This window comes from Amycolatopsis orientalis DSM 43388, assembly GCF_000411975.1.
Lineage (GTDB): Bacteria > Actinomycetota > Actinomycetes > Mycobacteriales > Pseudonocardiaceae > Amycolatopsis > Amycolatopsis orientalis_D.
In genome coordinates this window covers 54729-111653 of record NZ_ASXG01000021.1, presented here as the reverse complement: position 1 = coordinate 111653, position 56925 = coordinate 54729, and the positions used below count along the sequence as shown (strand labels likewise).

Sequence of the window (56925 nt, the reverse complement as noted above, 5' to 3'; positions counted from 1 at the left end):
GAGCGACGGCACTCGGCGCTCGTGGTGCAGCAGCAGCGCGCCCACGTACGCGGGGACGTACAGGTACCAAGACATGACATAGCTGGCCGCTGTCCGCGCTGGTGCTGCGCCGTGCTGGTCAAGCAGCCAATCGGTCAGCCGCGACCGCCATTCGCCGAACAACGAGGGCTGTTCCAGGAGGTCAGCGCAGCGGAACCAGCCCTCAGGGACGTCGCGGCGCAGCTCGTACCGGGCGCTGGCGCGCAGCACGGAGGACGCGAGACCGTCTCCGATCTCGCGGGCGTCGTCGCGCGAGCGCTGCGGGTTCATCGGGCCACCCCTGCCAGTTGTATTAGGTGTGCCTAACCTTACATATGCCGCGTGATTGCGCCAATCGGGTGGCCAAGGGGGTGAGACCACCCGGACACGCGGGGGTGTTCGCGCTGAGCGGACAGGGGCGCCGGGGCGGAATCCTGATCCGGTCCCGTACGTTCGAAGGGGAGTAAAGGTGCAGCGCAACCGGATGAAGAGCGGTGACCGACCGGGTCGCCGTCCGGGTGCGAAGGGGCCGCCGGAAGCCGTAGTGGTACGCAAGCGCGACCGCTTGGCTACTAGAGTGGTCTCACGGTGCTGTCCGCCGTGGACGCGATCCGCGGAGGTTACGGGCCGCCGACGCAGCAGTCGAGGGAGTGCGCATGTTTGAGAGGTTCACCGACCGCGCGAGGCGGGTGGTCGTCCTGGCCCAGGAAGAGGCCCGGATGCTCAACCACAACTACATCGGCACCGAGCACATCCTCCTGGGTCTGATCCACGAGGGTGAGGGTGTCGCCGCCAAGGCGCTGGAGTCGCTGGGCATCGCCCTCGAGGGCGTGCGCCAGCAGGTCGAGGAGATCATCGGCCAGGGCCAGCAGGCTCCGAGCGGGCACATCCCGTTCACGCCGCGGGCGAAGAAGGTGCTGGAGCTGTCGCTGCGCGAGGCGCTGCAGCTGGGGCACAACTACATCGGCACGGAGCACATTCTGCTCGGTCTGATCCGCGAGGGCGAGGGCGTCGCCGCGCAGGTGCTGGTGAAGCTCGGTGCGGACCTCAACCGGGTCCGTCAGCAGGTGCTGCAGCTCCTGTCGGGCTACCAGACCGGCGAGAAGTCCGCCGAGAGCGGTTCCGGCCGCGGCGAGGGCACGCCGTCGTCGTCGCTGGTGCTCGACCAGTTCGGCCGCAACATGACCGTGCTCGCCCGGGAGGGCAAGCTGGACCCGGTCATCGGGCGCGGCAAGGAGATCGAGCGGGTCATGCAGGTGCTGTCCCGCCGGACCAAGAACAACCCGGTGCTCATCGGCGAGCCGGGCGTCGGCAAGACCGCCGTCGTCGAGGGGCTCGCGCAGAGCATCGTCAAGGGCGAGGTGCCCGAGACGCTGAAGGACAAGCAGCTCTACACCCTCGACCTGGGCTCGCTGGTCGCCGGTTCGCGGTACCGCGGTGATTTCGAAGAGCGCCTGAAGAAGGTGCTCAAGGAGATCAAGACCCGCGGCGACATCATCCTGTTCATCGACGAGCTGCACACGCTCGTCGGCGCGGGCGCGGCCGAGGGCGCGATCGACGCGGCGTCGATCCTGAAGCCGATGCTGGCCCGGGGCGAGCTGCAGACGATCGGCGCGACCACGCTCGAGGAGTACCGCAAGTACATCGAGAAGGACGCCGCGCTGGAGCGTCGTTTCCAGCCGATCCAGGTGGGCGAGCCGTCGCTGGAGCACACGATCGAGATCCTGAAGGGTCTGCGCGACCGGTACGAGGCGCACCACCGCGTCTCGATCACCGATTCGGCGCTGGTGGCGGCCGCGACGCTGGCCGACCGCTACATCAACGACCGGTTCCTGCCGGACAAGGCGATCGACCTGATCGACGAGGCCGGGGCCCGGATGCGGATCCGCCGGATGACCGCTCCGCCGGACCTGCGCGAGTTCGACGAGAAGATCGCCGACGTGCGCCGGGACAAGGAGTCCGCGATCGACGCGCAGGACTTCGAGCGGGCCGCGCGGCTGCGCGACGAGGAGAAGCAGCTCCTCGGCCAGAAGGGCGAGCGCGAGAAGCAGTGGAAGGACGGCGACCTGGACGTCGTCGCCGAGGTGGACGACGAGCAGATCGCGGAGGTGCTGGCCAACTGGACCGGCATCCCGGTGTTCAAGCTCACCGAGGAGGAGACGACCCGGCTGCTGCGCATGGAGGAGGAGCTCCACAAGCGCATCATCGGCCAGGAGGACGCGGTCAAGGCCGTCTCGCAGGCGATCCGCCGCACGCGTGCGGGCCTGAAGGACCCGAAGCGCCCGTCCGGTTCGTTCATCTTCGCCGGCCCGTCCGGTGTGGGTAAGACCGAGCTGTCGAAGGCGCTGGCGTCGTTCCTGTTCGGCGAGGACGACGCGCTGATCCAGATCGACATGGGCGAGTTCCACGACCGCTACACCGCTTCGCGGCTGTTCGGCGCCCCTCCGGGCTACGTCGGCTACGAAGAGGGCGGGCAGCTGACCGAGAAGGTGCGGCGCAAGCCGTTCTCGGTGGTGCTGTTCGACGAGATCGAGAAGGCGCACCAGGAGATCTACAACACGCTCCTGCAGGTGCTGGAGGACGGTCGCCTGACCGACGGTCAGGGCCGGACGGTCGACTTCAAGAACACGGTGCTGATCTTCACCTCGAACCTGGGCACCTCGGACATCTCGAAGTCCGTGAGCCTCGGCTTCTCCTCCGGAGCGGATTCGACGAACCGCTACGAGAAGATGAAGCAGAAGGTCAACGAGGAAATGAAGAAGCATTTCCGCCCGGAGTTCCTGAACCGGATCGACGACATCATCGTCTTCCACCAGCTCAACCAGGAACAGATCATCCAGATGGTGGATCTGATGATCGGCCGGGTCGAGACGCAGCTCAAGGCCAAGGACATGGAGATCGAGCTGACCGAAAAGGCGAAGGCGCTGCTGGCCAAGCGCGGCTTCGACCCGGTGCTCGGCGCCCGGCCGCTGCGTCGCACGATCCAGCGCGAGATCGAGGACCAGCTGTCGGAGAAGATCCTGTTCGGCGAGGTCGAGCCGGGGCAGATCATCGTGGTCGACGTCGAGGGCTGGAGCGGCAACCCCGAGGACCGCGACGACGAGGCGCACTTCACCTTCCGGGGCGAAAAGCGTCCGTCCTCGGTTCCCGACGCTCCGCCGGTGAGCATCGGCACCGGCGAGAACGGCGAAGCCGAGAACGAGTGAATTAGCTAGCGGAAAAGGGCGGCTCCCCGGTTTGGGGGCCGCCCTTTTCTCTATTGTCGTGCTTATGGGGACTTCTTCGAGAATCTCGCGGCACGCCGTGGCGAGCACCGCGCTTTCGCTGCTGAGCGACCGTCAGCTCACCGAGCGGCTGGAGTCCGCGGAGGTGCTGTCCGAGGGCATCGGCGGCACCGGCTCGCGGCTGGACGTCGACGGGGTCCCGGTCTTCGCGAAGCGGGTGCCGCTCACCTCGCTGGAGCTGCGGCATCCGCATTCCACGGCCAATCTCTATGGCCTGCCTGCCTTTTGCCATTACGGCCTTGGTTCGCCGGAGGGCTCGGCGTGGCGGGAACTGGCGCTGCACGTCATGGCGAACGGCTGGGTCCTCAGCGGTGCGTGCGAGAACTTCCCTTTGCTGCATCACTGGCGGGTGCTGCCGGTTCGCTCGGGCCGGGTGCCGGACCGTCCGCTGGAGGAGGATGTCGAATACTGGGGCGGTTCCGCCGCGGTCCGTCGGCGGCTTTCCGAGGTGCGGGATTCTTCTTCGAGCGTGGTTTTGTTCTGCGAGTATTTCCCGACCAACGTGCACCGGTGGCTGCCCGGCCATCTGGACCAGGTCGAGCGGCTTGCGTCGGAGGTCGCGGATACGCTTTCGTTCCTGCGTTCCCGGGGCGTTCTGCACTTCGACAACCACTTCGAGAACTTCCTCACCGACGGCGAGCGATTTGTGCTGACCGATTTCGGCCTGTCGCTCGCGCGCCGGTTCGACCTCACCGAGGAGGAGGTCGCGTTCGCGGAGCTGAATACGGAGCACGACCGGGCTTATGGGTCGATGTATTTGGTGAACTGGCTGGTGACCGAGGTGTGCGGGACCCGGGACCGAGAAAGCCGCCTGACCGCAGTGCGCCGGGCAGCTGCCGGAGAACTCCTGTTGCCCGCGCCAATCGCCGACCTGGTGGCGCGGCACGCTCCGGTGGCGGTGGAGATGAACGACTTTTACCGGCGGCTGCTGGAGGACCGGGAGACACCCTTTCCGGCGGCGGCTTTCGCGCGGTAGGCCCCAGTCGGCTCCCGCTGCCGCGGGCTGAGCACAACGACGCTCGTGAGACGATGCGATGGGGTTTTCGGGGAGGGGAACTGCGTGGACGTCCTGTCGATCGACTTCGGTACTTCCAGCACGGTCGGTGTCTTGGCGGCCTTCGGGCGCGGGCCGCGGGCCATTGAGGTTGACGGGTCGGTCACCATGTCTTCCGCGGTGTATGCCGAGGAGGACGGGCGGCTCGTCGTGGGGCAGGACGCGGAGCGGCGGGCTCGGCTGGATCCCAGCCGGTTCGAGCCGTATCCGAAGCGGCGGATCGACGACGGTGAGCTGCTGCTCGGCGATCGGGTCGTGCCGGTGGTCGACGCCTTCGCGGCGGTGCTGCGGCGGATGGGCGAGGAGGCCGAGCGGCAGCTTTCCGGGGTTCCGGACGAGGTGCGGTTGTCGCATCCGGCGGGGTGGGGCGCGCAGCGGCAGCAGACCCTTCGGGCGGCGGCGGGGAAGGCCGGGTTCGTTCAGGTGCGGTTGGTGCCGGAGCCGGTCGCGGCGGCGGCGCATTACGCGACCCTGCGCGAAACGGGCGCGCCTGGCGGGCCGATCGCGGTGTATGACCTCGGAGCCGGCACCTTCGACTGTGCGGTCGTCGGCGCGGGTACCGCGGTGCTGGCTGAGGACGGGTTGCCCGATCTGGGCAGTCTCGACATCGACCAGGCCTTGCTGGTCCATATTGGACGGTCGGTGTCGCATGCGGATCCGGCGCAGTGGCAACGGCTGCTGCGTCCGCAGACGACCAGCGACCGGCGGATGCGGCGGGTGTTGCTCCAAGACGTCCGGGACGCCAAGGAGAGTCTGTCCCGGCACGCGCACACTGAGGTGCCGATGCCGGATCCGTTCGGCGACGTTCTCGTCACCCGGGCCGAACTGGAAGCGTTGGTGCGGCCGAATCTGTTGCGCAGCGCCGAAATGCTCGCGGCGACGATCGCGCGGGCCGGGCTGACGCCGGATCTGCTCGGTGGCGTGTATCTGGTCGGCGGGCCCAGCCGGATGCCGTTGCTGGCCTCGCTTGTCGGGTCGACGCTCGGTGTGGTGCCGACTACCGAGGACCAGCCGGAGACAGCGGTCGCGTTCGGATTGCATCACGTGGACGAGCGGCTGGCGGCACCGCAACCAGCCGCGCCAAGGCAGGCGCCGGCATCCTGGCCACCGGTCCAGCAACAGCCTGGACCGATGCCGCCCAGTCTGAACCAGCGGCCGCCAGCACCCATGCCGCCGCCCGGATGGCAGCCGCCGCGGAAGAAGAAATCCCGCAAACCCGTGGTGATAGGTGCGATCGCGCTGGCGGTGCTCGTGGTCGCCGGGATCGTGACCGCCGTCCTCGCCACCCGCGGAGACGACAAACCCGCCGCGAATCAACCGATCGTCCCGCCAGGCAACACCACCACCTGTGCCGGTTCCCAACCGGCGCTGCCCGGCGAAAACGGCCTCACCAAATGCATGCGCCGGCTGGCCGGTCCGACCATCCAAACCCGCGCCACCTGCTCGGACGACCCGGAACTGGCGAAGGCCCTCGGCGCACTCCGCACCGCGCTGTGCCGCTTCCCGGACAAGACCACCGTGGCGTTCCACGAAGGACTCACGCTCGCCCAGGTCGAGCCGAGCGCGCGCAAGGACATGACCGGCCGCGTCGAGACCGACACCTGGCGCACCCGCACCGGGCTGAGCGGCCGGTATGTCGCCGGGGTCGGGCCGAAACTGGGTCTGCTGGTCTACCAGGCCGACGGCATTCCCGTGGTCGGCACGGTGATGGACACCAGCCCGTCGCACACGAGCCGGCGGCCGCAGGATCTGGTGCAGTTCTTCGAGCAGACCGTCCAGCCGGGCGAGTAGCACTCAGTGCAGCGTGCCCGCCGAGGTCGCGATGTCCTCGTCCACGGTCAGCGCGGTGTCCACCACGATCTCCAGCGCTCGCGCGGTCGAGTCCAGCGGTAGCCGCGTTTCCTCCGGCACGTGCACGAAACCGCCGCGCAGCCCGGGGAACTCAGTCGCGATCAGGTGCATCAGGCCGTAGAAGACTTGATTGCACACGTACGTCCCGGCGGTGTACGACACGGCCGCGCGCAGCCCCGCCGACTCGATCGCCGCGACCGCCGCTTTCACCGGCAGTGTGGTGAAGTACGCGGACGGCCCGCCCGGGACCACCGGCACGTCGACCGGCTGCGCGCCGGCGTTGTCCGGAATCCGAGCGTCGATCAGGTTGATCGCCACTCGCTCAGGCGTGACGTACGCACGTCCGCCAGCCAGCCCGGCGCAGACGACCAGCTCCGGCCGGTGCGCCAAGATCGCCGCGCGCAGCGCTGGCAGCGACGCGTCGAACTCGCACGGCAGCTCGACCGCCACCGTGTCCGTCCGCCGCGCCGCTGCCAGCGCAGCCGCCTGCCAAGAAGGATTCGTCGCCGCTCCGTCGAACGGTGCGAACCCGGTCAGCAGAACTGTCACTTGGCGGCCGGCTTCAAGTCGCCCGGGTAAAGGTATTCGTCGGACGGCTTGCCGTTGCCGTAGATCCACGCGTCGAAGAAGCCCTGCAGGTCCATGCCGGACACCTTCTCACAGTACTTCTGGAAGTCCTGCATGCTCGCGTTTCCGTCGTGGTGCAGGGAGTTCCAGGTCTTGAGCACCCGGTCGAACGCGTCCTGCCCGAGGTACTTGCTGAGCGCGTGCAGCATGACCGGGCCCTTCGAGTACACGTAGGTGAACTCGTTGCCGGGACCCATGTCGTACAGCTTGCCGTTCCAGAACGCGTCGCTGGCCGACGCGACCGTGCTCAGGTACTTCGCGTCCAGGTCCGTGCCGTTCTTCTGCGCCCACAGCCAGGTCGCGTAGGACGCGAAGCATTCGTTGAGGCACACGTCCTTCCAGTGGTCGACCGCGACCGTGTCGCCCCACCACTGATGCGCGTTCTCGTGCACGATCGTGCTGATGTTGCCCGCGCGGCCGGAGTAGATCGGCCGGCTCATCGTCTCGAGCGAGAACCCGATCGGCTCGGTCAGGTAGATGCCGCCCGCGGCGTCCACCGGGTACTTGCCGAACTTCGATTCGAGGAAGTCGATGACCTCCGGCAGCTGCGCGTCGGCCTGCTTCGTGGCGTCGGTGGTGCCCGGCGCGTACGCGCTGACGATCGGGGTGCCGTCCGCGCGCTGGCGCTTGTTGAAGGTCCACTTGTCGATCGCGACCGTGGTCATGTACGGCGCGGTCGGGGTGTCCTCGGCCCAGACGTGCGTGGTGCCGGTCCGCGTCCGGTACGTGCCCACCTCGCGGCCGTTGGCGATCACGCCCCACTCGCTCGGGACATTGATCGACAGCCGGAACTTCGCCTTGTTGCGCGGAGTGTCGTTGACCGGGTACCAGGTGGTGGCCGACTTCGGCTCGCCCGCCGCGAACGCGCCGCCGGACTTGGTGAACTGCCAGCCGTTCTTGCCGAGGTTCGGGTCGTCGATCGCGGCCGGAACGCCGTGGTAGGCGACCTCGGCGGTGAACGGCAGGCCCTTCCACAGCGGCGACCTCGGCGTGATCACGAGTTCGTGGTCGCCGGTCCGGGTGAACTTCGCGGGCGCGCCGTTGACCCGGACCGCGTCGACGGTGAGGCCCCGGAGGTCGAGATCGAACGAGCTGAGCGACTGGGTCGCCTTCGCGTGGACCGTCTGCAAGCCGGCGAGCTGGTGGGTGTCCGGAGCGTAATTGACCTTGAGGTCGTAGTCGGAGACCTCGTACCCGCCGTTGCCGTCTTGCGGGTAGTAGCTGTCTCCGGCGCCGTCCGAGCCGGGGGTCGGCCGGTCCCAGCCGTCCTGTCCGGCGGACGCGATCCCGGTGCCGAGCGTCAACGCGGTGAGGGTGGCTGCGACGGTCACTGCCGGACGATGCCAGCGGTGCAGTGCTCTCATGGGCGCTCCTGTGTCTGCGGGTGAATCCTCCGCAACGTAGCGCCGAGAAGGCGGGCAGTAACCGCTTGGCGGCAGATTGTCCCGAAAGTCCACACTTACGTCGGGCTCCGACACGAGCCGGGGGTTGTCTGGAAAGCTGGGCTTCATGCGCGTCGCGCTGCTGGGCCCGCTGCGAGCGGAGGGGGAGGACGGCACGCCGATCGACATCGGCGGAGCCCGCCTTCGCATGCTCCTTTCCCGGCTCGCGCTCGATCCCGGGCGCGCGGTTCCGGCCGAGGCGCTGATCGACGGCCTGTGGGGCGCGGAACCCCCGGCCGACGCGGCGAACGCGCTCCAGTCGCTCGTCTCGCGGCTGCGTCGCGCGCTGCGTCCGGCGGGGGCTGAGCTGGAGTCGGTCAACGGCGGTTACCGGCTCGCGGTGCCACCGGAGGCGGTGGATCTGCACCGGTTCGAACAGTTGTCCGCCGAAGGGCGCCGGGAGCTTTCCGCTGGCCGGGACGGTACCGCCGCCGAATCGCTCGCCGCCGCGCTCGCGTTGTGGCGCGGGCCAGCGCTCGCGGACGTGCTGGACGCGCCGTTCGCTGCCGCGCCCGCGACGCTGCTGGCGGAACGGCGCACGGAGACCGCTGAGGACTGGTTCGAAGCCGAGCTGCGGCTGGGGCGGCACGCGGAGGTGCTCGCCGACCTCACCGCCGCCGCGCAGGCACATCCGCTGCGGGAACGGTTGGCGGGCTTGCGAATCCGTGCGCTTTCCGCCGCCGGACGTCAGGCCGACGCGCTCGCCGCGTACTCCGCGATCCGGACGACGCTGGCCGACGAGCTGGGGGTCGACCCGTCGGCGGAGCTGCAGGAAGTGCATTTGCGTGCGCTGCGCGGCGAGTACACCCAGGTCGCCGCGGTGGCCGATCGGTTGCCGCAGCGGCTGACCAGCTTCATCGGCCGCACCGACGAGCTGAAGCTGCTGGCCGAATTGCTGGAAGGAGCCCGGCTGGTCACGCTGGTCGGTCCGGGCGGTGCTGGCAAGACCCGGCTCGCGACGGAAGCGGCTTCGCGGCATCCGGCGCACTCGCGCGGCCTGGTGTGGTTCGTGCCGCTGGCCGGCGTGCGGGACGAGGAAGACGTCTTGTCCGCCTTGCTCAACGCACTAGAGGTCCGGGATCTCCGGACGACGGAGACCGAGGCGCGCCGTCGGCAGGTCGATCCGTTCGAACACGCGGTGGAGGCGCTCGGCGGCGCGGAAGCGTTGCTGGTGCTGGACAACTGCGAGCACGTCGTGGACACCGCCGCGGAGCTGGCCGAGAATTTGCTGCGGCGGCTGCCCGCGTTGCGGGTGCTCGCCACGAGCCGCGAGCCGTTGGCGATTACCGGGGAAGCGCTGTGCCCGCTGGGTCCGCTGCCAGTGCCGGACGAGACCGCGCCGCCCGCGGACGTCGGCACGCTCGATTCGGTTCGGCTTTTCCTCGACCGCGCGATGGCGGTGCGGCCCGGGTTCCGGCTCGACGAGTCCACAGTGGACTCAGTCCGGCAAATCTGCCGGAGGCTAGACGGAATGCCGCTCGCGCTCGAACTGGCCGCCGCGCGGTTGCGCTCGATGACCGCCGACCAGATCGCCGAACGCCTCGACGACCGGTTCCGGCTGCTCACCTCCGGCAGCCGGACGGCGCTGCCGCGCCAGCGCACGCTGCGGGCGGTGGTGGAGTGGAGCTGGGATCTGCTGAGCGAGCCGGAGGTCCGGCTGGCGCGCCGGCTCGCGGTGTTCGCGGCGAGTTTTTCCGAGGAGGCGGTGGAACACGTCTGCGCGGACGACGAGCTGCCCGCGGAAGACATCGTGTACGTGCTGGGCTCGCTGGTCGAGAAGTCCATTGTGGACGTCGTGGGCATGCGCTACCGCCTGCTGGAAACCTTGCGCGCCTACGCGTCCGAACGGCTCGCCGAATCCGGCGAGCAGGAGCGGATGCGGGCCGCGATGGTCGCTTACTACGCGGATTTGGCCCGCCGCAACGAGCCGTTGCTGCGCGGACGGGATCAGCTGCGGGCAATCGACGTCTATGAAGACGACAGCGACAACTTCACCTCCGCGCTGCGGGCGGCGATCGAGTCGGAAGCCGCGGAATCGGCGGCGCAGCTGCTGTTCGGATTGTTCTGGTACCTCAACATCGCCGGCCAGAACGAACGCGCCGCTCAGTTCGTCAACGACGTGCTTGACATGGGCGCGAAGCTGCCGCCGGACACGGCGGCGAGCCTGCGGCTGAGCCAGGTGCTGATGCTGGCCCTGTCCGGTCCGCAGGTCGAGGTGAACGTTCCCGAACTGGTCGAAGAATGCGTGCGGACCGGCGCGGCGGAACGGAATCCGTGGCTGTGGGTGGGGCTGCCGATAGTGGCCTATCTCAACGGCGAGCGCGACCTGGCCAAGCGCGAGATCCGCCGGGCGGTCGAACGGGACGACGTCTGGAGCCGCGCCGCTGGACACTGGGCGGAGAGCTTCGTCCTCGGCGACATCGGCGACCTCGAAGGCGCGGAGCGAGCGCGAGATCTTGCCCATCAAGGCTTCGCCGAAGTCGGCGATCGGTGGGGCCTCGGCATGACGCATGGTTTCCGGGCCGCGGCGCTGTCGCAGTCCGGCGACCACGAGGCGGCGATCGCCGAGTACACCGAGGGATTGCGGCTGGTGATGGAGCTGCGGTCCCGGGACGACATCGTGCAGCAGTGGTGGCGGCTGGCGGTGGAACGTTCGCGCGCGGGCGACCAAGAGGGCGCGTGGCGGGACATGGAAGCCGCGGAACGCTACGCGGCTTCCGGCACCAACAACGGATTGCGCCTGATCGTCCTGCTCGGTCGAGCTGAGCTGCTGCTCCGCGAGCACAACCTCGCCGAGGCGCGCGAGGTGTTCCGGGAAATGCAGTCGGCGCGGTCGGAGTGGCCGACGCCGGAGGGTTTCGAGGTGGAATGGCTCGGCGCCATCGAAGCCGGGCTGCTGCTCGCGGAGGGCCGCCCGGACGAAGCGGAGGCACCGGTGTTCTCGGTGATCGACCGGACAGCCGGGCGATTCGACATGCCGGACCTGGCGGGCATGGTCGAGCTTCTGGCGCGGATCCGGTACGCACAGGGACGGCTGGAGGCGTCCGCGCGAATGCTCGCGCTCAGCGCGGTGGTGCGCGGCCGATTCGACCTGGGGAGCCCGGAAGTCCGGGAGCTGATCGAGGACCTGACCAGGGAACTGGGTGCGGAACGATACGAGGCGCTCGTGGCCGAGACCGCGCGGCTGGACCGGGCCGAGGCGATCGAGGCGGTTCGGGCGGAAGGTGTTATCGACGATAACTGAAACTTGCTTCCGCTGATGTTTCCAGTGATACGCTCTAGCTGGTATCGCTGGAAACGCGAGGAGCTGTCATGCGTATCGTCGCCCTGGAAGAACATGTGGTCCTGCCGGTCCTGCGCGACGCGTGGACGAGGGCGGGGCTCCAGCCGCACAGCTACCCCGAGAACCACCCGGTAACGCGGAAGCTGCGGGACGTCGGGGACGAACGCCTCGCCGACATGGACGAGCAAGGCATCGACGTCGCGGTGCTGTCGCTGTCGAGTCCCGGGGTGCAGAACCTCCCGGCGGCCGACGCCGTGCCGGTCGCGCGGGAGGCCAACGACGCGCTCGCCGAGGTCGTCGCCGCGAATCCCACCCGGTATCAGGCCTTCGCCACGCTCCCGACGTCCTCGCCCGAAGCCGCCGCTGAGGAGCTGGAACGTGCGGTCGGCCTCGGCTTCCGCGGCGCTATGCTCTACGGCCGGAGCGGCGACAAACTCGCCGACGCACCGGAGTTCGACGTCCTCTACGCAACCGCGGAACGGCTTCGGGCCCCGCTGCACTTCCATCCCCAAGCTCCGGTGCGGGCGGTGCAAGACGCGTACTACTCGGGCCTGCCCAACGGGGTCGGCGGAGCGCTGGCCACCGCCGGACTCGGCTGGTACTACGACCTCGGCGTGCAATACCTGCGGATGATCTTCTCCGGCGTCTTCGACCGCCATCCCGGACTGCAGGTGATCGCCGGGCACTGGGGCGAGGTCGTCCTGTTCTACCTGGACCACGTCGGCTTCCTGCAGGAGATGGCCGGACTGCGGCAGCCGCTGGCCGACTACTTCCGGCAGAACTTCTGGATCGCGGGCAGCGGCACGGTCAGCGAAAGGTATCTGCGCTGGACCGCCGAGGTCGTCGGCACCGAGCGGATGCTCTATTCGACCGATTACCCGTACACGTTCGGCACTCGGCCGGGCGGTTTTCCTTACCTGGACACGAGTGGCGGGGTCGCGCGGTCGTTCCTGGAGAAGGCGCCGTTCAGTGCGGAAGAGAAGGCCGCCATCGGATCGGGCAACTGGGAACGGCTGACCGGCCATCTCGCGGCCGCCACATAAACGGGAGTGCCTGTGCCCGGCTGTGGAACCCGGACACAGACACTCCCCGCAGCGTCCACACCCCCGTGAAGGACGCCCTCAGACCCGCTTGCGGTAGGCCCACGTCGCGAGCGGGAAGAACACCACCACCGCACCGGCCATCCACGCCAGCGCGCCCACCAGGGAACCGCCGTACGCGCCGCCGTTGAGGAGGCCGCGCATCACGTCGGACAGCAGGCTCACCGGGCTGATGTCCGCCCAGGCCTTGAGCCAGCCCGGCATCGTGGCGGTCGGGAGGAACACGTTGCTGCCGAACGTCAGCGGCATGATGAAGACGAACATCAGGCCCTGCGCCGCGCCCGGGGATTTCATCAGCATCCCGACGAACACCGAACCCCAGCAGAAGCACAGGCCGAACGCGACCGCCAGCAGGATCGCGAGCACGAACTCCCCGGGGCCGGTCTGCACGCGGAAGCCCATCACGGTCGCCACGGCCAGCAGCACCGCGAGGCACACCACGTACCGCACGAGGTCGGCCAGCACCGCGCCGATCAGCGGAGCCGAACGCGCGATCGGCATAGCGCGGAAGCGGTCGAAGACGCCCTTGGTGATGTCGGTGTTGAGCTGCGTGCCGACCGTCAGCGACGCCTGCAGGACGTTCATCACGATCAGGCCCGGCACGAACGACTGCAGGTAGTTGTCGATCGAACCGCCGAGTGCGTTGCCGAACAGGTAGGTGAACATCAGCAGGAAGATGATCGGCATCAGCGTGACGTCGGCCAGCTGCTCCGGGTTCTTGCGGATCTTCAGAATTCCGCGCCAGGCAAGCGAAAACGCGTGTTTCGTGCCCAGCAGGGGACTGATGTGCCGGGGCGGGGCCACGGCGGTCGTGGTGGTCATGACCGGCTCCCTTCGAGTTCGCGCTCCGGCTTCGGTTCTTCGGCGGTGTGCCCGGTCAGCGCGAGGAACACCTCGTCGAGACTGGGCAGCCGCAGCGCCAGCTCGTCGGAGGTGATGCCGGCCGAGTCGAGGCGGCGCACCAGCGTGGACAGCAGCACCGGGTCGGACACCGGCGCGGTCAGCAGTCCGGTCGAGTCGTCGCGGACCGGGCGGACGCCGGTGAGTTCGGCCAGGATGCGGTCTACCTCGTCGAGGTCGCTCAGCGACGTCGGCCGCACCTGCAGCGTCTGCCCGCCGACCCGCCGCTTCAGCTCGTCCGCGCGGCCGTCGGCGACCACCTGGCCGTGGTCGAACACGGTGATCCGGTCGGCCAGCTGGTCGGCTTCTTCCAGGTACTGCGTGGTGAGCAGCACGGTCGCGCCGTCGGCGACGAGGCTGCGGACGACCGCCCACACCTCGTTGCGCGCGTGCGGGTCGAGTCCGGTGGTCGGCTCGTCCAGGTACAGCACGGCGGGGCGGCCGACGAGGCTGGCCGCCAGGTCGAGCCTGCGCCGCATACCGCCGGAGTAGGTGCGGATCGGCCGCTTGGCCGCGTCGGTCAGCTCGAACCGCTCCAGCAGTTCGGCCGCCCGCGCCCGCGCGTCGGCCCGGGACAGGTTGAGCAGCTTGCCGATCAGCACCAGGTTCTCGGTGCCGCTCAGGTCCTCGTCCACCGACGCGTACTGCCCGGTGAGCCCGATCAGGCCGCGCACCCGGACCGGGTCGCGGACCACGTCGTAACCCCCGACCGTGGCGTGGCCCGCGTCGGGTCTCAGCAGGGTGGCCAGGATGCGGACCGCGGTTGTCTTGCCCGCGCCGTTCGGCCCGAGCACCCCGACCACCTTCCCGAACGGGACCTCCAGGTCCACCCCGTCCAGCGCCTTGGTCTCCCCGAAGTGCTTGACCAGGCCCTCGGCCTGGATCGCGTGCGACATGATGCCTCCTCCTGTGTCGCTCCAGCACACTGTGGACGGCGGCGCTGGCAAGCCGCGCACACGGCGCTGACACGGACCTGTCAGGACTCGCCCGGCATACTCTGGATCATGGTGATGGTGGCGCGGACGCGAACCCGGCTGGTCACGGGCTTGCTCGTGCTGGTCGGACTGCCGCTGCTGACGGTGGCGGTGCTGCGCACGATCGGCTGGGACGGCAGCGGCTGGTACCTCACCGCGTTGCTGGCGCTGACCCCGTACGTCATCATCTACGGCGTTCTGCTCGCGGCGCTCGCGTTCGCGCTGCGGCGGTGGTGGATCGGCAGCGTGGCGCTCGCGTTGTCCGCGCTGCTGGCGGTGTACGTCGCGCCGCGGGTGATGTCCGACGACCAGCCGGCGGCGCACGGGAAGACGGTGCGCGTGCTGGCGGCCAACCTGTACCTGGGCCAAGCCGACCCGGCGGCGCTCGTGCGACTGGTCCGGGAGCAGCGGATCGACGTGCTGAACCTGCTGGAGATGACCCCGGCCGCGGTGTCCGGGCTGGAGAAAGCCGGGTTGTTCCAGACGCTGCCGTACCGGGTCCTGCATCCGGCGGCCGGGGCGGACGGCTCCGGCATCGTGTCGCGGTATCCGCTCACCGAAGAGGACTACACCGGTGATTCGGCCCAGAAACAGCCCGGTGCGGCCGCGGATCTCGGCGGCGGGACGACGTTGGAGATCGTGGCGGCGCATCCGCGTTCGCCGGACACCGGGTACTACCTGTGGGAGCAGGAGATGCGGGACCTGTCCCGGGCGATCGGCGAGCACGGCCTGCGCGTGGTGGCGGGCGATTTCAACGCGACCCTCGACCACGCCGCGCTCCGCACGGTGCTGTCCCGCGGATATGTCGACGCGGCGGAGGCGCGCGGCGACGGACTGGTCCCGACCTGGTCGACGTCGACGGTCCCGCTCGTACCGCTGGACCACGTGCTCGTGGACCGCCGGGTCGCGGTCCGGGATTACCACGCGTTCGAGGTGCCCGGCAGCGATCACCGGGCGGTTTACGCGGAGGTGCGACTGCCGTGACGACTTTGCGGCCCAGCGACGGGGAAGCCGAATACCCGCGGCTGCTGGAGATCTGGCGCAGTGCCGTCGAAGCGACGCACCACTTTCTGGCCCCGGCGGACGTCGAGTACTACGCCACGCGCGTCCCGCGCTACTTCCCGGAAGTGGACCTGACCGTGGCGGAGGTCGGCGGAATCGCGGCGGGTTTCTCCGGGACCGCCGAGGGAAAGCTGGAAATGCTGTTCGTGCACGACAAGTTCCGCGGCCGCGGGGTCGGTACGGCGTTGCTGCGTGCGGCCGTGGAGCGCTTTCCGGACCTCACCCTGGACGTGAACGAGCAGAACCCGCAGGCGGTCGGTTTCTATCTGCACCACGGGTTCGAGGTCGCGGGCAGGCGCGAGACCGATTCGGACGGCCGCCCGTTCCCGCTGCTGGAGCTCAAGCGAGCTTGACCAGCGTCTCCAGCGCTCCGGCGGCGAGCGAAATCCCGCGCCCGTGCCGGATCCGCGGTTCGCGGGGATTGATCCGGATCAACGCACCCGTCGCCGCGCTGGCGAGTTCGGCATACCGCCGGACTGTGGGAACCGCTTGCCCGGCACCGATTTCGATCACCACCGCGTCGCGATGCGCGCGCCGCCAAGCCGCCAGTTCGTCCAGTTGCGCCTGACTCCGATCCGGCACCCAGTCGAAATCCCCGAACATCAGGATGTTGGGCCGGGCCAGGCTGCCGCAGCGCGGGCAGGAGGGCAAGGGCGGCCGGGCGCGCATGGTCGCTTCGTCCAGCTCGACCGTGACGCCCTCCGCCGACCAGATTTCCCGCGAGCATCCCGCCAGGCACTGCAGATGATGGATCGATCCGTGTGCCTCGGCGACGTGCGGAAATCCCGCCGCCTGGAACTGTCCGTCTACATTGGACGTGAATACGCGCACGCCGCCGGGTTTCGCCAGCCCCCATTCGAGCAGCAGGCTGAATCCTTTGTGCGGCACCGTTTTCCGGTAGAGGTCGAGCCGGTGCCCGTAGAAACCCCAGGCCAGCTCCGGGTCCGAGGCGAAATGCCGCGGGTCGGCCAGCTCCTCGAACCGCAGCCCGAGCCCGGCGTACGGCGGATACGCTCGCCAAAACCCCTCCCCGCCGCGAAAATCGGGCAGGCCGGAGTCGACGCCCATCCCGGCGCCGGCGCACACGAGCAGCGCGCCGGCGCCGGAGATCAGCTCGGCGGCGCGGGCGAGTTCGTCACTCACCCGGCTTCGATGCCTGGACGACCTCGAACTCCAGCAGATTCGCGCCGGTCGACACCGGCTTCTGGCGCTCGCCCGCGTGCGCCTCACGCGACGGGCCCTTCGCCCAGGCCTGGTAGTGCTCCTCGGTTTCCCACTTCGTGTACACGAAGTAGCGAGTCTCGCCCGCGACCGGACGGAGCAGCTCGAAGCCGAGGAAGCCCTCCTGGTTGTCGACGGAGTGCAGCCGCGCGGCGAACCGCTTCTCCAACTCCGGGCCGGCGCCTTCGGGGACCTCGATTGCGTTGATCTTGACCACAGCCATGCCCCCAGAGTACTTATCGCTGGCCGCGTTGATTGCGCCGACTACGCCGACGCGATCCCGCGTTTGGGTTACGTCGAGTAGCCCCGGCGAGCGGCGGCTGAAGGGTGGTCTCCTGCTGCGCGGTCCGCCGGTGCCGGGAAAACGCACACTGTGCGATACCTGAGCCAGCTCCCGGACTGCACGGTCGTGATCCTGACTGACGCCGCGATGCGGTTCGTCTCGCAAGCGCCGATCTTGCTCCGGTGGTCGAGGCGACCGACGGTGTCACGGCGTCGTTCAGGAAGGAATTGCTCCGCCGGGCGGCGCGGCGTGCGTTGGCGCTTCGGCCCGACGCAGGTCGTTGCTCGGCAGTCACGGCCGCAGCGCACCCGGGTAGAGGTCGGCGTCCGAGGGCAGCTTCGTGCCATGGAACCAGTCGTTGAGGAAGCCGCTCAAATCGCGTCCGGCGACCTTCGACACGAGTTTCTCGAAGTCCGCCCACGTCGCGTTGCTGTTGCGATGCTCGCTCACCCATTCGTGGAGCACCTTCTCGAACCCCGGTTCGCCCAGTGCCCGGCGCAGCGCGTGCACGGCCAGGATGCCCTTGTCGTACGCGCCCTCGAAGAGGTGCTGCGGCCCCATGTCGACCAGCTTCTGGCCCCAGAAATCCGTGCTGCCCCTGGTGATTTCGACGGCCGCGCGGTAACGGTCGTCCAGGTTCTGCCCCTCGCGTTCGCCCCACATCCACTGCGCGTACGACGCGAAGCACTCGTTCAGGCAGATATCCGCCCACGAGTCGAGCGACACCGAATCGCCGAACCACTGGTGCGCGTTCTCGTGCACCAAGGTGAGGATTTCCGCCCATTTCGCATAAGTGGGACGGGTTTGCGTTTCCAGGGAGAAATGGATGTTCTCGTCGAGATAGATCCCGCCCGCCGCGCTCTGCGGGTATTTGCCGAACTTGCTTTCCAGGAACGAGATCACCTCGGGCAGCCGGTCGCCGGTGGCTTCCCGGGCTTCGGCGCCGGGCGCGTAACCGGAAACGATCGGCGTGCCGTCCGGGAGTTGGGAGCGCTGCACGGTGAACTTGTCGATCGCGATCGTGGTCAGGTAGCTGGCCACCGGATTCGGGTCGGTCCACGTCGTGGTGGTGGTGCCGCCCTTGGCCCCGGTGCCCTGTTCCCGGCCGTTGGACAGGACCGTCCAGCCGGTGGGCACGTGCGCGGTCAGCGTGAAGGTCGCCTTGTCGCGCGGGGTTTCGTTGACCGGGTACCAGAACGACGCCGCGTGCGGCTCGCCGACCAGGTACGCGCCGCCGTCCTCGGAGCGGGCCCAGCCGTTCTCCGACCCGCCGTCGTGCGGGGTTTTCGCCGGAACACCCGAATAGCGCACGCGCGTCCGGAACGTCGAGCCTGCCCGCAGCGGCTCGGCCGGCGTCACGACCAGCTTGTTCTTCTCCCGGCCGTACTTCGCCGGCTTCCCGTCGATCTGCACCCCGGATACGTCGAGCCCGCGCAGGTCGAGGTCGAAGCGGCTGAGGTCTTGCGTGGCTTTCGCGGTGACCGTGGTGTCGCCGACGAGCCGGCCGCTCGGCGGGTCGTAGCTGACGTCGACGTGGTAGTCGAGGGCGTCGTATCCGCCGTTGCCGTCTTCCGGGAAGTACGGGTCGCCCGCGCTGTTCGCGCCCGGTGCCGGATGCATCGGCGGAGGCGGTGGAGCAGCGGGTTCGGCGGGGCTGCACGCGGACAGCGCAAGCACGCCGGCGAGGGCGAGGACGGCGGTCTGACGGCAGCGCATTCCTTCACCCTAAGGGCAGGTTTGTGATGAAGTGGCGGTGAAAACCCGGGAGGACTAATGCGACCAGGCCTGATCGACTTCGGCGGCGACGAACGCCCCGGCGTGTCGATCCTGTTGCTCCACGGGTTGATGGGCCGGGCCCGCACGTGGTGGCCGGTCGCGCAATGGCTCAAGCGGTACGGCCGGGTGCGCGCCCTCGACGCACGCGGCCACGGCCGTGCGCCGCACACCGGGCCGTGGACCACCGAGCAGTTCGCCGAGGACGTCGCGGACGTGCTGGCCGAGCTCGGTCCGTCCGTGCTGATCGGGCATTCGATGGGCGGACTGCACGCGTGGGCCGCCGCGGCGAAATACCCGGAGCTGGTGCGCGCGGTGGTCAGCGAGGATTTCGCCCCGGACCAGCGCGGACGCACCGTCGAGACCTGGCGCGGCTACTTCGAGAGCTGGCCGGTGCCGTTCGAATCGCTGGCCCACGTCCGCGAGTTCTTCGGCGCCGCGGGCGACTACTTCACCGAATGCGTCGAGGAACGCGAGGACGGCTACCACCTGATCGCCGACCTGGAGAATCTGTACGAGATCGCCGCCGAATGGGGCCGCCGCGCCTATTGGTCCATTGTGGACGAAATCCGCTGTCCGCTGTTGCTGATCGAGGGCGAACACACCGCGATGCCCGCCGGTCAGCAAGCCGAGGTCGCGGCGCGGGTGCCCGGCGCGAAGCACCTGATCGTGCCTGGTTCGGCGCATTTGCCGCATGCCGAGGCGCCGGAGACCTATCGCGGCGCGGTGGAGGCTTTCCTGTCCGGCCTGTGACGCCTCACGTGTGCCGCCCTCGCTGGCACGCGTGAGGCGTCCCCGGTCAGCGGGCCAGCTCGGTGCGCCACGCGGCGGCCGAGCGGTCCGCCGGCACGATCAACGGCCAGATGTCCGAGCCGAGGTAGGCGGACTCGTCGCTGGCCCGGGCCGCGGTGCAGCTGTCGCGGGAAAGCCCGTGCTCGGCGGCCAGCGAGGACACGGCGTCCGCGGTCGCCTTGCCGAACACGCCGTCGGTCGGCACGTCGAACCCGGCAGCGCGCAGGAAGCGTTGCGCGGTCCGCACCTTCGGGCCGGTGTCTCCCGGCTTGAGCAGCGGCCATTCGGGTGCGTCGAGCCGCGCGACGGACAGGCCGAGCTGCTGGCCGACCGCCTGGCGCAGTTCCGGGAGCCGGTTGTACAGCACCTGGCCACAGCACTCGGTCGAGTTGAAATCGCGGTGGCCCTTGATGAACTCGGGGGTGATGCCGTATTGGTGCGCGATGTAGGCGATCAGCTGCACGAGCGAGTTCCACAACGCGACCGGCACGTCGACCGTGCTGTAGAGGCCCTCGTTCTCGATGCCGAGACATTCGCTGTTGTGGTTGGCCACGTTCGCGCCCTGCACGTGCTGCTTCCCGCCGCGCAGGATTTCGAGGCTGCGGTGCCGCCCCTCGGTGACGAAGCCGCCGCGGCTGTTCGTGAACTGCTGGCCGGTGTCGATCCAGCCGCGGGTGTCCATGTGGAAGTTCTGGATGTCCCGCGAGATCTGCAGCGCGTGCGCCAGCGAGTAGTCGGTGTTGTTGCCCGGGTCGACGGTGTGGTGCACCACGATGTAGGTCGGCTTGTGGTTCTCCACCACGATCGCGCCCGACGGCGGACGGGCGTTCCACTCGGCCGTCGAATGGATGACCGGGGTGGTGACCGCGGCCGCGGATCTGGCGCCTGCGAAGCCCAAAGCGCCCACGGCGGTGACGGTGAGACCGCCCTTCAAGACGGCACGACGCGTTGCTTCCCCCATGCGGAGCTCCTCAGCCGGCGAGTGCGACGGGGGAAAGCTAACCCGGCGTCCCGGAGGTAACAACTTTTTGCCGACTTTCGTCGTAGTGCGTCAGTGTTCCCCGGGAAGCGCGAAGAGCCCGTCGCGGGTTTGCTCCAGCAGACCGTCCACGAGCAGCGAATCCAGGCACCGGTCGCGCTGGCCCGCCTCGTGCCACACGACGTCCAGCCGCGCCTTCTCGACCGGCCCCTCGGCGCCGCGCAAGACGTCCAGCAGCAGCCCGCGCACCTGCCGGTCGGTGCCGGCGAACTTCTGCACCGGCTTGGCCGGACCGGCGTACTCGGGACGGCCGTTGCGCTGCCACGCGCAGTCGGCGTAAATCGGACAGTCCGCGCACTTCGGCGACCTGGCGGTGCAGATCAGCGCGCCCAGCTCCATCAACGCCGCGGACAGCTTCGCCGCGGGCGCGTCCTCCGCCGGCAACAACGCTTCGACATCCGCCATGTCGCGAGTATTCGACGCCGGGCCAGCGTCCCCCGCACCATGAACGGCGCGCGCGACGACGCGTCGGACGTTCGTGTCCACCACCGGCGCGCGCTTGCCGTACGCGAACGCCGCCACCGCGCGTGCCGTGTACGCGCCGATGCCGGGCAACGCGAGCAGCGTGTCCACATCGGACGGCACGACGTCGCCGTGCTCCTGAGCGATGACGGTGGCGGCGGCGTGCAGCCGAAGCGCACGACGCGGGTAGCCGAGCTTGCCCCACGCGCGCACGACCTCGCCGGTGGTCTCCGCGGCCAGCGCGGACGGCACCGGCCAGCGAGCCATCCACTCCAGCCAGATCGGCTGGACCCGCGAGACCGGGGTCTGCTGCAGCATGATTTCGCTGACCAGCACGCCCCACGCCGAGCAACCGGGCTCCCGCCACGGCAGGTCCCGGCCGACGTCGGCGAACCAATCGATCAGCACATCGGTGTCTAGGCCCACCCCACCATTGAATACGAGGCCGCTTACTTGACCTCGGTCAGGCTCCCGGCCTTCACGTCGTAGACGAATCCGCGCACGTTGTCGGTGTGCAGGAGGAAGGCGCTGCGCCGGGCGCGCTCCATCGACGTGCGCACGCTGTCCTCGACCTTGCGGAACGCCTCGACGGCCCAGGTCGGCCGCAGTCCGGTGGCGGACTCCAGTTCGTCCTTGAACTCTTCGTCGGTGACCGTGGAGAGACCGCAGTCGGTGTGCTGGACGATCAGCACCTCGCGGGTGCCCAGTTTGCGCTGGCTGAGCGCGAGCGAACGGATCATGTCGTCGGTGACCACCCCGCCCGCGTTGCGCAGCACGTGCGCCTCGCCCTGCAGCAGCCCGAAGATCTCGAACACCCGGATCCGGGCGTCCATGCAGGTCAGGATCGACACCTGCAGCGACGGCTTGGGGGAGGACCGGTCGCCGGGGACGATGTTCCCGATCTCCTGATTACGCTTGAGCAGCACATCGATGGAGGTCATGGGGGCACCTTTCGGCCTGCGCTTCCCCGCGGGACACGGGCGGTTCGTTCAATGGAACCGGGGCGCGGCCCCGCACACAACGCGGTGGGCGGGAAATCACGGCAAAGGCTGGGGCGGCCTCAGCCGCCGAACCAGGGCTCCTCGACCGTCCGCGGCGGCGCCGACGTCCTCCCGACCCGCAATTCGGTCGGGAGCGTGATCACCTTCGGCCCGACCCGCTCGGCCGAGCTGAGCAGCAGCCGTCCGGCCACCTTGCCCTTCTCCAGCACCGGCTGATGCACCGTGGTGAGCCCGGAGCGCTCTGCCTCGGCGATGCCGTCGAAACCAGTCACCGTGAGGTCGAGCGGCACCCGCAGCCCGCGTCGGGCCGCCTCGGCCAGCGCCCCGAGAGCAAGAATGTCTGAGGTGCAGACCAGGGCGGTGACCTGCGGATACGCGTCCAGCAGCTGCCGCGCGGCCGAGGCCCCGTCGTCCACCGTGTGGTCGAAGCGCTCGACCACCGGCACGGTCGCCCAGTCGACTCCCGCCGAGGAAAACGCCGTCGCCAGCGCCTCCAGCCGGGTGCGCTGCACGTGGAAGTGCGCGCCGCTCTGCCGTTCGGCGGTCACGAAGTCGTCGTTGCGCTCGCGGCCGAGCCGCATGCAGAGGACGCCGATCTGCCGGTGGCCGAGCGCCACCAGATGGTCAGCGAGCTGCGTGACCGCGGCCGCGTCGTCCGGGCCGACGCGGTCCACGCCCTCGATCCGGGGCTGGTCGATGATCACCGTCGGCACCGGCCGCTCCAGGACGGCCGCGAGATGCGGATCGTCGTCCGGCACGGAGTACACGACGAACCCGTCGACGCCCGCGCGGTGCACCGCGGCGAGGTCTTCGCGACCGGGGCTGGCCGGCACGAGATGCAGGCCGACGCCCGCGTCCTCGCAGGCCAGCGCGAGCCCTTCGAGCACGCCGACGGCGGCCGGGTCGCGGAAGGCGTAGGAGAGGTTCTCGGTCAGCAGCAGCCCGACGGCACCCGCCTTGCGGGTGCGCAGCGAGCGCGCGACCGGGTCTGGCCCGGGGTAGCCGAGCCGCCGCGCGGTCTCGAGCACCCTTCGGCGCAGTTCGGGGGAGAGCTGGTCCGGGCGGTTGTAGGCGTTGGACACAGTGGTCCTGGACACCCCGAGCTCCGCCGCGAGCGACGCCAATGTCGCCTGCCTCCGGGTGCGAATAGGACGGCCCATCCGCAAACCGTAACGGTTCAGATCGTTTTCCAGAAGCGACACCCCTGTGGTGAGCGTCTCGATCCGTTCGGTGATCAACAACGGGTGCGGCCACCCGGTGGAGTGAGGCTCGCCGTTCGGATGGGGTAAAGTGAATCTGACAACGGTTTCCATTAGCAGTTCGACTCAGGAGAGCCCGATGACTTCCCGCCGCACCACGAGCGTCCTCGCCGCCGCGTCGGCTTTGGCTGTGTTCGCGCTCGGCGCGTGCTCCAGCACGTCGTCCTCGTCCGGTTCCGGGGCGGGAGGGGGAAGCGATCAGGTGAAGGTCGTCGCCTCCACCGATGTCTGGGGCAGCGTCGTGTCCGCCGTCGGCGGCGACAAAGTGCAGGTCACGTCGATCATTCACGATCCCTCGGCCGACCCGCACTCCTACGAGTCGACCGCCGACGACGCGCTCGCCGCCAAGAAAGCTCAGCTGACCCTGGGCAACGGCGGCGGGTACGACGAGTTCTTCACCAAGCTGTCCGGCGAGGCGGCTTCGGCGAAGAAGCTGGTCGCCTACGACATCGCCAAGCCGGGCGAGGAGAACGAGCACGTCTGGTACGACCTGCCGGGAGTCGAGAAGGTCGCCGACCAGGTCGCGGCCGCGCTCGGCGAGATCCAGCCCGCGTCGAAGCAGAAGTTCGACGACAACGCCAAGGCCTTCAAGAGCCAGCTCGACGGCCTGATCAAGAAGGCGTCCGCGCTGGGTGCCGCGCACCCGGACACGAAGGTCGTGGTCACCGAACCGGTCGCGCACTACCTGCTCAAGACCGCGAACATCGCCGATGCCACCCCGAAGGCGTTCTCCGACGCGATCGAGAACGAGACCGACGTGCCCGCCGCGGCGGCCTCCGAGTTCACCAAGCTGATCAAGGAGAAGCAGGTGAAGGCGCTGGTCAACAACGTGCAGACGGTCACCCCGCTGACCAAGCAGGCGGTCGCGGACGCGAAGGCGTCCGGTGTCGCGGTGGTCGACGTATCCGAGACGCTCCCGGCGAACGTCACGGGCTACATTGACTGGATGACCAAGGATGTGGACTCGCTGTCGGGGGCGCTGAGCAGCTGATGTCCGTCCACCTTCCGGAAGCCGGCCCCGCGGTCCGCGTGCGCGGGGCCGGGCTCGCCTTCGGCGACCGCACCCTCTGGTCCGGTTTGGACTTGGACGTCGAGCCGGGCGAATTCCTGGCCGTCCTCGGCCCGAACGGCTCCGGCAAGAGCAGCTTCCTCAAGGCGTTGCTGGGCATGCAGTCGCTGTCGGCGGGCACGGTGGACATCGCGGGCGGGCGTCCGGGAGGGGCGAACCGCAAGGTCGGCTACATCCCGCAGCAGCGCGCGATCGACGATTCGCTCACGCTGCGCGGGGTCGACCTGGTCGGACTCGGGCTGGACGGGCACCGCTGGGGCCCCGGGCTGGCCGGAATGCGCGCGCGGAAACGCAGGGTGGCGTCGGTGATCGAATCGGTCGGCGGCACGCGTTACGCGAAGCAGCCGGTCGGCCGGCTTTCCGGTGGCGAACAGCAACGACTGCGGGTGGCGCAGGCCTTGGTCGGCGATCCGGCGGTGCTGCTGTGCGACGAGCCGCTGCTGTCGCTCGACCTGGCGCATCAACGCGCGGTGAGCGAACTGATCGACGCGCGCCGGCGCGATGCCGGGACCGCCGTGCTGTTCGTGACCCACGAGATCAACCCGGTCCTGCAGTTCGTCGACCGCGTGCTGTACCTGGTGAACGGCCAGTTCCGGATCGGCAAGCCGGACGAGGTGATGACCTCGGAGACGCTGTCGGATCTGTACGGGACGAAGATCGAGGTGCTGCGCGTCGGCGGGCAGATCCACATCGCCGGTGCGCAGAGCGCGCTGTGCGAGGACCAACCGCACCACCACGAGCAGGAAGCAGTGGGCTGAGCCTTGGACGGCATGTTCGACTTCGCCAAGACGTGGGAGCTGATCACGGAACTCGACAGCGTCCGCATCGCCTTGATCGCGGCCGCGGTGCTCGGCTTGCTGGCCGGCGTGCTCGGTCCGCTGATCGTGATGCGCCGCATGTCGTTCGCGGTGCACGGCACGTCCGAACTGGCCTTCACCGGTGCGGCCGGCGCGCTGCTGCTGGGCGTCGGCGTGGAATACGGCGCACTGGCCGGCGCGGTCGCCGCCGCGCTGCTGCTGGGAATCCTGGGGATCCGCGACGCCGACCGCGATTCGGTGATCGGCGTGATCCTGTCCTTCGGGCTGGGCATGGGTGTGCTGCTGCTGTCGTTCTACAAAGGACGGTCAGCGAACAAGTTCGGCATCCTCACCGGCCAGATCATCACGGTGGACAGCACGAACCTGACCGCGCTGGCGATCGCGGCGGCGGCGGTGCTGGCCGTGCTGGCGCTGATCTACCGGCCGCTGCTGTTCGCCAGCGTCGACCGCGCGGTAGCCGAGGCGCGCGGCGTCCCGGTCAAGACGCTGACGGTGCTGTTTTCCCTGTTGGTCGGCGTCGCGACGGCGTTGAGCGTGCAGGTGGTCGGGTCGCTGCTGGTGGTTGCGTTGATGGTGACCCCCGCCGCGGCGGCTGCCCGGGTGACGGCAAGCCCGGTGCGCGCCACGGTGTTGTCGATCGTGTTCGCGGAGGTCGCCGCGCTGGGCGGAATCGTGTTGTCGCTGGCCCCGGGACTGCCGGTGAGCGCGTTCGTGACTTCGATTTCGTTCTTGATCTACCTGGTGTGCCGGGTGATCGCGTGGGTCCGCGACCGTCGGCGCGGGGTGCGGACCAGTCCGGTGGAAGCCGCCCCGGTTCCGGTCGGCTAGCGGTACACGCTCGCCTGCCGGCGAGACACGGTGGGCTTCTCGATCTGGTCGAGGACGGCTGTCGCGAGGTCCGCATAGGACAGTGGGGTGTTCGCCGAGCGAGCATCGAGCACGTCTGCCCCGAGCCGATACTCGCCGGTCGCCGGCGCTTCGAGTGACAACCCTGGCGGCGGGGTTAGGACCAGCCAGTCCACCTCCGCGGGCTGCGCGTGCCAGGCGGCTAGGCCCTTCATCCGCGCCTCGGCGAAGGGGCGCAAGAAAGCGGGGAAGGCTGCCGGGTCTTCGAACACTCGGCCGCTGCCGGTGCGGAGCGTCGCGGCGAGCCCGATTTCGAGCACTCTGGATCCCCGGGCGGCCCGCACGAGGTTCTCCGCCAAGCGCACGTAGTAGTCGGGGTCGAAGTCGTCGAAGGATTCGGGCGGCGCGGTAAACGGTGTCACCGCGTTCACCAACGCCGCGACCTCGCCCGGCAGGCTCATGAGGCTGTCCGGGTTGGTCAGATCTCCCGCGACGACGGTGACCTCCTCCCCAAGCGAAGCCAGCTTTTCGTGCCTGGCGGGGTCGCGAACCACTCCGATCACCGGGCGTCGGCGACGCAGCGCCTCGGCTGCGACGGCAAGCCCGGCTCGGCCGCCCGCACCGAAAACCACGATCGGACCGGTGCGCTGTTCGGGCATCATGAGCTGGACGGTATCGACGGGAAACTGGTTACTTCAACGAAACCGGAGGCTGGCGGGGATGACTGCCGAAGCCCGGATGGATCCGGCGTGCCCGATGGCCGCTTTCCCTTTCCACGTCGGCGGGAAGTGGACCGGAATGGTCGTCGTCGCGTTGCTGGACGGGCCACGGCGCTTCGGCGAGCTCCGGCAAACCCTCGGCATCCGCAGCGCCAAAGTCCTGACCGAAACGCTGCGCGACATGATGTGCGACGGCCTCGTCACCCGCACCGACCATCAGGCCAATCCGCCGCACGTCACATACGAGCTGACCGACCTCGGCCGCAGCCTCCTGCCGGTGATCGACGCGATGCGCGAGTGGAGCGATCAGCGCCTGGCCGAACTCCTGGCACACCGCCAAGCCCACCCGGCTACCGAATCGGGTGCTGCGCCAACGCCGACTTCACCGCAGCGATAAACCCTTCGTCGGTGAACGGCACCAGCCCGCCGGCGACATTCCGCTCCACCGCCTGCAGCACCACCACGTGCGAGTTCACGAACTGGTCCACCGCCTGCGACTGCGGCGTCTTGTCCGTCGAGTACGCCAGATACGTGAGATTCGTGAACGCCGCCTCCAGATACCGCGACGAGGCGAGGCTGAACGAGTCGCCGTAGACCAGGGTCGGCTGGTCGATCGTGCCGACGATCGGCGGGGCCGAGCGGTGCACCGGCTGGTCGATGTTGCCGAGGAAGTCGCCCGCGCGGTCGGTGACGCCGTCCGGGCGCAGGTCGTAGCGGGTGTTCGTCTTGACGCCGGTCTGCCCGAGCAGCAGCGGCAGGTCCGCGACCGCGTCGTACTGGCCGTCCGGGGCGCTCAGCCAGGTGCTCGTCGTGCCCGGTTTGATCGTGTCGGCGAGTGCGCGGGTCAGGACGAGACCGCCTTCGTCGCGCCAGTGCGTGTCGTTGGGGGCGTAGATCGGGTGGCCGACCCGGGCGGCCTCGGCGGCGAGCTGCGGGCGCAGGTCGAGCGAGTGGCCTTCGGTGGTGATCTTGTACCAGTCGTTCGGCGCGGCGGCCTGCGAACATTCCTTGCCCGGGTAGCTCGCGGGCAGGAACTGCGGGACCATCGTCGTCTTGTCCGGCGTCACCACGAACACGAACTTCCGCCCGGACGCCTCGACCGCCGCGCGCAGTTCGTCGATCCGCTTCATCGTGGTGTCGATGTCCTGGGTCGGCGTGCACTTCGCTTCGGAGTCGTAGCCGTAGTACAGCCAGCCGTCGGTGCCCTGGACGACCTTGCGGTATCCGGCCTGGCTGGAACCCGGTCCGCTCGGCGCCGACGGACCGGCGTTCGGCGCGCCCGGCTGCTGCAGCGGCGGGGCCGGGATCGGGCCGGTGTTCGACGCGGAACCCTGGTCGAGCGGCGCGGCCTCGCCGAAGACGCCCTCGCTGATCCCGTTCGCCGCGTTGATCGCGCCGGCCCGGAACGACAGCTGATCGGTCGCCCATTTGGGCAGGTTGGTGAAGAACCCGAACCCCTCGCCGAGGCTGGGGAATCCGGCGAGCTTGTGGTTTTCGATCTCGCTCGGCCGGACCCCGACGACCCACAGCAGGGTCGGCGTCGCGAAGAACAACAGGGCGCTGACCAGCGCGGTCAGCTGCCTCTTGCCGTGCCGCGGGCGATGCAGCGCGTGCTCGCGGGGCAGGTAGGCCTCGTGGACTGCGGGCAGCTGCGGTGGCTCGGACACGTTCCAGAGATTAGCCAGTTCGAGTGAGCCCGGCGCGAACTACCGCCGAAAAGTCAGCCGAGCATGAGGAGGACTTGCAGCTCGCCGACGAGGAACCCGATCACGCCGCCGACCGCGATCAGCTTCCATTCGTCCTGCCGGAAGGCCGGCCGCAGCAGGCCCTCGAACTCCAGCGGCGTCAGCGCGAGCATCCGCTGCTCCACCATCTTCGCCACGTCCATCGCCTCGGTCAGGTACCCCTCCGCGTAGCGGGCGGTCAGCGGCATCTCAGCCAGCGCGCGCTGCGCCGCGGCGTGCTTCATCTCCTGCAGCCGCTGCGTCCCGACAGCGAGCGCGACCACCGGTTTCGCGGCGCTGACCTGCGCGTCCACCGCGTGCCCGACGGCCCGTTCGACCATCGCGACGAGCCGGTCCGACTTCGGGCCGCGCAGCAGGGCGTCAAGCAGATTGGGGACGGTCAACACCTCATTGGCGACTAGTTCCCCGTACTGCCGGGCCACCTCGGCGCGCCGCCGCTGGAACTTGCCCTGCAGAACGACCCGGCCCAGCCGCACCGGCTCGCGCGGCAGGAAGATCATCTTGATCGCGAGCCAGTCGGTGAACAACCCGATCGCCCCGCCGAAAATCGGCAGCACCAGCGGCTGGTGGGTCAGCGCCCACACGAGCGTCTGGATGAGACCGAGCACGAAGCCGAAGACGATCCCGGCGCGCGCGATGAACGTCATCTCCGGCCGGGACGTTTCGCGGATCAGCCGCACCAGCAGCGCCCGGTCGCGAGTGAGCCGTTCGACGGTCATGTGCCGGACGTCGAGGACCTCGTCCAGGTTGTCGCGGACCTCGTCCAGGAACTCCCGCACCAGCTGCGGCGCGCTGGCCTGCACCTGTTTGATCAGCAGTTCCTGGGCGAGCGTGGGCATGACCTCCCACAACCGCGGATGATGCTGTTCGAGCACGTCGCGGGCGATCCCGTCGACCGCGCGCAGCAGCGGCTGTTCGAGTTCCCGGGTGATGAGCACGGGGTCGACGCGGGCGAAGACCTCTTTGATGTCGAGCAGGTTCGCGGTGAGCAGGTCGGTCGCGATCGCGGCCATCCGGCCGCCGTGCTTCGGCACCACGCCCTGCCAGCCGAGGAACGGACGGATGCCGACGAATTCGAGCGGCCGGAACATCATCTCGATGGCGACGCGCTTGGTGACGTAGCCGATCAGCGCGGCGACGAACGGCATCGAGACGTACACCGGCCAGTGCCGCGCGAGATCGTCCAGCACCGCGTTCACCGGGCCTCCCTCCCCGTTCCGGAAGGAAACCGTATCGCGCGCCCCGCTAGCCGAGCAGAAGCAACGCCTGCAGTTCGCCGACCAGCCCGCCGATCACCGCGCCGACCGCGATCAGCTTCCATTCGTCCTGCCGGAACGCGGGCCGCAGCAACTGCTCGAACTCGAGCGGGCTGAGCCGGCGCATCCGGTCCACGATCGTGTTGCGGACGTCGAGCGCGTTGACCGCGTACGTCTCCGCGTGCCGGATGGTGTCCGGCACCCGCTCGGCGGCTTTCGCGGCGGCGACCTGCTTCATCTCCTGGAACCGTTTCGTGCCCACCGCGATCGCCACGAACGGCTTCACGACGCTGGCCTGCGCGTCGATCGTCTTCTGCACCTCGCGGCTGATCAGCGAGAACAACCGGTCCGATTTCGGCCCGCGCAGCACGGCTTCCAGCAGATTCGGCACGGTGATGATCTCGCGCGCGATCATGTCGCCGTAGTCGGCGGCCACCTCGTCGCGGCGCTTCTGGAACACGCCCTGCCAGTTGTAGAAGCCGAAGAACTGTTTCGGCTCGCGCGGCAGGAAGATCATCTTGAGCGCGAGCCAGTCGGTCAGCCAGCCGATCCCGAGGCCGAACAGCGGCAGCACGATCGGCGATCTCGTCAGCGACCAGACCAGCAGCTGCACGCAGCCGAGAATGAACCCGAACCAGATGCCCGAGCGGGCGATGAACCGCATTTCCGGCCGCGAGATGTCGCGGATCAGCCGGTTCAGCAAAGCCTTGTCGCGCACCAGGTTCGTGACGACCATGTGCTTGAGGTCGAGCACGTCCTCGATGTTCTGGGAGATCTCGCGCATGATCTTCGTGATCGCCCGCGGCGCCTCGGCCTGCACGCGCTTCAGCAGCAGTTGCTGCGCGCCGGACGGCAGCATTTCCCACAGCCGCGGCTGGTAGGTCTCCATCACCTCGCGGGTGACGTCCTCGACCACGCGCAGCAGCGGCTGTTCGATCTCCTTCGCGACCTGTGCCGGGTCGAGCCGGGCGAAGATCTCCTGCGGATCGACGAGGTTGGTGGTGAGCATTTCGGTCGCGGTCGTCGCCATCCGCTCGGCGTTCGCGGGCAGCACGCCCTGCCAGCCGAGGAACGGGCGGATGCCGACGAATTCGAGCGGCCGGAACATCATCTCGATGGCGACGCGCTTGGTGACGTAGCCGATGAGCGCCGCGATGAACGGCATGGAGACGTACACCGGCCAGTGCTCGGCGAAAGTGTGCACGCGTGTCCCCTCCGTGTCGCTCACCGGAACGGTAACCCGCGCGCGTCAGTGGAGGAGGAGCAGCACCTGCAGTTCGCCGACGAGCCCGCCGATCACCGCGCCGACCGCGATCAGCTTCCACTCGTCCTGTTTGAACGCCGGCCGGAGAATGCCCTCGAATTCCAGCGGGGTCAGCTGCTGCATCTTGTCGACGACGGTGTTGCGGACGTCGAGCGCGTCGGTCGCGTAACTCTCGACGTACTTGACGGTCTCCGGCAGATACGCGATGGCCTTCTCCGCGGCGGCCTGCTTCATCCGCTGGTACTCACGCCCGCCGACGGTCAGCGCGACCAGCGGTTTCGCCAGCCCGGCCTGCGCGTCGACGGTCCGCTGGACTTCCCGCGTGACGAGCGCGAACAGCTTGTCCGCCCGCGGTCCGGTGAGGATGGCTTCCAGCACGTTCCCCGCGGTGAGGACCTCCTCCGCGATCAACGCGCCGTAATCCGCGGCGACCTGAGCCCGGCGTTTCTGGAACATGCCCTGCCAGGTGAAGAACAGGAACCGGCGCGGCTGCCGCGGGTAGAAGATCATTTTGAGCGCGAGCCAGTCCGTGACGAAGCCCGTGACGAAACCGAAGACCGGCATGATCACCGGTTGTTTCGTCAGCGCCCACGCGATGAGCTGGACGAGTCCGATCACGAACCCGAAGCCGATCCCGCTGCGCGCGATGAACCGGAACTCCGGCGCGGCGACCTCGCGGATCAGCCGGCAGGTGAGCGATTTGTCCCGGACCATGGCGTTGATCAGCATGTCGTTGACGTCGAGCACTTCGTCCACATTCGACGCCACTTCCCGCATCAGCCGCTTCACGACCACGGGCGCCTGCGCGCGGACGCGGTCCACCAGCAGCTGCTGAGCGCGGGCGGGCAGCATTTCCCACAACCGCGGCTGGTACGTCTCGAATACCTCGCGGGTGACCTCGTCGACCGCCTTCAGCAGCGGTTCTTCCAGCTGCGCGACCATTTCCTCCGGATCGAGCCGGGCGAATACCTCGCGCGGGTCGAGCAGGTTTTTGGTGAGCAGGTCGACCGCGGTGGTGGCCATCCGCCGGGCGTTGGCCGGGATGACGCCCTGCCAGCCGAGGAACGGCCGGATGCCGCGGAACTCGAGCGGCCGGAACATCATCTCGATCGCGACGCGTTTGGTCAGGTAGCCGATGAGCGCGGCGATGAACGGCATGGTCGCGTACACGTGCCAGTGCGCGGCCAGGTCGGCGGCGATGGCGGAAAGGTCCATGCTCTGCCCCGTTCGCCGGCCCGGTACGTCGAGGGGACAGGATGCCATGCGTGACGTCGGGTTTCGCGCTTCGTAATACAGCCGTTTGGCGGTACGTGCCGCAGGTGCCTCGCTCACTAAGGTGGCCCGATGGTCGCGCCCGAGAAGCCGCAGCACCCCGCCTTTGCTGTTACCCGGAAGGGATACGACCCGCACCAGGTCGACGCCCGCATCGCCCAGCTGACCAGCGAACTCAAGACGACCGCGCACGGCCGTGACGAGGCGGTGGCCACCGCTGGCGAGCTCACGAAAGCCCTCACGACCGCCCAGGCGGAACTGTCGGAGGCGAAGGCCGCGCTGGTCCGCGTCACGTCGAGCCCCGCCGGGGCCGGCGCGATCTCCGAGCGCGTGCGGATGATGGTGCAGCTGGCGGAGGAGGAAATCGCCGACCTGCGCCGCTCCGCGGAAGCGGACGCGAGCTCAACCCGCTCCGAAGCGGACCGCTACGCCCACGAAACCCAACGGGCAGCGGACAAAGCAGCCAAGGAAGCGGAAGCGGAACGCCAGCGACTGCTCGCCGAGACCCATGCGGACTTGGCCGCCCGCTCGGAGGCCCTGGAAGCCCGGATCGCGGCCGCGGAGAAGGATTTGACCGCTCGACAGGCGGACCTGGAGTCGCGGATCGCCGCCGCCGAAGCGGACATCGCGACTCGTACCGCCGCGGCGGACGAGGAGATCGCGACCCGCCTGGCGGACTTGGAAGCCCGGATCAAGGCGGGCAACGAGGACATCGCCACCCGTACGGCGGCCGCTGACGCGGACATCGCCGCTCGTACGGCGGCGGCTGATGAAGACATCGCCACCCGTACCGCGGCGGCTAATGAAGACATCGCCACGCGGACGGCTGCGGCGGATGCGGAGATCGCCGCTCGCCTGGCCGCGGCTGAAGAGGACATCGCCACGCGCACCACGGCGGCGAACGAGGACATCGCCACGCGTACCGCGGCCGCTGACGCCGAGATCGCGTCCCGCACCGAAGCCGCCGACCGCGCCCGCGCCGAGGCGGACCAGGCTGCCGCGGCTGCCCGCGCCGAGGCGGATCAGGCCGCCCTGCTCGCCCGTACCCAGGCTGACGAAGCCGCTGCCGAAGCCCGAGCCAAGGCAGACGCCGAGTCCCAGCACGCTCGCCTAGCCGCCGACGCCGAAGCCCGTCGCATCCGCGACGAGAAGGACGCCGAAGCCCTTCGCGCCCGCACCGAAGCCGACGAAGCCGCCGCCCGGGCCCGCGCGGAAGCGGACGCCGCAGCCGAGGGCGCCCGCCAAGCCGCCGACGAGGAAGCCGCCCGAGTCCGAGCCGAAACCGACGCCGCCGCGGAAGCAGCCGCCGCCGAGGCCCGCGCCGAGGCCGACCGTCGAGCCTTGGAAGAGATCGCCGTCAAGAAGGCACAAGCGGAAACCGCTCTCGCCGACGCTCTCCAAAAGCAAACCGAAGCCACCGAATCGCGCACCCTGGCCCTGGACCTGCGCACCAAGGTCGCCGACCGGATCGCAGCGACCAACGAGGCCGTCCAGGAGGCATTGCGCTTCCTCGGTTCCCAGGAGGAGGAAGCCGCTGCTCCTTCCGGAGTTGCTCCTGCTCCGGCGGAAGCACCTTCGCAACCTTCACCTGCCTCGCCGACCGACGCCCCTTCGCCCACGGCCTCGTCCGCCCCCGCCTTGCCCCAGCCGACCCCACGCCCCGCCGCGTCCACTTCGGACTCGCAGGCACCCGCGGACTCCCAGCACCCCGCGAAGCCGCCACACGGTAGCAATGGCAACGGCCGCCGCCCCGGTCGTCCCCGCGCAGGTCGCTCCTAGCCGCCGCCACCGCCCGGACCGCCTTAGTCGGACCGGAGGATCGGCCGGTGCACCCGGTCGGGAGCCCGCGCCGAGGCGTGGGACAAACTCGGGTTCCGGCAGGGCACAGGACGTCCCACTCAGCCTCGACTCCCGCCGGTTCTCGGACCTTCGTGCAGTTTCCCGGACCACGGCGTTCACCGTGCCCCTCGGCCGGCGAGCACCGTGGCCAGGCAAGTACCCCCGATCCCGCTTGTGCGCAGTCCCCGCGGCCAGGCACGTACTCCCGATCCCGCGGGCGCGCTGTCCCCGCGGCCAGGCACGTACTCGCGATCCCGCGGGCACGCAGCCACCGCGGGATTTCTTCCAGCAGCATCCGCACGGGCGTTCCATCGGGGCCTTGGCCACGCCGGTTCCCGCGGGTTCCGGCCGGTTCTCGCCGGGTCGGTCCGTCCCCGTTGGTTGTGGCTGGTTCGCGGTGGTTGTGGCTGGTTCTGGCCGGGTCGGTCCGTCCCCGATGACTCTGGTTGATTCGCGCTTGTTCTGGCTGGTTCCGGCCGGGCCCGTTCGTCCCCGTTGGTTGTGGCTGGTTCGCGGCGGTTCTGGTCAGTTCTCGCCGGGGCCGTCCGCCCCGCTGGCTCTGCTGGTTCGCGCTGGTGTGGGCCGGATCCGGTCGTCCGCTGGTTGCGACTGGTTCGGCTTGTTCTGACCAGGTCCGTCCCCGATGGTGACCGGTTCTCGCTGGTTCTGGCCGATTCCCAGTGGTGCTGGGCAGGTTCGCGGTGGTTCTGGCCGGTTCCCGCCGTGCCCGATGGTTCCGGCCCGCTCCCTCGGTTCCCGCCCATCCTGGCGAATCCCGCCGTCGGCTAGCCAGGATCCTGGTTCGCCGGACGTCGGCGATCGCTAGGCCGAGCCATCGGCCACCGGCGAGGTTCCTGCCCGCGGAGTCGGTTCAACGCCCGCACAGCTATCCCAGCTTCCGCGGCTCCCCGTCAGGGCCCGGGTCCGCACGTAACGGTCAAGATTGCCAGCCGCATCACCCCGCCGCCACGGTGAACAGTTCGTCGTCAATCCAGCCGCGATCCCGCAACTCGCGGCAGAACCGTTGGTACGAAGCCAACATCGCCGCTTCCTCCCCGAGTTCCGGCTCGACGAGCGACCCCACCGGCATCTCCCGGCACACCGCGCTCAGCCCGCCCGGCGTGCATCCCGCCGCCGCGAGCAGTGCCGCGCCGTATCCCGTTTCCGCTTGCGGGGCCACCTGCAGCCCCAGGCCGCTCACCGTGGCCCGAATTCGAGTCCACAAAGGACTCTTGCTGCCGCCGCCCGCCGCGAGGAGCGGTTCGCGGACCGGAACGTCCAACCGCCGCAAATGGTCGAGCGCAAGCCGCTCCAGGAACGCGACCCCCTCCAGCCGAGCCCGATGCAACTCGACCTCGTCGGCCGGGGTGCCGAGAACGAAACCTTCCGCGTCGCCGTGCGCGAAGGGAAACCGCTCTCCCTTGCGCCGCAAGGGGAAGGTCACCACTTCGGCTGGGCCGCGGGCAGCGGCGGCGGCGTCCAGCTCAGCCAGCCGCGGACTGTCCGAAACGGACTCCCCGCCCGTGTTCGAAGCACCGCCGGGCAACCACCAGCCGTCGGGATGCCGATGGCTGTACATGACTCCGGTGGGATCCGGCACCAGCGATTCCGTGACGCCCTTCAGGACGTACGTGGTGCCGAGAATCCCCACGAACCGCCCCGGTTCTACCGCGCCCGCGGCCAGCTGCCCCGCGCAGCCGTCCGTCATGCCCGCAACCACGAGACATCCGGTGGGCAACCCGGCGATCGGCACCGAAATCTCGCCGAGCACGCTCGTCGGCGCGACCACCGGAGGCAGCATCCCCTCCGGCACTCCCAAACCGGCGAAGACCTCGGACGGCCATTCCTCGGCCAGTGGGTCGTAACCGCTTTTGAGCGCGTGCGACCAGTCCGCGGCGACCGGATGCCCGGTCAGTTTCGCCGCGATCATCTCCGGCGTGTGCCGCACGGCGACCGCCTCGGTGTGCTCGGCCAGCCAGGCGATCCGGCCGAGCGCCGCGGTCGGCGAAACGCCGGAACCCAGTTGTCGCCACCGTCCGGCACCGAGTTCCGCGGCTTTCGCGTTGTAGTCCGCGCCGCGGCGGTCGTCGTACATCAACGCGGGCGTCACCGGTTCGCCCGCGGCATCGACTCCGACGATCGTTCCGGACGTCGCCGCGATCGCCACCGCCGCGACTTCCGCGCCCCGCTTCGGCAGCGCGGCAGTGACCTCGCTCAGCACCGAACCGACCGCGGGCCACCACGCCGACGGGTCCTGTTCGCTGCGACCACCGCCCGCGCGCACCGGCGCCGGCAGCGACGCCGCTGCGGTGGCGAGGACCGAGCCGCCGCGCACCGCGAAGGCGCGAACCCCCGCGGTGGCGACGTCGATGCCGACCGAGACCCGCTCGTTCACGCCGTGCTGACCCTCTCTTCGACATCCTGCAAGCTGCCGTCGCTCGCAAGTGCTTTCTCGGTTTCCGCCGGCAGCTTCAGGAACCGCACCAGCACCGCGGCCACCAGGTACAACGCGGCGAAGATGATGACGACGCCCGCGGCTCCGGCCGGGCCGAGGAACAGCGATACGATCGCCGGTCCGACAAACGCCGCCGCGCCCGCGCCGAGGTTCAGCAGAGCCATCGCGCCGCCCTTGTGTTCCGGGGCCAGCGACGGCAGGAGCGCGGAGATCGGCACGAACCCGGCGAGCGTCGCTCCGTAGAGTGCGCCGACGATCAGCGCGAGCCAGTAGTACTGCGAGCCCATCGCGACCGGCACGAAGTAGAGCAGCAGGATCGAGATCGCGCAGCCGATCGCGCCGAACCAGAAAATCGTGGTGCGCCAGCCGATCCGGTCGCTGAGCACGCCGAAGATCAGGTTGAAGAAGATGTTCGTCCCGTAGATCACCGACACGAGCAGCAGCCACCGGCTCTCCCCGAACCCGATCTGCGAGATGAAGATCGTCGGGAAGAACACGAGCATCCCGAATTCGGGCGCGGTGTTGATGATCCGCACGATCATGCCGACGCCGACCCGCGGCTTCTTCCACGCGATCGAGACACTGGAAATCAGGCTCTGCACCGGTTTCACGTCCGGCGGCGCGAGCCTGCGGTAACCCGTGCGCTGCCGGACGCCGAGCACCGCGACGAGCCCGCCGACGCCGAGCAGCGCGACCGCCACCCACAGCGTGCCGTAGTGACCGAAGAGCGGATTGGTGAAGCTCGCGACGAGCGCGCCGAGCGTGGGCAGCCCGCCGGTGAACGCGAAGTAGAACCAGCCGACCGCCGCGCCGAGCCGGGCGACCGGGGCCACCGCGGTGATCCACACCAGGAACCCGAACGCGAACATCGGATAACCGAATCCGCGGATGCCGTAGCAGATCAGCATCGCCGCGTAGTTCCCGCCGGCCAGTCCGAGCGTCAGGAACAGCGCGTCGAACACCAGCCAGATGGCCAGGCCGACGACCATCACCCGGCGCGGCCCCCACAGTTCGGACAGCGCGCCCGACAGCCAGGACGCCAGCATCACCGCGACGCCGTACACGGTGATCACGTACGACGCTTTGATTTCCGTGCCCGCGCCGTTGTCCGCCATGTACGGCGCGATGAAACCGGACTCCACTCCGTCGCCGATCATGAACAGGAGCAGTCCGACATACCCGAGGAACAGGGGCGCGGGCAGCCCCCATTTCGTGAGCAAGCGCCCGAAGCCCGTCTTGGGCAACTCCGCTGTTGCCGACTCGTTCATACACGCCTCCATGACGTCGAGATCGAACGTATCATGGACCGTGTGAACTTCGCACGCAAGAGTGTTATTAAGTCGATCAGTTCTCGGGATCTTCGGCGATCTGCACTTCGACCCGGCTGCGCAGCTCGTCGACGTAGTGCGGATCGACGCCCTCGTCCAGGATCAGCAGGTCGTAGTCGTCCAGCGGCGCGAGCCGGTGCAGTGCCGTGCGCTTCATCTTGCTGTGGTCCATCAGCAGCACCTTGTGCCGCGCGCTGGCCAGCATCGCCCGCTTGATCATCACGATCTCGGGCTCCTGGTGGAAGGTCATCGAGGTGCTCATCGCCGAGGTCGACACGAACGCGATGTCCACCGAGAGCCGCTCGATCGACTCGATGCTCTGCATGCCGAGAAACGAGTCGTGGGTGGACGAGTAGTCGCCGCCGATGCAGATCAGCCGCAGTTCGTGCACGTTCTTGAGCACGTCGATCGCGGCGAGGTAGTTCGTGGCCACGGTCAGCGGCGTCACCTCGACCAGGTGCCGGGCCAGCGCGAGAGCGGTCGTGGAATCGTCGAGCAGCACCGACATGCCCGGTTCGACCTGCTCCACCGCGTGCATCGCGATCACCCGTTTGGCGTCCACGTGCGCGTTCATCCGGTATTCGGCGTTGCTCTCGAACACCGTCGACGGCATGGCCGAGACGCCGCCCCGGTACTTCCGGAGCAGGCCGCGCCGGGACAGTTCGTCGATGTCCCGGTGCACCGTCATCATGCTGACGCCGAGCAGGTCGACGAGCTCGCCGATGGTCGCCGAACCCTGCCGGAACACGTGGTCGGTCAGCTTCTGCTGACGGTTCTCGCGGGGGTGGGTGGCAGGTTTTTCGCTCGGCATGCCGTGATTATCGCGGTTCCACTGGGAGGTTGAAGCGCACCAGGGCCGTTCGGTCACCGCTCACCTCCAGTTCGGTGACGGCCGCGTTGTCCAGCCGGGGAAACACGCTGCGGTAGCGGGGCAGCGGGATGCCGAGCAGTTGGCAGAGCGTGAGCCGCAGCAGCGTGTTGTGCGCGACGACCAGGGCGGTTCCGCTGGTCGCGGCGGCGATCGACCGGATCGCGCGAGCCCCGCGTTCGGCCGCCTCGGCCGGGTCGTCGGCACCCGGGAACGCGCCGGCGATCGGGTCGGCGAGGAAGCGTTCGACCGCGTCGGGATCGGACTGGCGCACCTCGTCGCGGGTGCGGCCCTCGGCGATCCCGAAATGAGTTTCCCGCAGGTCGGGCACGATTTCCGGGACCAGGTCGAGTGCCTGTGCGGCCGGTTCGATCGTGCGCCGGGCACGTCGTTGCGGCGAACAGAACAACGCGTCCGGTTTCACCCGGCGGGCGTACGCGGCCAGCGCGTCCGCCTGGCGGATCCCCTCGTCGGTCAGGTCTACCTCGCTAGTGCCCGCGTAGCGGTTCTCCGCGTGCCATTCGGTCTGCCCGTGCCTGGCCAGCAGCAGCCGTGCGCCCACTCGTGCCCTCCTGGTGTGAACACTCTTGCGAACTTCTCATCATCGCTGTTAACTTAACATTGCTCGTGTGAAACGGGCTCGCTCTCTGAAGGGATCTGGTGGATGACGCTCGACGCGGTGGTGTTCGACCTCGACGGTGTCCTGGTGGACAGTGAACACCTCTGGGAGGAGAACTGGGTCGCTTTCGCCGCTCGCCACCAGGTCGAGTGGACGGCGGAAGACACGGCCTCGGTGCAAGGCATGAGCGCGCCCGAATGGGCCGGCTATCTCGCGCGCCGGTGCGGCGTGCCGGACCAGGCGGCGGAGGTGGAGCGCGCGGTGGTCGACGGCATGATCGCCTCGATCGACGCGGGCGAGGCGCCGTTGCTTCCCGGCGCGGGCGCGATGGTGCGCGAGGTCAGCGAACGGGTACCGGTCGCGCTCGCGTCGTCGGCCGCCCGCCGGGTGATCGACGCGGTGCTCGAAAAGCACCAGCTCACCGCCGAGTTCACCGCGACGGTGTCCAGCGCCGAGGTCGCGCGGGGCAAGCCGAATCCGGACGTGTACCTGGAGGCGGCGGCCCGGCTCGGGAAATCGGGAAGCGAATGCCTCGGGGTCGAGGACTCCAGCAACGGCATCCGGGCGGCGGCCGCGGCCGGGCTCACCGTGATCGCGCTGCCCAACCCCACGTACCCGCCGAAGCCGGACGCGCTGGAGCTGGCCAGCGCGGTGGCCGAGAGCAATGACGACGTCCGACTGAAGCTCCTGGCCTATCTGGCCGGCGAGCCGGTGGCTGCGAAGGACTGAACCATGACCACCTTGGGTTCCCCGGACACGTTCAAGCGGCAGTGGCTGGACGGGTTCGTCACCGCGTACGGCCGCACCGTTCAGAAGGTGCCGGACGCTTACGGCGTCGTGCGCCGCGAGGCTCCGGAGAGCCCGAAGGTCGCGGTCGTGATCGGCGGCGGATGCGGGCACTATCCGGCGTTCGCCGGCCTCGTCGGCCCTGGCCTGGCGGACGGCGCGGTCGTCGGCGACGTGTTCACGAGCCCGAGCGCCGAACAGGTCTACCGCACGGCGCGGGCGGCGGACAACGGTGCCGGCGTGCTGTTCGGGTTCGGCAATTACCAGGGTGACGTGCTCCATTTCGGACTCGCCGCGCGCAGGCTGGCGGCTGAGGGCATTCCGAGCCGCACCATTCTGGTCACCGACGACATCGCGAGCGGCCCGGCGACCGCACCGGAGCGACGCCGTGGCGTGGCGGGCGATTTCCTGGTCTTCAAGATCGCGGGCGCGGCGGCGGAACGCGGCTACGATCTCGACGCGGTGTACGAGGTCGCGGAGAAGGCGAACGCGCGCACGCGCACGTTCGGGGTCGCGTTCGGCGGCTGCACGCTGCCTGGCGCGGACGCGCCCCTGTTCACGGTCGCGGAGCAGGAAATGGAGCTGGGCCTCGGAATTCACGGTGAACCGGGCGTGCGCACGGTGGGCCGGTTGTCCGCGACGGAGCTGGCCGACGAACTGGTCGACGGTCTCCTGCCGGAGCTGCCGGACGGGGACGGCCGGGTGGTCGTGCTGGTGAACGGGCTCGGCCGCACCAAATACGAGGAAATGTTCGTCACCTACCCCCGCGTGCACGAGCGGCTCGCCCAAGCCGGGCTGAGCCCAGTGCATTCCGAGGTCGGGGAGTTCGTCACGTCGCTCGACATGGCCGGGGTTTCGCTGTCGATCCTGGTGCTGGACGACGAATTGGCCGAGCTGTACGCCGCGCCCTGCGACACCCCGGGCTACCGCAGCAGCGGGGCCGAGCTGGCCACGGTCGAGCTCGAGTCCACAGTGGACGAGCTGCTGGCCGAGGAGGCCGCCGGGACCAGTGTGGTCGACCGGGTGCTCACCGCCGCGTTGCGCAGCATCGAGGAAAACGAGGCCGAGCTGGGCAGGCTCGACGCGGTGGCCGCGGACGGGGACCACGGGCTCGGCATGACCCGCGGGATGCGCGCCGCCGTCGCGGCCGCGCGGCGCGAGCCGGACACGGTTTCCGGTGCGCTGCTGGCTGCTGGCACCGCGTTCGCCGACGCGGCCGGTGGTGCCTCAGGCGCGCTGTACGGCGTGCTGCTGGCGGAAACCGGTGCCGGCCTGAGCGGTGCCGCGGCCAAGGACATCAGCACGGCGATGCTCGCCGACGCGGTCGACGGCGCGGTGCGCGCGTTCTGCGAGCTGGGCAAGGCTGAACTCGGCGACAAGACGATGCTCGACGCGATCGAGCCGTTCCGGGCCACGCTGCGGGAGCAGGCGGGTTCGGAAGTAATGCAGGCATGGCGGAAGGCCGCTGGAGCCGCGGTCGTAGCCGCGCAGGAGACCGCGCGGTTGCGTCCGGCGAAGGGACGCGCGGCGCGGCTCGCGCAACGGAGCGAGGGGCATCCGGACCCGGGTGCGGTGTCGTTCTCGCTGCTGGTCGCGGCAGTCGGCGAGGAGCTGGAAAGGAGCGCGGACTGATGCGCATCGTGGTGGCGGCGGACAACGCCGGGGTCGAACTCAAGAATCAGCTGCGCGACCTGCTGCGGGTCGACGAACGAGTCACCGAGGTCACCGACCTCGGCGTACCCGACGCGGCGGACGACCGGGCGTACCCGTTACTGGGGCTGGCCGCGGCGGAAGCGATCGCCCGCGGCGAAGCGGACCGCGGCGTCCTGGTCTGCGGCACCGGAATCGGCATGGCGATCTCGGCGAACAAGGTGCCTGGCGTGCGGGCGACGGTCGCGCACGATTCGTACTCCGCCGAGCGGTCGATCAAATCGAACGATTGCCAGGTGATCACCTTCGGAGCGCGGGCGATCGGCCCGGAGGTGGCGAAGAAGATCGTGGCCGAGTGGGTCGGCTACCGCTTCGATCCCGAGTCGGCCAGCGCCACCAAGGTCGCGCACATCACCGAATACGAGAACGCCCACTGACCTAGGCGCCCGTCGTGGCGCACAATCGGCACAGAGCGAGTGAGGGAGCAGAGTTGCACATTCTCGCTGCGGGAGACCACTTCGTCAGCCCCGGCCTGCTGGCCGGAGCCGTCCGCGCGGAACTCGGCGGCGGCCACGAGGTCGCCGAGCTGACGCTGCCGTGGCCGGTCGAGCCGTTCGGGCCGGTCGGCAACGTGCTGGAGGCCAGCGGTACCGAAGACCAGGTGATCGAGGCACTCGCCGGTGCCGAGGCCGTCGTCACGCAGATGGCTCCGTTCACCAAGAAGGTCTTCGCCGCCGCGCCGGAGCTCAAGCTCGTGTCGGTGTGCCGCGGCGGACCGGTGAACGTCGACCTCGCCGCCGCCACCGAGGCGGGAGTCGCCGTCACCTACGCGCCGGGACGCAACGCGGGCGCGGCGGCCGAGTTTGCGGTCGGCATGATCCTCGCCGCGATGCGGCGGATCTCCACGTCCTCGGCCGAACTGCTCGCCGGTACCTGGCGCGGCGACTACTACGCCTACGACCAGGCCGGACTGGAGCTGGGCGGCAGCACGGTCGGGCTCGTCGGGTACGGCGCGATCGGTTCCCGGGTCACGAAGGTGCTCGTCGCGTTCGGGGCGAATGTCCTAGTGGCTGACCCGTATGCCGACCGTGCCGCGGTGGAAGCCGACGGTGCGCAGCTTGTGGAGCTGGACGAGCTGCTGCGGCAGAGCCGCGTCGTGAGCTTGCACGCGCGGCTCACCGAAGAAACCCGGCACCTCATCGACGCGAGCAAGCTTGCCCTGCTGCCGGAAGGCGCGGTGCTCGTGAACACCGCTCGCGGTGGTCTGCTCGATTACGCGCCGCTGCCCGAAGCCCTGCGTTCCGGCCGCCTCGGCGCGCTCGCCCTCGACGTTTACGACATCGAGCCGCCGCCAGCGGACTGGGCGTTGCGCGATGCGCCCAACGTCATCGCGACCCCGCATCTCGCCGGCGCGAGCAAGCAGACAGCGGAGCGGGCCGCCACGATCGTCGCCGCGGAAGTCGGCCGCTACGCGCGTGGCGAGCAGCTGGCCAACCTCGCGAATCCCGAGGTGCTGGAGCGACGGCCGTGATTGTCGGGGTCGACATCGGGACGTCGCTCACCAAGGCCGTGGTGTTCGACGACGACGGCAGCTCGATCGCGAGCGCGTGCACCCCGTCCGAGGTACACCACCTTCCGGGCGGCCGGGTCGAGCAGGATCTCGACCAGGTCGTCGGCACGGTCGCGACGGTAGTGCGCGAGGTCGCGGCCGCACTTCCTGAGCCGGTGTCCGCGTTGGCGTTGACCGGACAGGGCGACGGGCTCTGGCTCCGCGACGAGGCAGGAACCGCGGTGCATCCGGCCATCTCGTGGCTCGACGGCCGGGCGAACACGGTGCTCGCGAAATGGCAGGCCGACGGCGTGACCGCGGAAGTCTTCCGCCGCACCGGTTCCGGCATGTTCCCCGGCTGTACCGCGGCCATCATGTCCTATTTGGACACCCATGAGCCCGAGGTGCTCGACCGGGCCGCGGTGGCCGGATACTGCGTGGACGCGGTGTTGCAGCGGCTCACCGGCGAGATCACGGTCGACGTTTCGGACGCGTCGCTGCCGTTCCTGAACCCGGCCACCCGCAGCTACGACGACGGCGCGATCGCGGCCTGCGGGCTGAGCCATCGCCGGTCGTTGCTCGCGAACCCCGCTCCGCCGAAGTCGGTGTTCCGGCTCGACCGGCGCGGTGCCGAATTGCTCGGGCTGCCGGTGGGATTGCCGGTCACCGCTGGCCCCTTCGACCTGCCGGCCAGCGCGATCGGTGCTGGCGTACGGAAACCAGGCGACGGCATCCTCACCGCCGGGACCACGCTCGCCTGCCAGGTGCTCACCTCCGACCCCACGTTCGACCCCGAGGCCGAACCCGCGGGCATGTTCCTGTGCACGCCCGACGAGAACGAGTACTTGCACGCGATGCCCGCGATGGTCGGTACTGCGGGGATCGATTGGGCCTGCGAGTTGCTGGGCATCAGCGTCGAGCAAATCGACCCGCTGCTGGCGAGCAGCGCACCAGGTGCTCGCGGGGTCCGCGCACTGCCGTTCCTCTCCGTCTCGGGTGAACGCGCCCCGTTCGTCGACGCCGGTGCGCGTGCACAGTTCTCCGGGCTGAGCCTGGAAACCGGCCGCGCCGACCTGGTCCGCGCGCTGTGCGAGTCGATCGCGTACGCCGCCCGGCATTGCTTCGAGGCAGCCGGTCTGTCCGGACAGCTCTACGCCTGCGGCGGAGGAGTCCGTTCGCCCGAATGGCTGCAGATTTTCGCCGACGTTCTCGGCCGTCCGGTCGTGATCCCGAGCGATCCCGGCGTCGGTGCCCGCGGTGCCGTGCTGACCGCCGCGGACGCGCTGGGAACGCCGTACGATCGCGATCGCTGGGCCGCGAACTCGCGAGCGGTCGAGGCCCGGCCCGAGAATGTGGCCGATTACGAGCGCGGTTACGCCGACTACCAGGCTTCCCTGTCTGCCGCGCGCGGACTGTGGAGGCTGTGAATGATCCTGGAGAACGAGCGTGCCGCGGTATGCGAGTACGCCCGCCGCCTGACCGCGGACGGTTTGGTCGTCGGCACGTCCGGCAATGTGTCCGCGCGGTCCGGCGAGCTGGTCGCGGTAACCCCGACCGGTGTCGACTACGCCGACCTCACGCCCGCCGACATCCCAGTCGTGGACCTCGAAGGCAAGCTCGCGGACGGTGCGTTGAAACCGACGAGCGAACTGCCGATGCACCTGGCCGTGTACACCCGGGCGAAGGATCCGGAGTCCGCCCCGGTGAACGCGGTCGTGCACACGCATTCGGTACACGCCACCGCAGTGTCCACTTTGGTCACTGAAGTACCGCCGATCCACTACATGCTCGCAGCGATCGGCCCGACGGCCCGAGTGGCACCGTACGCGACGTATGGCACCACCGAACTCGCCGACGCGATGCTGCAAGCCCTGGATGCCCGCCGAGGCTGTCTCCTGGCCAACCACGGCACGATCACCTATGGCGACTCGTTGCCGAGTGCGTACAGCCGGGCTCAGCAGCTGGAGTGGGTCTGCCAGGTGTGGCTGACGGCGCGGTCCGCCGGTACTCCGAAGCTGTTGCCTGCTGCGGAAATCGAGCACGTGGTGGAAAAGCTGAAGGGATACGGTCAGCGCTGACCTGATCAGGGCGACGGTCTGCCCGCCTGGCCCTCCCTGCCCTGGCGCACGTCCGGGCTGCGGCGGGGCGGCCTGCGGCGGGTAAGTGTTCCGCGGCAAACGGATCCCGAGCACTCCCGCGAGCAACGGCGCGGGGAGAGGTTCACGGCAGCGGTATGAGCGCCCCCATGCCCGCCCGCGCGAACTGCGTCGCCAGCCGTTGCGGCAATGGGTTCGGGTACAGAATGATCGACGCGAACGGCGACGGCGTGTACCCGGCTCCGCCGTTGCTCTGTAAGTGCACGCTGACATGCACGTTGCGGTCCGCGGGAATCTCGAACGACACCGCGCCCCAGGAAACGACGTACTGCCGCCCGTCGATCCCCGCGAACGGGATGAACGCGCCCGCGTGGAAAACATGGGTGGAAATGTCGATCGTGAGCAACCGCCGCGGTCCGTCGTGCGAGTCGACGTACGGGATCACGTTCGGGGTGGAAGCCAGATCTGGCGGCTCGGTCGGGTCGGTCATTGTCTCCGGGCCTTCCGTTAGGCAACAGGACGAAGCCTACCCTCGGCAGGCTCCCCGCCGGAGCGCTTCACAAACGCCGATCCCACCACGGCCCGGGACCGGCATGGGGATCCGGGAACGTTCTCCGGCAAGGAACGGAGCGCGTGCTCTAGCTGGTCGCGAGCGTCAATCGGATCGCGACAGGGGTAATCCCCAACGGCCAGGCTGGCGAAGGAAGTCCGGTTAACGCTGCAGCGCTGGCCCAACGTGCCCGGCCCTAAGCGGGCGGCATGTCCCTGGGTTACGTACATTCTGCCGAAGCAGACCGGCCGCTCCGCAAGATCAGAACTGGTAATACAGGAATGGGCTGAAAGTCCCCGTAGCCACCAAGATCGCCGCGTAAACCAGGCCCACCGTCATGACCCCGATGCGCAGCGCGGTCGCTCCGCGGGTTCGGGACGATTCCAGCAGCGGGCCGGTCACCGGGTGCGCCGGGAGGATGAACACGATCAGCGCCAGCAGCAGGATCACCATCCGCTGGTTCGTCAGCGCGCTCCCCACGACGTCGCCCAGACCGCCGAAGTCCGGGATCAGCATGTGGCCGATCATCGACAACGCGTGGCCGAGGTCGGCCGAACGGAAGAAGACCCAGCCGAACACGACCAGGACCAGCGTCAGCAAGCGGCGGGCGACGCGGGCGACTGGGCTGGCCGGGGCGTCGCCGAGGTGGAAGCGGCGTTCGATGACCAGCAGTGCGCCGTGGTAGCAGCCCCAGATCAGGAACGTCCATTGCGCGCCGTGCCAGAAACCGGTCAGCACGAAGACGATCGACAGGTTCCGGTACGTCCTTCCGGCGCCTGAACGGTTGCCGCCCAGCGGGATGTAGACGTAGTCGCGGAACCAGCGGGACAGCGACATGTGCCAGCGCCGCCAGAACTCCGTGATCGTCACCGACGAGTACGGTCGGGCGAAGTTTTCCGGCAGCCGGAAGCCGAGCATGCGGCCGAGGCCGATCGCCATGTCCGAGTAGCCGGAGAAGTCGAAGAACAACTGCAGGGTGTAGCCGATCGCGCCGAGCCAGGCCGTCGTGAACGTCATCTGGTTCGGCGGGGTCGAGAAGCAGGCCTCGACCATCGGGCTGAGCGAGTCGGCGATGATCGACTTCTTGCACAGGCCCAGCGCGAACCTCGGGAAACCCGCGGCGATGTCGTCCAACCGGTGCGAACGGCGCTGCGGCAGCTGGTCGGCGATCTCCCGGTACCGCACGATGGGACCCGCCACCAGCTGCGGGAACATCGCGATGTACGCGGCGAAGGACACCGGGTTGCGCAGCGCGTGCCGCTCGCCGCGGTAGATGTCCACCACGTACGAGATGTGGTGGAAGGTGTAGAAGGAAATGCCGATCGGCACCACGATGTTCGCGACGCCCAGGTCTCCGCCGAACCAATGCGCGACGGCCGCGATCTGCTGCGTCGCGAAACCGGCGTACTTCCAGATGACGAGGACGAGGACGTCGAGCGTGATGACGCCGATCAGGATCCGTTTCCGGCGCGTGCCGCGGACGTCCCACGGACTCGGTTCCAGCGCCGGTCCGGCCAGGAAGTTCACCGTCATGCAGAGCAGCAGCAGGAACAGGTACGGGCCGGCCCCGATTGTGTAGAACAGCAGGCTCGCGACCGCGACGATGCCGTTGCGCCAGCTGCGCGGGCACACCAGGACCGCGATCAGCACCGCGGGCATGAAGTACCACAAGAACAGCGGTGAAACGAACGACATCGGTGACGGACCCCCTCGGTTCCGGAGGAGACCTTAGCCCGAGCGGGTGGCTTCGCGGGGCGATGCCCGACGGATCACAGCACGAATCACCGAGGGTGACGGATTTGGGGGATTTCGTCCCCTCGCGACGGCGCGGAGGGCGGGTGTTGAGGTGCGGCGGCGGGCGGCGCTGGGAAACAGAACAGGCGAGTGGGGCTGCGCGGCGAGCTGATCTGTGCGGAAAGCCGAGGAATCGAGGGCTCGGACGGGAAACGACGGCGTCAAAGACCCAGCGACGGGGTCTTGCGGCTAGGCGGGAGGCCGGGCAGCCGAAATGCGAAACCTGGCGTAGTGATCGGTGCGGAGGACCGGCGATGTCAGCGCGGTGTTACCCGCGGCCCGGCGACAGGGCCACCGCACTCGCCCAAGCTGAGTTACCGGTCAAGCCGCCCCGGCTCAGTCGGTGATCCGGTCCAGCCACTCGCCCATCAACGCCTTCTCCGCCGCACTCAGCCCCGTGACCTGGGGCAATACCGCGCGCAACGCCGTGGCCGCGGCGGCTGGTCCTGGTGTTCGGGAGACCGGCCGGTCCGTGCTGATCGCGGCGAGCACCGCTTCCCGGGCCGTGGTCGACACCGTCAGGTCTCGGGACTCCGGCGGGGTCGAGATCAGGCTGAGCGTCGCCCCCGAGCCGGCGGCGTGGATCAACGCCGACGCGAGGGGCTCCGGCACTCGGAGCCGTCCGGCTGCCGCGACTCGGCGGACTCGCGCGGCCAAGATCTCCAGGGCCTTGTCCAGCGCGGGGGAAGGGCCGGGCCGGGTGAGCATCAGCCGGTACAGCGCGGGGTTGGCCAGGCCGAACTCCAGATGCTGGTCCCAGCCTCGCCGCAAGTCCTCCAGTGGGTCGTCCGCGGGCGGCTGGGCGGTTTTCGCCTCCAGGTAATCGGCGTAGCCCTGGACGGTGATGGCGTCGAGCAAGCCGTCCTTGTCGCCGAAAAGCCGATAAATCGTCGGCGGCTGGGCGCCTGCCGCCGAGCTCACCGCGCGGGTCGACACCGCGTCCGGGCCGCCGGTGGCCAGCAGGTCCAGGGCGGCCCGGATGATGCGGGCGCGGGTGTCGTCGGGCATGTTATCGACGATAACAGGCCGGTGCTTCCACCGGTAAACCGTCAGATGCGTCCGGCGATCCGGCGGCGGCGGGCGACCTCGGCCAGCAGCACTCCGGCGGCGACCGAGGCGTTCAGCGATTCCACTCCGGCTGCCATCGGGATCGACACCGTCGCGTCGCATGTCTCGCGGACGAGCCGGGAGAGGCCGCGGCCTTCCGAGCCGAGCACGACGACCAGCGGGTCCGCGGCCAGGTCGAGCGAGTCGATGTCGACCGTCCCGTCGGCGTCGAGGCCGACGATCATCAGGCCCTCCGAAGCCCACGCACGCAGCTGGCGCGTGAGGTTCGTGGCGACCGCGATCGGCAGTTTCGCCGCGGTCCCGGCGCTCGTGCGCCACGCGACCGCGGTCATCCCGGCGCTGCGGCGTTCCGGCAGCAGCACGCCCTGCGCACCGAACGCCGCCGCGGAGCGGATCACCGCGCCCAGGTTGCGCGGGTCGGTGACGCCGTCGAGCGCGACGAACAGCGGGGTGTTGCCCGAGTCGCGCGCGGCCTGCATCAGGTCGTCCGGGTGCGCGTACTCGAACGGCGGCACCTGCAGGCCGAGCCCCTGGTGCATCGCCCGGTTGGTCTTGCGGTCCAGTTCCTCGCGCGGGATCTCCAGGATCGAGATGCCCTTGTCGCCGGCCAGCCGGACGGCCTCGTTGACCCGGTCGTCGATGTCGATGTTGAGCGCGACGTACAGCGCCGTGCCCGGCACGTCCGCGCGCAGTGCCTCGACGACCGGGTTGCGGCCGGCGATCAGCTCCGGCCGGTCGGCCTTCTTCTGCCGGGCCTGGTCGCGCTTGCTGGCGGCGTTGGCAGCGCGGTACGCCTTGTGGCCGGGGCGGTCCTCAGCCCGCGGCGTCGGGCCCTTGCCCTCGAGCGCCTTGCGTCGCTGCCCGCCCGAACCGACGACGGCACCCTTCTTGGTGCCGGCCTTCCGGATGGCACCTTTGCGCTGTGAGTTGCCTGCCATGAGTCCTCAATCTCTGCTGCCGCGAGGAGGTCAGGAGTTCCTGACCGTCCACTGCGGACCGTTCGGGGTGTCTTCCACCGCGATCCCCGCCGCCACGAGACGGTCGCGGGCGGCGTCCGCGCGGGCGAAGTCCTTCGCCGCACGGGCCTCCTGGCGTTCGGCCAGCAGGGCTTCCACGAGCGTGCCCAGCGCGTCGCGGACGGGAGTGTCCGAGCCGCCGTCCGCCCAGTCCGGCGACAGCGGGTCGAGGCCGAGCACGCCGGTCATCCCGCGGACCGTGCCGGCCAATTCGAGCGCCTTCGTGGTGTCGCCGCCGTCGAGGGCGGCGTTACCGTCGCGGACCGTGTTGTGCACCACGGCGAACGCGGCCGGGGTGGCCAGGTCGTCGTCCATCGCCGCGGCGAACTCCGCCGGCACCTCGCCGACCGGAACCGGACCGGCCGACTCCGCCCGGCGCAGGAACGCCTCGATCCGCCGGTACCCCTGGGCGGCTTCGGAAACCGCGCCGTCGGAGTACTCGACCGTGGACCGGTAGTGCGGCTGCACGAGGTAGTAGCGCAGTTCGGGCGCGCGGTAGCGCTCCAGCATCGCCGGGATCGAAACCGTGTTGCCCAGCGACTTCGACATCTTCTCGCCGGACATGGTCACCCACGCGTTGTGCAGCCAGTAGCGGGCGAACCCGTCGCCCGCCGCGTTCGACTGCGCGCGTTCGTTCTCGTGGTGCGGGAACACCAGGTCGACGCCGCCGCCGTGGATGTCGAACTCGGCGCCGAGGTAGTTGGTCGCCATCGCCGAGCATTCGAGGTGCCAACCAGGCCGCCCGTCGCCCCACGGCGTGGGCCACGAGGGCTCGCCCGGCTTCGCGCTCTTCCACAGGGTGAAGTCGCGCGAATCACGCTTGCCGCGGGTCGGCGTCTCGCCCTGCTGGACCTCGTCGAGCTGCTGGCCCGACAGCGTGCCGTACTCCGGGAACGACTTGACCGAGAAGTACACGTCGCCGTCGACGGCGTACGCGTGCCCGGCCTCGATCAGCCGCTCCATCAGCTGGACCATCTGCGTGACGTGCCCGGTCGCGCGCGGCGTGACCGACGGCGGAAGGCAGCCGAGGTCGTCGTACGCCTTCTCGAACGCCCGCTCGTGCGTCGCCGCCCACTCCCACCACGGCCGGCCTGCCTCGGCGGCCTTGGCGAGGATCTTGTCGTCGATGTCGGTGACGTTGCGGACCAGCAGCACGTCGAGTCCACTGTGGAGCAGCCAGCGGCGCAGCACGTCGTAATTCAGCATGCCTCGGACGTGCCCGATATGCGGTACTCCCTGCACAGTGGCCCCACACACGTAGATCGACGCCGTTCCGCTGCGGACGGGAGTGAACTCCCGAGGGGCACGGGTCGCGGTGTCGTACAGGTGCAAAGCCACGAGGTAAAGGGTACCGGGGCCGGCCCGGGCAACTGTGGGGGACGTCGCAGGACGTCAGAGCACGCCGTGCTCCCGCAGCACGCCCAGCAGCGCGTCCGGCCGCTGCGCGGTGGGCAGCGGGTCGACCAGGGCGAACTGGCAGCCCAGCGCCCGGGCGCCGCCGTCGGCCTCCTCGCTGTCGCCGACCATCAGCGTCTCCTCGGCGCGCACGCCGAGCCCATTGATCGCCGCCTGGAAGATCTCCGGCTCCGGCTTCACCGCTCCGACCTCGAAGGACAGGGTGAACTCGGCGACGTGCGCGTCCCAGCCGCGCTGGCCGAACGCGGGCCGGATGTCGAACGCGATGTTGCTCAGCACGCCCGCCTTGCGCCCGCTGCTCGCGACCGCCTTGAGCGCGGCCTCGGTGTCCGGGTACGGCGTCCACTGGTCCGGCGTGATGAGCTGCGTGTACAGCGCCTCGGCCTGCTCGCGCCGGGGAACGCCGGACAGCCGCAGCACCTCCAGGTACACCTTGCGGTGCAGCGCCGGGTCGCGGTCGCGGTTGTGCCAGGCGTACAGGTGCTCCTCGTCCAGTTCGACGGACTGCTCGACCGGCGCGGTCATCCGCCGCATCAGCTCGGTCTGCGCTTCGACGTCGAGCGCCTCGCCGTCGTCGTCGCGAACGTCGTCGAGCCAGCCGTCCTGCTGCTCGAGCCGGAAAAGAGTGCCGGAGAAGTCGAACAACACCGCGTTGATGGCCACGCACCAACCTTATCGGGAGCACGGGGTGCGCCGCCGCCCGTTTGTGGCGTCCCGCTCAGCCGGCCGGGACGAACAGCTGCCCGCCGCGGAAAAGCCAAACCGCGTCGCGGAAGCCAGTACGGATCTTCGCCCGGCAAGGAGAAATTGTTATCCGGATTCCGATGTTCGGCTGTCCGGAAAAGCGCGGCACCGATTCTCCGGAATGCGCGAGTTCCGATCAGTCGCGAATCAGAAGCGCCGTCGCGACCGCCGCGATGCCCTCGCCGCGTCCGGTGAGCCCGAGCCCGTCCGATGTCGTGCCGGAAACACTCACCGGTCCGCCGACGGCGTCGCTGAGCACCCGCTGCGCCTCGTCGCGCCGCTTCCCGATCCGCGGGTGATTGCCGATGACCTGCACGGTCGCGTTCGCTACCTGCCACCCTTCGGCCCGCAGCAACGCACGCACCTCGACGAGCATGTCGGCACCGTGCGCGCCGTCCATGCGCGGATCGCCGGTGCCGAATACCGCGCCGAGATCGCCGAGCCCGGCGGCGGACAGCAGGGCGTCGCACAGCGCGTGTGCCGCGACATCGCCGTCCGAATGGCCCGCGCAGCCGTCGACTCCCGGCCACTGCAGGCCGGCCATCCAGCATTCGCGTCCCGGCTCGATCGGATGGACGTCGACGCCGTTGCCTACCCGCAGATCGGTCACAGGGGATCCTCTCGGTCCCCGCCGGCGACGAGCGCCTCGGCGAGGGTCAGTTCGAAGGCGCTCGCGACGCGCATCGCGTCCGGATCGCCGGGGACGACGGCCGCGCCCGCGGTGTCGGCGAGACCGGGGTCCGCAGAATCGGCGAGTGCGGAACGGAAAGCGGAAAGGGAAAAACCAACCGGGGTCTGCGCGCTGCGGAGACCGTCGCGATCGACCGTGGCGGTGACGATTCCGGATTCGTCGGTGGTTTTCACCGTGTCGGACATCGGCAGCACCGGGACCGCTACGGGCGCTCCGTCCCGGACCGCGGCCAGCACCTGCCGGACCGTCCGTTGTGGAGTGAACGCCCGCAGCGCGTCGTGCACCAGCACGACGGCGTCCGGGGAAAGCAGCGGCTCGACGGCGGCGAACACCTGCCGGAGCGAAGGCCCGGGAACGACCCGGCAATCGAGGCCGCGCAGGGCCTCGGAAAAAGACTTCGCACACCGCTCGGGGGCTGCGGCGACCACCAGATCGATCTCCGGTGGGCCGAGCAGCCCCCGCACGGTGTGCGTGAGTAGTGCTGCACCACCGACCGCCGTGAGCGCGAGCTCCGGATCGGCCGGACGGTGCGCGACAGTCACGAACGCGACGCTGTGCACCTGTGGGTTCATCAGGTCGTGATCGTAGGGAACCGGTTGCCGCGGGGGCGAACCGGAGGACCCGGGGTCAGACCGTCGCGGTCTCCAGGACCTCGTCGAGGAGCGTTTCCGCCTTGCCCTCGTCGGTGCCCTCCGCGAGCGCGAGCTCGCTGACCAGGATTTGCCGTGCCTTCGCCAGCATGCGTTTCTCGCCGGCTGAAAGTCCGCGGTCCTTTTCTCGCCGCCAGAGGTCGCGCACCACTTCGGCCACCTTGTTCACATCGCCGGAGGCGAGTTTCTCCAGGTTGGCCTTGTACCGCCGAGACCAGTTCGTGGGCTCTTCGGTGTGCGGAGCACGCAGAACATCGAAGACCTTGTCCAGTCCCTCTTGCCCGACGACATCGCGCACGCCGACGATCTCGGCGTTGTCCGCGGGCACGCGAACCGTAAGATCCCCTTGCGCGACTTTGAGGACGAGGTACTTCTTTTCCTCGCCCTTGATCACGCGGGTCTCGATGGCTTCGATGAGTGCGGCACCGTGGTGCGGGTAGACGACGGTCTCTCCGACCTTGAAAACCATGTGTCCTCTGCCCCTTTCGCTGACTCCATCCTATCACGGCTGTTCGGCGGCCACCTAGCGGCCCGGGATCGTCGTCGCAGGTCAGCGGCTTGGGCGGGGCTTGACAAACCGGTTTTCGCCGTGCTCATGCAGGTGAGCCGACGACGCCCCGACCGGCGCTGCGGGATCCTTTGTGGACGGTCGATCGACCGGGAACGCAGACCGGTTCCGCGCGCGGGAAACCGCCCGGCTAGTCTTCGGGAAGGACGAGGCCGTGAAAGGGAAGGACTCTGACGTGAGGCTGCAGAATCGCCGCGTGCTCGGCGCAGGCGTGTCGGCGCTCGGCGCCGCACTCGTGCTCGCCGGTTGCGGAGCCGGTCAGATCACCCAGACCGACACCCAGCAGCCCGCCGTCAACGGCACTTACGCCCAGGTGAAGACGATCGTGCTGCGCAACGCCGCGGTGCAGTACCCGGCCCAGGGCCCCGGCTACGCGGCCGGTTCGCCCGCCCCGCTCACGCTCACCATCGTCAACCAGGGGCAGAAGGACGACAAGCTGGTGTCGGTGACGTCGGACGCGACCTCCGGCCCCGCGCAGATCTCCGGGGACTCGGCGATCGTCGCCGGGCACTCCCTCGTGATCGGCCCGGCGGCCCCGGTCGAGCAGGGCGCCCCGGCGCAGCCGGAGTCGGCGAACAGCACCCCGGCGTCCGAGTCGAACCCGGCGGCCAGCGGCGCGCCGAGCTCCGCCCCGGGCAGCTCGTCGAGCTCCGCCCCCGGCACGGCTTCGAGCGTGCCGCAGGCGGGCGAGAACGGCGGTGCGGCGAGCCAGGTCGGCACCGGCAAGGTCGTGCTGCCGGGCCTCAAGCAGCCGCTGTGGCCGGGCGCGACGATCAAGGTCACCTTCACCTTCCAGAACGCCGGCCCGATCGTGGTCGAGCTGCCGGTCGCCGCGCCGGCGCACACCGCGTCCTGACCGCGTCGCCGCGATTTCTGTCGGTGCCCGCCGATAGCCTCGCGGCGTGGTGAAGAAGACCAGCACCGTCCACCGGTGCGCGGAATGCGGGTACGAAACGGCGAAGTGGGTCGGTCGCTGCCCGGAATGCCAGGCGTGGGGCACGCTCGAGGAGCGCGGCTCCGCGAAACCGGCGATCGCGCGGGTGGCCGCCGGAGCGCCGAGCGCGCCCGCGCGGCCGATCGCCGAGGTCGACGTCGAGGCGGCCCGCGCGAAGGCCACCGGCGTGCCGGAGCTGGACCGGGTGCTCGGCGGCGGCCTCGTGCCCGGCGCGGTCGCGCTGCTGGCCGGGGAACCCGGGGTCGGCAAGTCCACGCTGCTGCTCGAGGTCGCCTATCAATGGGCGGTCACCGCCGGGCGTTCGCTGTACGTCACCGGCGAGGAGTCCGCGGGCCAGGTCCGGCTGCGCGCCGAGCGCACCGGCAACGTGCACGGTGAGATGTTTCTCGCGGCCGAGAGCGATCTGTCCGCGATCCTGGGGCACGTCGACGCGGTGAAGCCGGGCGTGCTGATCGTCGATTCGGTCCAGACCATGGCATCGCCGCAGGTCGAGGGCTCGCCGGGCGGGGTCACGCAGGTCCGCGCGGTCACCGCCGGGCTCGTCGCGCTCGCGAAGGAGCGCGGTCTGCCGGTCGTGCTCGTGGGACATGTCACGAAAGACGGTTCGGTCGCCGGTCCGCGCGTGCTGGAGCACCTGGTGGACGTGGTGCTGCAGTTCGAGGGCGACAAGCATTCCACGCTGCGGATGGTGCGCGGCATCAAGAACCGGTTCGGCGCGGCCGACGAGATCGGCTGTTTCGAGCTCACCGAGGAAGGCATCGTCGGCGTGCCCGACCCGTCCGGGCTGTTCCTGAGCCGGACGGCGGAGCCGGTGCCGGGCACCGCGGTTACGGTCGCGGTCGAGGGGAAACGGCCGCTGCTGGGCGAGGTGCAGGCACTGGTGTCGAGCAGCGGCATGCCGCAGCCGAGGCGCGCGGTGAGCGGACTCGATTCGGCGCGGGTCGCGATGGTGCTCGCCGTGATGGAGAAACGCGGCCGGATGAAACTGGGCGACAAGGACGTCTACGTCGCCACGGTCGGCGGCATGAAGATCACCGAGCCCGCTATCGACCTGGCCTTGGTGCTCGCGCTCACCTCGTCCCTGCATGACGTCGCCCTGTCCCCGCGCTTGGTGGCCGTCGGCGAAGTCGGGCTGGCGGGCGAGATCCGGCGGGTGCCGAACGTGGGGCGACGGCTCGCCGAGGCGGCCCGGCTCGGCTTCACGCACGCGTTGGTGCCGCCGGATTCCGGCAAGCTCCCGGACGGCATCCGGGTGCTGGAAGTGCCCGATGTGGCGAGCGCGCTCAACGCGGCGAGCCACGCGAAATGATCAGTTCCCCGCCTGGCCGGTGGTACTGGGCGATCCCGTGGTAGCTGTGCGCCGCGCGGCCGATGGCGAGTGCGACGGCCGTGGCGAGCCGGCACCACGCAGCTGAACGGTTTTCGTTGCGGGGCAACGGGTTTGGCGTCGGGCCGCCGCGCGGCCTCACCAGATGGGATGGTCGCTGAACTTCTCCAGTGTGCTCACCGACGGCCGCACGAACCAGAGCCCGGCGCTGTAGCCGATCAGGCCGATGGCGAAATTCGCGAACGTCGCGAGCAGTTCGAGGAAGCCGAGCTTGCCGTGGTTGCCCCAGAGGTCCACCAGCGCGGACACTCCCAGCGCGATCAGGCAGCTGACCGAGAGCAGGGTGAAACAGGCGGTCAGCGCCGCCCGCGTGCTGCGGGCCCGGGCGATCACCAGGTAGTCGCCCTGCAGGCAGCGGCGCGCGGACAGCACCACCACGGCGGTGGCGAGCACGGACAGCATCGGCAGCAGCAAGGCGGCGAGCCCGAGCAGGCCGCGCGGCAGGCTGTGCCCGTGCAGCGGACGGTTCACGAGCGCGGTGA

Annotated in this window: 52 protein-coding genes (2 of these 52 running past the window's edge); 21 read left to right on the top strand and 31 right to left on the bottom strand. The window is 69.4% G+C overall.

Features of this window, described 5'->3' with window-relative positions; all coding sequences use genetic code 11:
- Nucleotides 1-309, bottom strand: partial view of a (2Fe-2S)-binding protein gene (locus tag L942_RS03465; protein ID WP_037354743.1) — the beginning only. It extends 507 nt beyond the left edge of the window; the window shows 309 of its 816 coding nt (coding positions 1-309); its start codon is at nt 307-309; the stop codon falls past the left edge of the window.
- Between the two features lie 365 nt (nt 310-674).
- Between L942_RS03465 and L942_RS03460 the strand changes: the two genes are divergently transcribed.
- The 3 genes from L942_RS03460 to L942_RS03450 all read left to right on the top strand — a co-directional run bounded on the left by L942_RS03460 (nt 675) and on the right by L942_RS03450 (nt 6147).
- Entirely contained in the window at nt 675-3224 is a 2550-nt protein-coding gene (locus tag L942_RS03460) for an ATP-dependent Clp protease ATP-binding subunit (RefSeq protein WP_037354740.1), read from the top strand.
- A 64-nt stretch (nt 3225-3288) separates the two neighbouring features.
- Nucleotides 3289-4278 (top strand): serine/threonine-protein kinase, encoded by a 990-nt coding sequence (locus L942_RS03455; RefSeq protein ID WP_037354738.1) that lies wholly within the window; start codon nt 3289-3291, stop codon nt 4276-4278.
- A gap of 84 nt (nt 4279-4362) precedes the next feature.
- Nucleotides 4363-6147 (top strand): Hsp70 family protein, encoded by a 1785-nt coding sequence (locus L942_RS03450; protein WP_037354736.1) that lies wholly within the window; start codon nt 4363-4365, stop codon nt 6145-6147.
- A gap of 3 nt (nt 6148-6150) precedes the next feature.
- On the opposite strand, the gene pcp is transcribed toward L942_RS03450, so the two are convergent.
- Nucleotides 6151-6756 (bottom strand): pyroglutamyl-peptidase I, encoded by a 606-nt coding sequence (pcp, locus tag L942_RS03445; protein ID WP_037354733.1) that lies wholly within the window; start codon nt 6754-6756, stop codon nt 6151-6153.
- The gene (locus tag L942_RS03440) at nt 6753-8198 is read right to left on the bottom strand and encodes a M1 family metallopeptidase (protein WP_037354731.1); all 1446 of its coding nucleotides are present in this window, start codon (nt 8196-8198) and stop codon (nt 6753-6755) included. The genes pcp and L942_RS03440 overlap by 4 nt, the downstream gene beginning before the upstream one ends.
- 145 nt (nt 8199-8343) lie before the next feature.
- On the opposite strand from L942_RS03440, the gene L942_RS03435 reads away from it, so the two are divergent.
- Complete coding sequence (locus tag L942_RS03435; protein WP_037354728.1) at nt 8344-11520, top strand: BTAD domain-containing putative transcriptional regulator; 3177 nt, start codon at nt 8344-8346, stop codon at nt 11518-11520.
- Between the two features lie 68 nt (nt 11521-11588).
- Nucleotides 11589-12602: an amidohydrolase family protein gene (locus L942_RS03430; protein WP_037354726.1), complete on the top strand. Its 1014-nt coding sequence runs from the start codon at nt 11589-11591 to the stop codon at nt 12600-12602.
- 78 nt (nt 12603-12680) lie between these two features.
- On the opposite strand, the gene L942_RS03425 is transcribed toward L942_RS03430, so the two are convergent.
- Nucleotides 12681-13481: an ABC transporter permease gene (locus L942_RS03425; RefSeq protein ID WP_037354721.1), complete on the bottom strand. Its 801-nt coding sequence runs from the start codon at nt 13479-13481 to the stop codon at nt 12681-12683.
- Nucleotides 13478-14455: a daunorubicin resistance protein DrrA family ABC transporter ATP-binding protein gene (locus tag L942_RS03420; protein ID WP_037354719.1), complete on the bottom strand. Its 978-nt coding sequence runs from the start codon at nt 14453-14455 to the stop codon at nt 13478-13480. The genes L942_RS03425 and L942_RS03420 overlap by 4 nt, the downstream gene beginning before the upstream one ends.
- A 108-nt stretch (nt 14456-14563) precedes the next feature.
- Between L942_RS03420 and L942_RS03415 the strand changes: the two genes are divergently transcribed.
- Both L942_RS03415 and L942_RS03410 read left to right on the top strand, forming a co-directional pair.
- Complete coding sequence (locus L942_RS03415; protein WP_051165684.1) at nt 14564-15517, top strand: endonuclease/exonuclease/phosphatase family protein; 954 nt, start codon at nt 14564-14566, stop codon at nt 15515-15517.
- Entirely contained in the window at nt 15514-15948 is a 435-nt protein-coding gene (locus L942_RS03410; protein ID WP_037354717.1) for a GNAT family N-acetyltransferase, read from the top strand. Before L942_RS03415 ends, L942_RS03410 begins: the two co-directional genes overlap by 4 nt.
- On the opposite strand, the gene L942_RS03405 is transcribed toward L942_RS03410, so the two are convergent.
- The 3 genes from L942_RS03405 to L942_RS03395 all read right to left on the bottom strand — a co-directional run bounded on the left by L942_RS03405 (nt 15935) and on the right by L942_RS03395 (nt 18815).
- Nucleotides 15935-16738, bottom strand: a complete 804-nt coding sequence (locus L942_RS03405) for an SIR2 family NAD-dependent protein deacylase (RefSeq protein WP_037354715.1) — start codon at nt 16736-16738, stop codon at nt 15935-15937. The genes L942_RS03410 and L942_RS03405 overlap by 14 nt on opposite strands.
- Nucleotides 16731-17039 carry an antibiotic biosynthesis monooxygenase family protein gene (locus tag L942_RS03400; protein ID WP_037354712.1) on the bottom strand — a complete coding sequence of 103 codons (309 nt, stop codon included), beginning with the start codon at nt 17037-17039 and terminating at the stop codon, nt 16731-16733. The genes L942_RS03405 and L942_RS03400 overlap by 8 nt, the downstream gene beginning before the upstream one ends.
- 351 nt (nt 17040-17390) lie before the next feature.
- Nucleotides 17391-18815 carry a M1 family metallopeptidase gene (locus L942_RS03395; RefSeq protein WP_037354710.1) on the bottom strand — a complete coding sequence of 475 codons (1425 nt, stop codon included), beginning with the start codon at nt 18813-18815 and terminating at the stop codon, nt 17391-17393.
- A 57-nt stretch (nt 18816-18872) separates the two neighbouring features.
- Between L942_RS03395 and L942_RS03390 the strand changes: the two genes are divergently transcribed.
- Nucleotides 18873-19625 (top strand): alpha/beta fold hydrolase, encoded by a 753-nt coding sequence (locus L942_RS03390; RefSeq protein ID WP_200862689.1) that lies wholly within the window; start codon nt 18873-18875, stop codon nt 19623-19625.
- Nucleotides 19626-19671: 46 nt separating this feature from the next.
- Here the strand turns inward: L942_RS03390 and L942_RS03385 are convergent, their stop codons facing one another.
- From L942_RS03385 to L942_RS03370, 4 genes are all read right to left on the bottom strand, one after another.
- Nucleotides 19672-20625: a peptidoglycan recognition protein family protein gene (locus L942_RS03385; RefSeq protein ID WP_037354709.1), complete on the bottom strand. Its 954-nt coding sequence runs from the start codon at nt 20623-20625 to the stop codon at nt 19672-19674.
- A gap of 90 nt (nt 20626-20715) precedes the next feature.
- Nucleotides 20716-21591, bottom strand: a complete 876-nt coding sequence (locus tag L942_RS03380; RefSeq protein ID WP_037354708.1) for an A/G-specific adenine glycosylase — start codon at nt 21589-21591, stop codon at nt 20716-20718.
- 23 nt (nt 21592-21614) lie between these two features.
- Nucleotides 21615-22106 carry a beta-class carbonic anhydrase gene (locus L942_RS03375; protein WP_037354707.1) on the bottom strand — a complete coding sequence of 164 codons (492 nt, stop codon included), beginning with the start codon at nt 22104-22106 and terminating at the stop codon, nt 21615-21617.
- Between the two features lie 119 nt (nt 22107-22225).
- Nucleotides 22226-23326 carry a LacI family DNA-binding transcriptional regulator gene (locus L942_RS03370; RefSeq protein ID WP_009084232.1) on the bottom strand — a complete coding sequence of 367 codons (1101 nt, stop codon included), beginning with the start codon at nt 23324-23326 and terminating at the stop codon, nt 22226-22228.
- 178 nt (nt 23327-23504) lie between these two features.
- On the opposite strand from L942_RS03370, the gene L942_RS03365 reads away from it, so the two are divergent.
- The 3 genes from L942_RS03365 to L942_RS03355 are packed head-to-tail and all read left to right on the top strand — an operon-like array spanning nt 23505 to nt 26140.
- Nucleotides 23505-24416 (top strand): metal ABC transporter solute-binding protein, Zn/Mn family, encoded by a 912-nt coding sequence (locus L942_RS03365; protein WP_037354705.1) that lies wholly within the window; start codon nt 23505-23507, stop codon nt 24414-24416.
- Nucleotides 24416-25252: a metal ABC transporter ATP-binding protein gene (locus tag L942_RS03360; protein WP_037354704.1), complete on the top strand. Its 837-nt coding sequence runs from the start codon at nt 24416-24418 to the stop codon at nt 25250-25252. Before L942_RS03365 ends, L942_RS03360 begins: the two co-directional genes overlap by 1 nt.
- Nucleotides 25253-25255: 3 nt before the next feature.
- The gene (locus L942_RS03355) at nt 25256-26140 is read left to right on the top strand and encodes a metal ABC transporter permease (RefSeq protein WP_037354702.1); all 885 of its coding nucleotides are present in this window, start codon (nt 25256-25258) and stop codon (nt 26138-26140) included.
- On the opposite strand, the gene L942_RS03350 is transcribed toward L942_RS03355, so the two are convergent.
- On the bottom strand, nt 26137-26820 hold the full coding sequence (locus L942_RS03350; protein WP_081654921.1) for an NAD(P)-dependent oxidoreductase: 684 nt from the start codon (nt 26818-26820) through the stop codon (nt 26137-26139). The genes L942_RS03355 and L942_RS03350 overlap by 4 nt on opposite strands.
- A 58-nt stretch (nt 26821-26878) precedes the next feature.
- Between L942_RS03350 and L942_RS03345 the strand changes: the two genes are divergently transcribed.
- On the top strand, nt 26879-27274 hold the full coding sequence (locus tag L942_RS03345; RefSeq protein ID WP_037354700.1) for a winged helix-turn-helix transcriptional regulator: 396 nt from the start codon (nt 26879-26881) through the stop codon (nt 27272-27274).
- Here the strand turns inward: L942_RS03345 and L942_RS03340 are convergent.
- The 4 genes from L942_RS03340 to L942_RS03325 form a co-directional block, all read right to left on the bottom strand.
- A complete protein-coding gene (locus tag L942_RS03340; RefSeq protein ID WP_037354698.1) occupies nt 27228-28544 on the bottom strand; it encodes an alginate O-acetyltransferase AlgX-related protein in 1317 nt (438 codons plus the stop codon). The genes L942_RS03345 and L942_RS03340 overlap by 47 nt on opposite strands.
- A 53-nt stretch (nt 28545-28597) precedes the next feature.
- On the bottom strand, nt 28598-29821 hold the full coding sequence (locus L942_RS03335) for a DUF445 domain-containing protein (RefSeq protein WP_037354695.1): 1224 nt from the start codon (nt 29819-29821) through the stop codon (nt 28598-28600).
- Between the two features lie 46 nt (nt 29822-29867).
- A complete protein-coding gene (locus L942_RS03330; RefSeq protein WP_051165687.1) occupies nt 29868-31043 on the bottom strand; it encodes a DUF445 family protein in 1176 nt (391 codons plus the stop codon).
- 84 nt (nt 31044-31127) lie between these two features.
- Entirely contained in the window at nt 31128-32357 is a 1230-nt protein-coding gene (locus tag L942_RS03325) for a DUF445 family protein (protein ID WP_037354689.1), read from the bottom strand.
- Between the two features lie 129 nt (nt 32358-32486).
- Here L942_RS03325 and L942_RS03320 point away from each other — a divergent pair, with 129 nt between their 5' ends.
- Complete coding sequence (locus L942_RS03320; RefSeq protein WP_037354686.1) at nt 32487-34193, top strand: hypothetical protein; 1707 nt, start codon at nt 32487-32489, stop codon at nt 34191-34193.
- A gap of 1015 nt (nt 34194-35208) precedes the next feature.
- Here L942_RS03320 and L942_RS03315 read toward each other — a convergent pair.
- From L942_RS03315 to L942_RS03300, 4 genes are all read right to left on the bottom strand, one after another.
- Nucleotides 35209-36648: an FGGY-family carbohydrate kinase gene (locus tag L942_RS03315; protein WP_037354683.1), complete on the bottom strand. Its 1440-nt coding sequence runs from the start codon at nt 36646-36648 to the stop codon at nt 35209-35211.
- Complete coding sequence (locus L942_RS03310; protein ID WP_051165683.1) at nt 36645-37976, bottom strand: MFS transporter; 1332 nt, start codon at nt 37974-37976, stop codon at nt 36645-36647. The genes L942_RS03315 and L942_RS03310 overlap by 4 nt, the downstream gene beginning before the upstream one ends.
- Nucleotides 37977-38052: 76 nt before the next feature.
- Nucleotides 38053-38847, bottom strand: coding sequence for a DeoR/GlpR family DNA-binding transcription regulator (locus tag L942_RS03305; RefSeq protein WP_037354681.1), 795 nt, complete (start codon nt 38845-38847; stop codon nt 38053-38055).
- Between the two features lie 7 nt (nt 38848-38854).
- On the bottom strand, nt 38855-39466 hold the full coding sequence (locus L942_RS03300) for a histidine phosphatase family protein (RefSeq protein ID WP_037354679.1): 612 nt from the start codon (nt 39464-39466) through the stop codon (nt 38855-38857).
- A gap of 102 nt (nt 39467-39568) precedes the next feature.
- Here L942_RS03300 and L942_RS03295 point away from each other — a divergent pair, with 102 nt between their 5' ends.
- From L942_RS03295 to L942_RS03270, 6 genes are read left to right on the top strand one after another with little or no spacing between them, the layout of a single operon-like run.
- Nucleotides 39569-40252 (top strand): HAD family hydrolase, encoded by a 684-nt coding sequence (locus tag L942_RS03295; RefSeq protein ID WP_037354677.1) that lies wholly within the window; start codon nt 39569-39571, stop codon nt 40250-40252.
- Nucleotides 40253-40255: 3 nt separating this feature from the next.
- Nucleotides 40256-41941 carry a dihydroxyacetone kinase family protein gene (locus L942_RS03290; protein WP_037354674.1) on the top strand — a complete coding sequence of 562 codons (1686 nt, stop codon included), beginning with the start codon at nt 40256-40258 and terminating at the stop codon, nt 41939-41941.
- Complete coding sequence (locus L942_RS03285) at nt 41941-42396, top strand: ribose-5-phosphate isomerase (RefSeq protein WP_037354671.1); 456 nt, start codon at nt 41941-41943, stop codon at nt 42394-42396. Before L942_RS03290 ends, L942_RS03285 begins: the two co-directional genes overlap by 1 nt.
- Nucleotides 42397-42449: 53 nt before the next feature.
- The gene (locus L942_RS03280; RefSeq protein ID WP_037354668.1) at nt 42450-43490 is read left to right on the top strand and encodes a 2-hydroxyacid dehydrogenase; all 1041 of its coding nucleotides are present in this window, start codon (nt 42450-42452) and stop codon (nt 43488-43490) included.
- On the top strand, nt 43487-44935 hold the full coding sequence (locus tag L942_RS03275; protein WP_037354666.1) for an FGGY-family carbohydrate kinase: 1449 nt from the start codon (nt 43487-43489) through the stop codon (nt 44933-44935). The genes L942_RS03280 and L942_RS03275 overlap by 4 nt, the downstream gene beginning before the upstream one ends.
- Nucleotides 44936-45586, top strand: a complete 651-nt coding sequence (locus tag L942_RS03270; RefSeq protein WP_037354664.1) for a class II aldolase/adducin family protein — start codon at nt 44936-44938, stop codon at nt 45584-45586.
- Nucleotides 45587-45728: 142 nt separating this feature from the next.
- Here the strand turns inward: L942_RS03270 and L942_RS03265 are convergent, their stop codons facing one another.
- The 9 genes from L942_RS03265 to L942_RS03225 form a co-directional block, all read right to left on the bottom strand.
- Nucleotides 45729-46094, bottom strand: coding sequence for a hypothetical protein (locus L942_RS03265; protein ID WP_037354662.1), 366 nt, complete (start codon nt 46092-46094; stop codon nt 45729-45731).
- Between the two features lie 321 nt (nt 46095-46415).
- The gene (locus L942_RS03260; protein WP_037354660.1) at nt 46416-47849 is read right to left on the bottom strand and encodes an MBOAT family O-acyltransferase; all 1434 of its coding nucleotides are present in this window, start codon (nt 47847-47849) and stop codon (nt 46416-46418) included.
- A 435-nt stretch (nt 47850-48284) separates the two neighbouring features.
- Nucleotides 48285-48956 (bottom strand): TetR/AcrR family transcriptional regulator, encoded by a 672-nt coding sequence (locus L942_RS03255; RefSeq protein WP_037354658.1) that lies wholly within the window; start codon nt 48954-48956, stop codon nt 48285-48287.
- A 41-nt stretch (nt 48957-48997) separates the two neighbouring features.
- On the bottom strand, nt 48998-49954 hold the full coding sequence (gene rlmB, locus L942_RS03250) for a 23S rRNA (guanosine(2251)-2'-O)-methyltransferase RlmB (protein ID WP_037354656.1): 957 nt from the start codon (nt 49952-49954) through the stop codon (nt 48998-49000).
- 30 nt (nt 49955-49984) lie between these two features.
- Nucleotides 49985-51370, bottom strand: coding sequence for a cysteine--tRNA ligase (cysS, locus tag L942_RS03245; RefSeq protein WP_037354654.1), 1386 nt, complete (start codon nt 51368-51370; stop codon nt 49985-49987).
- A gap of 54 nt (nt 51371-51424) precedes the next feature.
- The gene (locus tag L942_RS03240) at nt 51425-52111 is read right to left on the bottom strand and encodes an HAD family hydrolase (protein ID WP_037354652.1); all 687 of its coding nucleotides are present in this window, start codon (nt 52109-52111) and stop codon (nt 51425-51427) included.
- A 217-nt stretch (nt 52112-52328) separates the two neighbouring features.
- The gene (gene ispF, locus L942_RS03235; protein ID WP_037354834.1) at nt 52329-52793 is read right to left on the bottom strand and encodes a 2-C-methyl-D-erythritol 2,4-cyclodiphosphate synthase; all 465 of its coding nucleotides are present in this window, start codon (nt 52791-52793) and stop codon (nt 52329-52331) included.
- A 5-nt stretch (nt 52794-52798) separates the two neighbouring features.
- On the bottom strand, nt 52799-53443 hold the full coding sequence (locus L942_RS03230) for an IspD/TarI family cytidylyltransferase (protein ID WP_037354831.1): 645 nt from the start codon (nt 53441-53443) through the stop codon (nt 52799-52801).
- Nucleotides 53444-53510: 67 nt separating this feature from the next.
- Nucleotides 53511-54002, bottom strand: coding sequence for a CarD family transcriptional regulator (locus L942_RS03225; RefSeq protein WP_009084200.1), 492 nt, complete (start codon nt 54000-54002; stop codon nt 53511-53513).
- 274 nt (nt 54003-54276) lie between these two features.
- Between L942_RS03225 and L942_RS03220 the strand changes: the two genes are divergently transcribed.
- Together L942_RS03220 and radA are read left to right on the top strand one after the other, a co-directional pair.
- A complete protein-coding gene (locus tag L942_RS03220) occupies nt 54277-54957 on the top strand; it encodes a hypothetical protein (RefSeq protein WP_037354828.1) in 681 nt (226 codons plus the stop codon).
- Nucleotides 54958-55003: 46 nt separating this feature from the next.
- Entirely contained in the window at nt 55004-56365 is a 1362-nt protein-coding gene (radA, locus tag L942_RS03215) for a DNA repair protein RadA (RefSeq protein ID WP_037354648.1), read from the top strand.
- 156 nt (nt 56366-56521) lie between these two features.
- Here radA and L942_RS03210 read toward each other — a convergent pair whose 3' ends face one another.
- A protein-coding gene (locus tag L942_RS03210) for a hypothetical protein (protein WP_037354646.1) crosses the window boundary here: on the bottom strand, nt 56522-56925 show its 3' portion. Its footprint extends 130 nt past the window's final position; only the last 404 of its 534 coding nucleotides appear in the window; the start codon falls outside the window, past its right edge — the gene reads right to left on this strand; it ends in the stop codon at nt 56522-56524.

What these genes read in the sequence shown, in the direction of transcription:
- L942_RS03320 (WP_037354686.1), top strand. Translation starts at nt 32,487, where the DNA reads ATGGTCGCGCCCGAGAAGCCGCAGCACCCCGCCTTTGCTGTTACCCGG.
- L942_RS03460 (WP_037354740.1), top strand. Translation starts at nt 675, where the DNA reads ATGTTTGAGAGGTTCACCGACCGCGCGAGGCGGGTGGTCGTCCTGGCC.
- L942_RS03330 (WP_051165687.1), bottom strand. Translation starts at nt 31,043, where the DNA reads ATGCCGTTCATCGCGGCGCTCATCGGCTACGTCACCAAGCGCGTCGCC.
- L942_RS03270 (WP_037354664.1), top strand. Translation starts at nt 44,936, where the DNA reads ATGATCCTGGAGAACGAGCGTGCCGCGGTATGCGAGTACGCCCGCCGC.
- L942_RS03305 (WP_037354681.1), bottom strand. Translation starts at nt 38,847, where the DNA reads ATGCCGAGCGAAAAACCTGCCACCCACCCCCGCGAGAACCGTCAGCAG.
- L942_RS03420 (WP_037354719.1), bottom strand. Translation starts at nt 14,455, where the DNA reads ATGTCGCACGCGATCCAGGCCGAGGGCCTGGTCAAGCACTTCGGGGAG.
- L942_RS03285 (WP_037354671.1), top strand. Translation starts at nt 41,941, where the DNA reads ATGCGCATCGTGGTGGCGGCGGACAACGCCGGGGTCGAACTCAAGAAT.
- L942_RS03415 (WP_051165684.1), top strand. Translation starts at nt 14,564, where the DNA reads ATGGTGATGGTGGCGCGGACGCGAACCCGGCTGGTCACGGGCTTGCTC.
- L942_RS03260 (WP_037354660.1), bottom strand. Translation starts at nt 47,849, where the DNA reads ATGTCGTTCGTTTCACCGCTGTTCTTGTGGTACTTCATGCCCGCGGTG.
- L942_RS03225 (WP_009084200.1), bottom strand. Translation starts at nt 54,002, where the DNA reads ATGGTTTTCAAGGTCGGAGAGACCGTCGTCTACCCGCACCACGGTGCC.
- L942_RS03265 (WP_037354662.1), bottom strand. Translation starts at nt 46,094, where the DNA reads ATGACCGACCCGACCGAGCCGCCAGATCTGGCTTCCACCCCGAACGTG.
- L942_RS03350 (WP_081654921.1), bottom strand. Translation starts at nt 26,820, where the DNA reads ATGATGCCCGAACAGCGCACCGGTCCGATCGTGGTTTTCGGTGCGGGC.
- L942_RS03295 (WP_037354677.1), top strand. Translation starts at nt 39,569, where the DNA reads ATGACGCTCGACGCGGTGGTGTTCGACCTCGACGGTGTCCTGGTGGAC.
- L942_RS03325 (WP_037354689.1), bottom strand. Translation starts at nt 32,357, where the DNA reads ATGGACCTTTCCGCCATCGCCGCCGACCTGGCCGCGCACTGGCACGTG.
- L942_RS03290 (WP_037354674.1), top strand. Translation starts at nt 40,256, where the DNA reads ATGACCACCTTGGGTTCCCCGGACACGTTCAAGCGGCAGTGGCTGGAC.
- rlmB (WP_037354656.1), bottom strand. Translation starts at nt 49,954, where the DNA reads ATGGCAGGCAACTCACAGCGCAAAGGTGCCATCCGGAAGGCCGGCACC.
- L942_RS03345 (WP_037354700.1), top strand. Translation starts at nt 26,879, where the DNA reads ATGACTGCCGAAGCCCGGATGGATCCGGCGTGCCCGATGGCCGCTTTC.
- L942_RS03370 (WP_009084232.1), bottom strand. Translation starts at nt 23,326, where the DNA reads ATGGGCCGTCCTATTCGCACCCGGAGGCAGGCGACATTGGCGTCGCTC.
- L942_RS03310 (WP_051165683.1), bottom strand. Translation starts at nt 37,976, where the DNA reads ATGAACGAGTCGGCAACAGCGGAGTTGCCCAAGACGGGCTTCGGGCGC.
- L942_RS03435 (WP_037354728.1), top strand. Translation starts at nt 8,344, where the DNA reads ATGCGCGTCGCGCTGCTGGGCCCGCTGCGAGCGGAGGGGGAGGACGGC.
- L942_RS03400 (WP_037354712.1), bottom strand. Translation starts at nt 17,039, where the DNA reads ATGGCTGTGGTCAAGATCAACGCAATCGAGGTCCCCGAAGGCGCCGGC.
- L942_RS03385 (WP_037354709.1), bottom strand. Translation starts at nt 20,625, where the DNA reads ATGGGGGAAGCAACGCGTCGTGCCGTCTTGAAGGGCGGTCTCACCGTC.
- L942_RS03365 (WP_037354705.1), top strand. Translation starts at nt 23,505, where the DNA reads ATGACTTCCCGCCGCACCACGAGCGTCCTCGCCGCCGCGTCGGCTTTG.
- L942_RS03390 (WP_200862689.1), top strand. Translation starts at nt 18,873, where the DNA reads ATGCGACCAGGCCTGATCGACTTCGGCGGCGACGAACGCCCCGGCGTG.
- L942_RS03425 (WP_037354721.1), bottom strand. Translation starts at nt 13,481, where the DNA reads ATGACCACCACGACCGCCGTGGCCCCGCCCCGGCACATCAGTCCCCTG.
- L942_RS03255 (WP_037354658.1), bottom strand. Translation starts at nt 48,956, where the DNA reads ATGCCCGACGACACCCGCGCCCGCATCATCCGGGCCGCCCTGGACCTG.
- L942_RS03375 (WP_037354707.1), bottom strand. Translation starts at nt 22,106, where the DNA reads ATGACCTCCATCGATGTGCTGCTCAAGCGTAATCAGGAGATCGGGAAC.
- L942_RS03455 (WP_037354738.1), top strand. Translation starts at nt 3,289, where the DNA reads ATGGGGACTTCTTCGAGAATCTCGCGGCACGCCGTGGCGAGCACCGCG.
- L942_RS03395 (WP_037354710.1), bottom strand. Translation starts at nt 18,815, where the DNA reads ATGCGCTGCCGTCAGACCGCCGTCCTCGCCCTCGCCGGCGTGCTTGCG.
- L942_RS03440 (WP_037354731.1), bottom strand. Translation starts at nt 8,198, where the DNA reads ATGAGAGCACTGCACCGCTGGCATCGTCCGGCAGTGACCGTCGCAGCC.
- L942_RS03360 (WP_037354704.1), top strand. Translation starts at nt 24,416, where the DNA reads ATGTCCGTCCACCTTCCGGAAGCCGGCCCCGCGGTCCGCGTGCGCGGG.
- L942_RS03430 (WP_037354726.1), top strand. Translation starts at nt 11,589, where the DNA reads ATGCGTATCGTCGCCCTGGAAGAACATGTGGTCCTGCCGGTCCTGCGC.